Source organism: Shewanella sp. 10N.286.52.C2, from assembly GCF_002874545.1.
Lineage (GTDB): Bacteria > Pseudomonadota > Gammaproteobacteria > Enterobacterales > Shewanellaceae > Shewanella.
In genome coordinates this window covers 118,473-170,076 of record NZ_MCTV01000013.1, presented here as the reverse complement: position 1 = coordinate 170,076, position 51,604 = coordinate 118,473, and the positions used below count along the sequence as shown (strand labels likewise).

The 51,604-nt window shown below is 44.3% G+C and carries 41 protein-coding genes; 17 read left to right on the top strand and 24 right to left on the bottom strand.

Going from position 1 to position 51,604, the window contains the following annotated elements:
• The 9 genes from BCU94_RS06660 to BCU94_RS06620 form a co-directional block, all read right to left on the bottom strand.
• On the bottom strand, nt 1–851 hold an 851-nt coding region (locus BCU94_RS06660), incomplete at its 3' end, for a cadherin-like domain-containing protein (protein ID WP_198590858.1).
• A gap of 857 nt (nt 852–1,708) precedes the next feature.
• The gene (locus BCU94_RS06655; protein WP_102440268.1) at nt 1,709–2,479 is read right to left on the bottom strand and encodes an ABC transporter permease; all 771 of its coding nucleotides are present in this window, start codon (nt 2,477–2,479) and stop codon (nt 1,709–1,711) included.
• Nucleotides 2,479–3,414, bottom strand: a complete 936-nt coding sequence (locus BCU94_RS06650) for an ABC transporter ATP-binding protein (protein ID WP_102475936.1) — start codon at nt 3,412–3,414, stop codon at nt 2,479–2,481. The genes BCU94_RS06655 and BCU94_RS06650 overlap by 1 nt, the downstream gene beginning before the upstream one ends.
• 162 nt (nt 3,415–3,576) lie before the next feature.
• Entirely contained in the window at nt 3,577–4,107 is a 531-nt protein-coding gene (gene hpt, locus BCU94_RS06645; protein WP_102440266.1) for a hypoxanthine phosphoribosyltransferase, read from the bottom strand.
• A gap of 7 nt (nt 4,108–4,114) precedes the next feature.
• A complete protein-coding gene (locus tag BCU94_RS06640) occupies nt 4,115–4,786 on the bottom strand; it encodes a flavin prenyltransferase UbiX (RefSeq protein ID WP_102475935.1) in 672 nt (223 codons plus the stop codon).
• Nucleotides 4,787–4,874: 88 nt separating this feature from the next.
• Entirely contained in the window at nt 4,875–6,263 is a 1,389-nt protein-coding gene (mpl, locus tag BCU94_RS06635; protein ID WP_102440264.1) for a UDP-N-acetylmuramate:L-alanyl-gamma-D-glutamyl-meso-diaminopimelate ligase, read from the bottom strand.
• Between the two features lie 164 nt (nt 6,264–6,427).
• Entirely contained in the window at nt 6,428–7,246 is an 819-nt protein-coding gene (locus BCU94_RS06630; protein ID WP_198589978.1) for an ion transporter, read from the bottom strand.
• 143 nt (nt 7,247–7,389) lie between these two features.
• On the bottom strand, nt 7,390–7,773 hold the full coding sequence (locus BCU94_RS06625) for a VOC family protein (RefSeq protein ID WP_102475934.1): 384 nt from the start codon (nt 7,771–7,773) through the stop codon (nt 7,390–7,392).
• Nucleotides 7,774–7,820: 47 nt separating this feature from the next.
• A complete protein-coding gene (locus BCU94_RS06620; RefSeq protein ID WP_102475933.1) occupies nt 7,821–9,053 on the bottom strand; it encodes a DEAD/DEAH box helicase in 1,233 nt (410 codons plus the stop codon).
• A 278-nt stretch (nt 9,054–9,331) separates the two neighbouring features.
• Here BCU94_RS06620 and BCU94_RS06615 point away from each other — a divergent pair, with 278 nt between their 5' ends.
• The 3 genes from BCU94_RS06615 (at nt 9,332) to BCU94_RS06605 (ending at nt 13,734) form a co-directional block, all read left to right on the top strand.
• A complete protein-coding gene (locus BCU94_RS06615; protein WP_102440260.1) occupies nt 9,332–10,915 on the top strand; it encodes an alkaline phosphatase in 1,584 nt (527 codons plus the stop codon).
• A 12-nt stretch (nt 10,916–10,927) separates the two neighbouring features.
• Entirely contained in the window at nt 10,928–12,838 is a 1,911-nt protein-coding gene (locus BCU94_RS06610) for an alkaline phosphatase (protein WP_102475932.1), read from the top strand.
• 134 nt (nt 12,839–12,972) lie between these two features.
• Nucleotides 12,973–13,734 carry a hypothetical protein gene (locus tag BCU94_RS06605; protein ID WP_241904964.1) on the top strand — a complete coding sequence of 254 codons (762 nt, stop codon included), beginning with the start codon at nt 12,973–12,975 and terminating at the stop codon, nt 13,732–13,734.
• Nucleotides 13,735–14,195: 461 nt separating this feature from the next.
• On the opposite strand, the gene BCU94_RS06595 is transcribed toward BCU94_RS06605, so the two are convergent.
• Nucleotides 14,196–15,203 carry a DUF4382 domain-containing protein gene (locus tag BCU94_RS06595; protein ID WP_102475931.1) on the bottom strand — a complete coding sequence of 336 codons (1,008 nt, stop codon included), beginning with the start codon at nt 15,201–15,203 and terminating at the stop codon, nt 14,196–14,198.
• A gap of 124 nt (nt 15,204–15,327) precedes the next feature.
• A complete protein-coding gene (locus BCU94_RS19570; protein ID WP_157936457.1) occupies nt 15,328–15,471 on the bottom strand; it encodes a hypothetical protein in 144 nt (47 codons plus the stop codon).
• Nucleotides 15,472–15,728: 257 nt separating this feature from the next.
• Between BCU94_RS19570 and BCU94_RS06590 the strand changes: the two genes are divergently transcribed.
• Nucleotides 15,729–16,271 (top strand): DUF4287 domain-containing protein, encoded by a 543-nt coding sequence (locus BCU94_RS06590; RefSeq protein ID WP_102440257.1) that lies wholly within the window; start codon nt 15,729–15,731, stop codon nt 16,269–16,271.
• Between the two features lie 98 nt (nt 16,272–16,369).
• On the opposite strand, the gene BCU94_RS06585 is transcribed toward BCU94_RS06590, so the two are convergent.
• Nucleotides 16,370–16,804: a hypothetical protein gene (locus BCU94_RS06585; protein ID WP_241901105.1), complete on the bottom strand. Its 435-nt coding sequence runs from the start codon at nt 16,802–16,804 to the stop codon at nt 16,370–16,372.
• 195 nt (nt 16,805–16,999) lie between these two features.
• Nucleotides 17,000–17,470 (bottom strand): GNAT family N-acetyltransferase, encoded by a 471-nt coding sequence (locus tag BCU94_RS06580; RefSeq protein WP_102475929.1) that lies wholly within the window; start codon nt 17,468–17,470, stop codon nt 17,000–17,002.
• Nucleotides 17,471–17,616: 146 nt separating this feature from the next.
• Between BCU94_RS06580 and rluF the strand changes: the two genes are divergently transcribed.
• Nucleotides 17,617–18,555, top strand: a complete 939-nt coding sequence (gene rluF / locus BCU94_RS06575; RefSeq protein WP_241903584.1) for a 23S rRNA pseudouridine(2604) synthase RluF — start codon at nt 17,617–17,619, stop codon at nt 18,553–18,555.
• 94 nt (nt 18,556–18,649) lie between these two features.
• On the opposite strand, the gene pyrC is transcribed toward rluF, so the two are convergent.
• Nucleotides 18,650–19,687 (bottom strand): dihydroorotase, encoded by a 1,038-nt coding sequence (gene pyrC / locus BCU94_RS06570; RefSeq protein ID WP_102440253.1) that lies wholly within the window; start codon nt 19,685–19,687, stop codon nt 18,650–18,652.
• 346 nt (nt 19,688–20,033) lie between these two features.
• On the opposite strand from pyrC, the gene BCU94_RS06565 reads away from it, so the two are divergent.
• Nucleotides 20,034–21,095 carry a sorbosone dehydrogenase family protein gene (locus BCU94_RS06565; protein ID WP_102475943.1) on the top strand — a complete coding sequence of 354 codons (1,062 nt, stop codon included), beginning with the start codon at nt 20,034–20,036 and terminating at the stop codon, nt 21,093–21,095.
• Nucleotides 21,096–21,945: 850 nt separating this feature from the next.
• Here the strand turns inward: BCU94_RS06565 and lysS are convergent.
• Together lysS and prfB are read right to left on the bottom strand one after the other, a co-directional pair.
• On the bottom strand, nt 21,946–23,448 hold the full coding sequence (gene lysS, locus BCU94_RS06560) for a lysine--tRNA ligase (protein WP_102435746.1): 1,503 nt from the start codon (nt 23,446–23,448) through the stop codon (nt 21,946–21,948).
• A gap of 12 nt (nt 23,449–23,460) precedes the next feature.
• A protein-coding gene (gene prfB, locus BCU94_RS06555) for a peptide chain release factor 2 (RefSeq protein WP_198589352.1) occupies nt 23,461–24,559 on the bottom strand; the annotation gives its coding sequence in 2 pieces (ribosomal slippage) (nt 23,461–24,483 and nt 24,485–24,559; 1,098 coding nt in all).
• Nucleotides 24,560–25,184: 625 nt separating this feature from the next.
• Here prfB and fdhF point away from each other — a divergent pair.
• Nucleotides 25,185–29,417, top strand: a complete 4,233-nt coding sequence (gene fdhF / locus BCU94_RS06545) for a formate dehydrogenase subunit alpha (protein ID WP_102475928.1) — start codon at nt 25,185–25,187, stop codon at nt 29,415–29,417.
• Between the two features lie 102 nt (nt 29,418–29,519).
• Here the strand turns inward: fdhF and chrA are convergent, their stop codons facing one another.
• Both chrA and BCU94_RS06535 read right to left on the bottom strand, forming a co-directional pair.
• Nucleotides 29,520–30,671 (bottom strand): chromate efflux transporter, encoded by a 1,152-nt coding sequence (gene chrA / locus BCU94_RS06540; RefSeq protein ID WP_102475927.1) that lies wholly within the window; start codon nt 30,669–30,671, stop codon nt 29,520–29,522.
• Between the two features lie 241 nt (nt 30,672–30,912).
• Nucleotides 30,913–31,350 carry a MarR family transcriptional regulator gene (locus BCU94_RS06535; RefSeq protein WP_241901103.1) on the bottom strand — a complete coding sequence of 146 codons (438 nt, stop codon included), beginning with the start codon at nt 31,348–31,350 and terminating at the stop codon, nt 30,913–30,915.
• A 275-nt stretch (nt 31,351–31,625) separates the two neighbouring features.
• Between BCU94_RS06535 and BCU94_RS06530 the strand changes: the two genes are divergently transcribed.
• Together BCU94_RS06530 and BCU94_RS06525 are read left to right on the top strand one after the other, a co-directional pair.
• Entirely contained in the window at nt 31,626–31,811 is a 186-nt protein-coding gene (locus BCU94_RS06530; protein ID WP_076543161.1) for a cytoplasmic protein, read from the top strand.
• 112 nt (nt 31,812–31,923) lie between these two features.
• Complete coding sequence (locus BCU94_RS06525) at nt 31,924–32,640, top strand: MliC family protein (protein WP_102435734.1); 717 nt, start codon at nt 31,924–31,926, stop codon at nt 32,638–32,640.
• Nucleotides 32,641–32,730: 90 nt separating this feature from the next.
• Here BCU94_RS06525 and BCU94_RS06520 read toward each other — a convergent pair whose 3' ends face one another.
• Together BCU94_RS06520 and BCU94_RS06515 are read right to left on the bottom strand one after the other, a co-directional pair.
• Nucleotides 32,731–33,117 (bottom strand): RNA polymerase subunit sigma, encoded by a 387-nt coding sequence (locus BCU94_RS06520; RefSeq protein WP_076543163.1) that lies wholly within the window; start codon nt 33,115–33,117, stop codon nt 32,731–32,733.
• Nucleotides 33,118–33,247: 130 nt separating this feature from the next.
• The gene (locus BCU94_RS06515) at nt 33,248–33,946 is read right to left on the bottom strand and encodes a DUF3581 domain-containing protein (RefSeq protein WP_102475926.1); all 699 of its coding nucleotides are present in this window, start codon (nt 33,944–33,946) and stop codon (nt 33,248–33,250) included.
• A gap of 312 nt (nt 33,947–34,258) precedes the next feature.
• Here BCU94_RS06515 and BCU94_RS06510 point away from each other — a divergent pair, with 312 nt between their 5' ends.
• The gene (locus tag BCU94_RS06510) at nt 34,259–36,448 is read left to right on the top strand and encodes a TonB-dependent receptor (protein ID WP_102475925.1); all 2,190 of its coding nucleotides are present in this window, start codon (nt 34,259–34,261) and stop codon (nt 36,446–36,448) included.
• Between the two features lie 164 nt (nt 36,449–36,612).
• Here the strand turns inward: BCU94_RS06510 and mrcB are convergent, their stop codons facing one another.
• The 3 genes from mrcB to BCU94_RS06495 form a co-directional block, all read right to left on the bottom strand.
• Entirely contained in the window at nt 36,613–38,856 is a 2,244-nt protein-coding gene (gene mrcB / locus BCU94_RS06505) for a penicillin-binding protein 1B (protein ID WP_102475942.1), read from the bottom strand.
• Nucleotides 38,857–39,083: 227 nt separating this feature from the next.
• Nucleotides 39,084–41,693 (bottom strand): ATP-dependent helicase HrpB, encoded by a 2,610-nt coding sequence (hrpB, locus tag BCU94_RS06500; protein WP_102475924.1) that lies wholly within the window; start codon nt 41,691–41,693, stop codon nt 39,084–39,086.
• Nucleotides 41,694–41,852: 159 nt separating this feature from the next.
• Nucleotides 41,853–44,093 (bottom strand): EAL domain-containing protein, encoded by a 2,241-nt coding sequence (locus BCU94_RS06495; RefSeq protein ID WP_241904963.1) that lies wholly within the window; start codon nt 44,091–44,093, stop codon nt 41,853–41,855.
• A 199-nt stretch (nt 44,094–44,292) separates the two neighbouring features.
• Between BCU94_RS06495 and thpR the strand changes: the two genes are divergently transcribed.
• Nucleotides 44,293–44,844 carry an RNA 2',3'-cyclic phosphodiesterase gene (gene thpR / locus BCU94_RS06490; RefSeq protein WP_157937388.1) on the top strand — a complete coding sequence of 184 codons (552 nt, stop codon included), beginning with the start codon at nt 44,293–44,295 and terminating at the stop codon, nt 44,842–44,844.
• 68 nt (nt 44,845–44,912) lie between these two features.
• Here thpR and pepB read toward each other — a convergent pair whose 3' ends face one another.
• Nucleotides 44,913–46,187 carry an aminopeptidase PepB gene (gene pepB, locus BCU94_RS06485; RefSeq protein WP_102475922.1) on the bottom strand — a complete coding sequence of 425 codons (1,275 nt, stop codon included), beginning with the start codon at nt 46,185–46,187 and terminating at the stop codon, nt 44,913–44,915.
• Nucleotides 46,188–46,329: 142 nt separating this feature from the next.
• On the opposite strand from pepB, the gene sfsA reads away from it, so the two are divergent.
• From sfsA to panB, 6 genes are all read left to right on the top strand, one after another.
• Nucleotides 46,330–47,034 carry a DNA/RNA nuclease SfsA gene (sfsA, locus tag BCU94_RS06480; protein ID WP_102435722.1) on the top strand — a complete coding sequence of 235 codons (705 nt, stop codon included), beginning with the start codon at nt 46,330–46,332 and terminating at the stop codon, nt 47,032–47,034.
• A gap of 118 nt (nt 47,035–47,152) precedes the next feature.
• The gene (gene dksA / locus BCU94_RS06475) at nt 47,153–47,596 is read left to right on the top strand and encodes an RNA polymerase-binding protein DksA (RefSeq protein ID WP_102435720.1); all 444 of its coding nucleotides are present in this window, start codon (nt 47,153–47,155) and stop codon (nt 47,594–47,596) included.
• A gap of 201 nt (nt 47,597–47,797) precedes the next feature.
• Entirely contained in the window at nt 47,798–48,676 is an 879-nt protein-coding gene (gene gluQRS / locus BCU94_RS06470; protein WP_102435718.1) for a tRNA glutamyl-Q(34) synthetase GluQRS, read from the top strand.
• A 167-nt stretch (nt 48,677–48,843) separates the two neighbouring features.
• Nucleotides 48,844–50,181 (top strand): polynucleotide adenylyltransferase PcnB, encoded by a 1,338-nt coding sequence (locus tag BCU94_RS06465; protein ID WP_241901108.1) that lies wholly within the window; start codon nt 48,844–48,846, stop codon nt 50,179–50,181.
• 2 nt (nt 50,182–50,183) lie between these two features.
• Entirely contained in the window at nt 50,184–50,714 is a 531-nt protein-coding gene (gene folK, locus BCU94_RS06460; protein WP_102435714.1) for a 2-amino-4-hydroxy-6-hydroxymethyldihydropteridine diphosphokinase, read from the top strand.
• Nucleotides 50,715–50,780: 66 nt separating this feature from the next.
• Nucleotides 50,781–51,575 carry a 3-methyl-2-oxobutanoate hydroxymethyltransferase gene (gene panB, locus BCU94_RS06455; RefSeq protein ID WP_102475940.1) on the top strand — a complete coding sequence of 265 codons (795 nt, stop codon included), beginning with the start codon at nt 50,781–50,783 and terminating at the stop codon, nt 51,573–51,575.
• Nucleotides 51,576–51,604 lie beyond the last annotated feature (29 nt).

Here is a 51,604-nt window from a genome sequence, read left to right as displayed (position 1 = left end):
CCATCACCGTTGTCGGTAAGCACACCGTCAGTGCCGCTGTACGTCACCGTATCAACAGATAGGTTATCACCATCGATGTCGCTCGCACCTGCCAGCAGCTGCTCATCGGTAATGATGATAACGCCGTCTTCATTCATTGAGAAAGCTTGGTCTTCTACCTCGGCAGCATCATTTACCGCGGTCACATCGACATTAAAACTCATCGAGTCAGTAGTCGTATCTGTGGTAGGTAGATCATCAGCGTCTATCTGACCATCAGCATTGTTATCACTTGAAACATTTACCTCAAAAGTCTCACTGTTGGTCGCAGTGCTTGCATCTGTTGATGAGGCGCCATCAGATATTTCAGTTTCGCTATTTGCACTTGATGGTGTTGCTGCAGACGCAGTTGCTGACGAAGATGGCGCACCTGAACTAGTTGAAGCACCTTCAGCCCCACCGATACTTTGGGCGCCTGAAGATACAGCCTCTTCAGGGGCTGCATTAGCTGCCCCTTCGGCCGCAGAGCTACTAGCTGCTTCCGTATCAGCATCTGAGGTTGAGCTTTCAACAGCTGATGATTGAGAATCTGTTGAACTAGGGGCTGCAGAAGAAGCCTCGGCATTGGCGGCCTCTGCATCATCAGTTTGAGAGTCATCTGTTGATGATTCTGAGCCGCCTGAAGGAGCCAAGCTTTCTTCTGCCGTTTGTATGTCTACCGATGATGTCGCAGTCGCAACAGTATTGGTGACTGTTGATTGATTATTCTCAGCCTTAGATGATGAAACCGTCGAGTCTTCTGTGTTTACTTGTTCAACAGCATCATTAAGAGCATCATTTTCAGGATTATTAGACAGGTTATCATTTGACATAAAAAGGCCTATTTATAAAATAATTAATTGAATTTAAAAGCACGGAATCCCCAAGAGAACTGGGCAGTTCTCTTGTTCATTTAATAAATTTTTTGAATCATTTTCGGAAGGCCAATCAAACCCTAGTTTTTATTCACACCTATGTTAAAACTCAACATAACTATGCCTTTAGATTTAAACTAGCCTGTATAATTAACGGTAGTCTATAGTTTTGAGTTTGTGTATAAAAAACACACTTTTTTGATCTAGATCAATAAAACAACAAATCAACATGCCAAGTTGACAGGTTGACAGGTTGACAGAGGAAGAGTATTCGAGGGGGTTGCCCAAATAGCGGCTAAATAAATAACGTTACTAGATTAAATGAAGCTATAAGTAGATTTAATATCAACTCAAATTAAAAGTAATATCCAAGAATAATATAAAAAGGCTAAGCCCCTTTATTAGTATTTTTAAAACTATTCATATGACGAATTATTAATATTGATGTGTAGCGCTTCAACAATAAATAGCTCAAAGCTGAATTTAACTATTACACTTCAACCAATACTAACCCCGACAATAGTCTGCTAATGCCAAACAATAATGACTCAATCGTAAAGCCTTAAGTGAATGAGAGAAGTTTAAGAATGGAAGCGAAAAGGATTAAAATGGCAAATGATCAGCTGATATTCCTCCATTAACAGCTAAGAATTAAGTTTTTCTCAGTAATTACCATTGCAGCATAGTTATGTCGCGATTTAGTTAAAGCGACAGCCAAATAACAAAAAAGGACTCATTAGAGTCCTTTCAACAATCTTGCTCAGCTACATTTAACCAAGGAAGTTTAACCAAGCTAGCTTAACAGCTAACTAAACCTAGCTACGTAGGCCGATGCCACGTGAAATAAGGTAGTATGCTACAAACCATAGCGAGGCACAAAAGCCTACCATAATGGCAATTGATAACGGCACACTGATATCAGCAAAGCCTAAAAAGCCGTAGCGGAACACGTTTATCATATATACCACAGGGTTTAGCGCTGACACGCCTTGCCAAAAATCAGGTAGTAATGACAGCGAGTAAAACACCCCACCAAGATAAGTCAGTGGCGTTAAAATGAAAGTGGGGATAATGCTAATGTCATCAAAGCTTTTGGCAAATACCGCGTTAATTAACCCGCCTAACGCAAATAACACCGAGGTTAAAAACACCGTCATAATCACTAAGCCAACATGATGCAGGCTTAAATCAACAAAGAACATTGCCACCAAGGTCACAATCAAGCCGACACTTAACCCACGGGCGACGCCGCCGCCAACAAAACCGGCAATCATCACATAATGCGGCACAGGTGCCACCATTAACTCTTCAATACTGCCGTGCATTTTGGCACTAAAAAAGGACGAGGCCACATTAGAATAGGAGTTGGTGATAACCGACATCATGATTAAACCTGGTGCGATAAACTCCATGTACGATACGCCGCCCATTTCACCAATACGGTTGCCAATTAAGTTACCAAAAATCAAAAAGTACAAGGTCATGGTAATGGCTGGCGGCACTAAGGTTTGTACCCAAATACGGGTAAAACGATTGGTTTCTTTAATTAAAATACTTTTAAAGGCAATCCAATAAAGCTTGTTCATTATTTTGAGTCCTTAGTTTTTTTAACTAACTCGACAAATAGCTCTTCAAGGCGATTCGCCTTGTTACGCATTGATAGCACTTCAATATTTAACTGGCTTAATTGGCCGAACAAATCATTGAGATTGTTGGCTTTTGCCAAATCTACTTCCAGCGTATGACCATCGACCAAACGGCAACTCATATTATTTAGGCTTGGCGCAGCTTCAATATCGCGGCGTAAATCTAAAATGAAGGTTTCCACATCCAGTTTACTGAGTAGGCTTTTCATGCTGGTGCATTCAACCAATAAGCCTTTATCGATAATGCCGATATTGCGGCACAGCATTTCAGCTTCTTCAAGGTAATGGGTGGTCAAAATAATGGTCACGCCTTGGGCGTTAATTTGCTTTAAGAACTCCCACATCGAGCGGCGAAGCTCAATATCTACCCCTGCTGTTGGTTCATCAAGGATCAACAATTGTGGCTCATGCATTAACGCACGAGCAATCATTAAACGGCGCTTCATGCCGCCTGATAACGCTCGTGCTTGGCTACCACGCTTTTCCCATAAATCTAACTGGCTTAAATACTTTTGTGCACGCTGCAATGCCACTGCGCGGGTCACGCCATAGTAACCGGCTTGGTTAACTACAATTTGCAGCACGGTTTCAAACTGATTGAAGTTAAATTCTTGCGGCACTAAACCAATGCACATTTTGGCGCGCTCTAAGTTGTTGTCGATATCATAATCGAACACTTTAACGCTGCCTGATGTCTTTTGCACTAATGAGCTAATCACGCCAATAGTCGTCGATTTACCCGCACCATTGGGGCCTAATAGCGCAAAAAAATCGCCCTGCTCTACGGTTAAGCTAAGGCCTTTAACCGCTTGAACACCGCTCTTATAGGTTTTTTGCAGGTTTTCGATCACCAACGCTTTGGTGGGGTTGCTCATTGTGATACCTCTGGTTCATGAATTGCGAATGACGTGCTGTTAATTACACTGTCTTAATTACATGATCTTAATGACCTAATGTAAATGATTAACACGCAAAATTTTCTGACGCCCAAAACAAAACTCCCGCCTATAGCGGGAGTTGGTCGACCACAGATTGGATTAATCTAATGGTACAACTTTAGCAATGTAAGGTAAGTTACGATATTGCTCTGCGTAGTCAATACCATAGCCGACGATGAACTCATCAGGAATGGTAAAACCAATAAAGTCGACTGGTACATTAACTTCACGACGCTCAGGCTTATCGAGTAATGTACATAATGCTAAGCTTTTAGGCTCGCGCAGTAATAACATCTCACGTACTTTATTTAAGGTATTACCTGAATCAATTAAATCTTCAACAATCAATACGTCACGTCCGGCAATCTCAGATGATACATCTTTAAGGATCTTCACGTCACGTGTGCTTGTCATTGCATTGCCATAACTTGAAACTGACATGAAGTCGATTTCAACATGGCCTTTGATACGGCGACATAAGTCAGCCATAAAAACCACAGACCCTTTCAATAAGCCGACCATTAGCAAACGTTCGCTGTCTGCGTAATGGGTATTAATCCTTTCAGCTAATATATCCAGTTTTTCGCTGATTTCTTCTGCAGAAATCATCACTTCTGTTGTGTGTTTCATATTACTCTCAATTGTCGATTTTTTCGGACTTGTCGTTGGCATATCCCCAACGATTTGTCAGCCCGTGCTCTATGCCCAAATGATCTAGAATTCGGGAAACCATGAAGTTTACCAGATCTTCTATCGATTTGGGATAATGATAAAAGCCTGGTGCCGCTGGCATGATGGTCGCACCGTTGCGAGTCAGGCTTAACATATGCTCTAAGTGTATGGCACTAAAAGGAGTTTCCCGAGGAACAAGGATTAATTGACCGCGCTCTTTTATTACTACATCTGCCGCTCTTTCTAACAAATTATTACTCATTCCGGTGGCAATCGCCGCTAAAGTGCCTGTTGAGCAGGGGCAAACCACCATTTGCTTTGGCGCCGCACTGCCAGATGCCGGTGGCGAAAACCATTCATCTTTGCCCAAAACCACCAGCTCACCAGCAGCATTTTTATCCATCTTAAAATGGGCTAATAACTGCTGACAGGCTTTTTCTGAGTTTGCGCTCAGTTGCAAACCTTCTTCAGTGGCAAGCACCACTCTGGCAGCACTTGAGATCATCAAAAACACTTGGTAATCGGCGGTCAGTAAGCACTGCAGTAACTTTAAACCATAGGGCGCACCAGAAGCGCCAGTCCACGCGAGACTAATGGCCTTTTCTTTTTTTGCGTACGGGTGGTTCGAATTACTCATATGTTCTCTTTTAATCAAGCTTTACCGCTTATACGGCCAAAACCGACTTATTGATGACTATTAACCTAATCTAACCTTATCTAAAAGGTTATTTTAGGGCATTTATCAATTGTTGATGGATACCATGAAAGCCGCCATTACTCATAATCACCACGGTATCACCACTTTGTGCTTGAGCTTTAACTTGAGCAATAATGGCGTCGATATCCGTAAACACGGCAACAGGAATACTGGCGCTAGCCATATTGGCTTTTAAATCCCAGCCGACATTGTCCGCTTGATACAAAAAGGCGCAATCCGCTAAGGCCATAGATGCTGCTAAAGTGTCTTTATGTACGCCGCTTTTCATGGTGTTTGAGCGCGGCTCGAGCACCACGATTAATTTACCTGTAGCTAAATCGCCCTCGCCCACTTTGGCGCGCAGGCCTTGTAAAGTCGTTTCAATGGCCGTTGGATGATGCGCAAAGTCATCATAAACCGCAATGCCATTAACGGTATCTAATAGCTCTAAACGACGTTTTGGCGGCGCAAATTGGCTCAAGGCTTCAATAGCATGACTTGGCGCTACGCCAACATGCCTTGCTGCTGCGATGGCCATTATGGCATTTTCAATATTGTGCTGACCGATTAAGCCCCAGTTTAATATGCCTTGGGACTCGCCATTAAACTTCACTTCAAACTCATGACCGTCTGCAGCAATGGTTTTACCATACCAGCCTGTGGCGCTATGCTCAGTGGCATAAAAATGCTCTTGCTCGCTCCAACAACCTAATTCAATCACTTGTTTTACCGCCTCTACTTCAGCAGGCCAAATGACTTTACCTTCACTGGGAACCGTGCGGATAACATGATTAAATTGGCGCTGAATAGCAGCCAGATCGGCAAATATGTCGGCATGATCAAACTCAAGATTATTAACCACTAAAGTACGCGGGCGGTAATGCACAAACTTAGAGCGTTTATCGAAAAAGGCACTGTCATATTCATCGGCCTCAACCACAAAAAAAGGCGAGTTACCTAAACGGGCTGACACGCCAAAGTTTTGCGGTACGCCACCAATTAAAAAGCCCGGCTCATAGCCGCAATATTCTAATACCCACGCCAACATACTGGAGGTTGAGGTTTTACCATGGGTGCCTGATACCGCCAGTACCCAGCGTTCTGGCAAGATATATTCTGATAAAAACTGCGGCCCTGAGGTGTATTTAATGCCACGGTTTAATACTGCTTCAACACAAGGGTTTCCGCGGCTCATAGCATTACCAATGACCACTAAATCTGGCTGATTTTCACCTTCTTTACCCAGCTGCACAGGGTCGAAGCCTTGAATAAGCTCAATACCTTGCTGTTCTAGCTGGGTGCTCATAGGTGGATACACATTGGCATCACTACCGGTGACTTTGTGTCCCATACCGCGGGCTAATAACGCTAAACCGCCCATAAAAGTGCCACAAATTCCAAGAATATGTACGTGCATGCCGTTGCTCTACTTAAAAAATAATCAGGGGGCTATTCTAATGCAAATAGGGGGTTAATGTCAGTTATCGCTGCTAACAAAACAGGCAAGCATAAATGCTTGCCTGTTTTAAGGGGCTATCCATAAGCTTGGCTTAGATTACTGCTTAAGCCTTGGTTGTAGTTTTAAGTATTCGTTTTAGCTTGCAGCAGCGCGGTTAACTTATCTATCTTATCGTGCAGCTGCTGAATATCTTCCGCGGTTGCCGCTGTTTTTGACTCAACGTTTTTATCATCGTTGGCTTCTTGCTCTTCACGCATTATTTTGGTTTCTTCGCCCATCACATCTAGCACTGCGCCCACCATCATGTTTAAAAACACAAAAGTCGTTAAGAAAATAAACGTCAAGTAATACAGCCAACTTAGTGGATACACTGCCATGGTTTCGTACATGATCGAGGTCCATGACTCGAACGTAGAAATACGGAACAATGTCAGCATCGCAATAGACACATCGCCCCATAAAAAGTCATTCACATGGGCAAAAAACATGCTACCAATCGCGCCATAAATATAGAAGATTACAAACATTAATAATGCAATATAACCCATGCGTGGAATGGCTTTAAGCAGCGCATTAATCAACATTCTCAGCTCTGGCACCATAGACACCAGTCGTAACACCCTGAAAATACGTAATAGTCGCGCCAGTAATATGGTGGAGCCACCCAATGGTACTAAACTGCCAATCACAATAATGGTGTCGAAGATATTCCAGCCCTTGGAGAAGAAGGACTTAATACCATCACTGGCCATGTAGCGAATAATGAGCTCAAACAAAAAGAACACTGTAATGGCAATATCCAACACATATAAGCTGTTTTCAAGCCAAGTAGGCAAATGATAGGTGTGAGCACCAATAGATAATGCCGACACAATAATCACAAAAATAACAAATCCCTGGAAGGTTTTGCTTTGGTCAATTTTTTTTAGTACTGAGAGCATACCTGTTGCTTGCATAATGAATGGTTTTCTCCAAATGAGGCGCACTTTTGAGGACAGCAGAGCCTACTGAACCATGCTTAAATTAGAATTAAAAGCTTCAGCTATCACTAATATTACAGTTAATAAAATACTTAGGTTGGCAACTAGCCTTGATAAATCTCTAGCGGTAAATCATCAGGATCGCTAAAGAAAGTGAACTTCTTGCCAGTGTATTCATCGATTCGAATAGGCTCGACATCGACATTGTGTGAGGTTAAATGCGCCACGACCGCATCAATATCGGTGACCTTAAAGGCTAAATGACGCAGTCCTTGAGCCTCAGGATAACTGGGGCGTATAGGCGAGTTTGGAATAGAAAACAGCTCAATCTGACTGCCATCTGCCAGCTGTAAATCAAGCTTGTAAGATTGGCGATCTTCACGGTAGTTTTCTGCCAACACCTTAAAGCCTAAAACTTCAGTGTAGAAGTGTTTTGAGCGCGGATAATCTTCACAAATGATCGCCACATGATGAATACCTTTAAACATAGCCTTTCCTATTCAGTTAGTGATATTAGCAACTGCTGTAAGTCAGCTTAACGGCCTTTTTTAGACTGCGCTAAGGCTTTTTGGCGGGCTTGTTGCTTAAGGGATCCCTTTTTCGTTTTACGGGTCACGGGGGCAACTTGGGTTAAATCGGGCTCAAACCCTTGCAGCCATTGCTGTGGTAAACGTCTATCTAAAAAGGCTTCCAGTTTTATTAATTGCGGCTCATCATCAACACTTAACAAAGTAATGGCTTGGCCTGCTTTGCCAGCGCGGCCTGTACGACCAATGCGGTGAATGTAGTCTTCGTTTTGAAACGGCAGCTCAATGTTCACCACATAGTTTAGCTCATTAATATCTAGCCCTCTGGCAGCAACATCGGTGGCCACCAGCGCTTTAATGTCACCCGATTTAAACTGCGCTAACACGCTCTCACGCATTGTTTGCGAAAGATCTGCATGAAATGCCACAGCATTAACCCCCGCTTGTTTCATTTGCGCAGCTGCTTTATCCGCCCCTTGCTTGGTGCGGCTAAAGATTAACGCTTGTTGCCAACTTTCTTTGTTAATCAAGTGACACAATGCGGGCATTTTTTTATTCGCATCAAGGTTATACACCCACTCAACAATTTTGGCCGCTGTCGTATTGCGCTCGCTGGTTTCAATCACTTGAGGCGATTGCAGCAGTCGCTTACTGAACTTAAAAATTCGCTCATCTAACGTTGCTGAAAACAATAAGGTTTGGCGCTCTTTTGGCAGGCGCTTTAATACCTCGATAATTTCATCTCTAAAGCCCATGTCTAACATGCGGTCGGCTTCATCAAATACCAACTGGCTGATGTTTGATAATGTCATCACTCGATTACGTAAGTGATCTAATAACCTGCCCGGCGTAGCAACAATAATATCTGCCCCCGCTTTAATGGCATCAGCCTGCGCTTTAATACTCACGCCGCCATACACCATTAGCGAGCTAATTTGAGTGTGCTCGGCATAGGTTTGAATGCTTTGGTTTACTTGTTGGGCCAACTCACGTGTTGGCACCAATATTAACGCGCGAGTGCGTTCTTGATGCTCACAAGGCGATGTATTAACGAGTTTTTGTATTATCGGCAATGCAAAGGCTGCGGTTTTACCCGTACCCGTTTGCGCCCCAGCTAATACGTCTTTTCCGGCAAGCACCACTGGAATTGCTTGTTGCTGGATCGGTGTAGGTTGCTCGTAACCTAAACGGGCTAAATGCTCAACTAACTCAGCTTGCAGCGATAACGAAGAAAAAGACATAAACACTCCTAAAAACAGATACCCCAAAGTTTACCATGCTGGTTATTTTCTCAATAGGAAGAGTTTTGTCATTACCATCAGCTTGATGATGTCATTTGTAGGCTATTAATTAGTGCATACAACTGCTAAGACATAAAAGCGAAACATTTCGATCACAAAAGTATCAACTTTGCGTAAGGCCTTGTTCATATAACCGCTCTATGCTTTTCAAGTTTCCAAGGGTTGAGCCACGAATTGCAGCCTACCCCACCCAACTCGTCAATAGGATAGACAACATAATGAATAAGACCTGGAAAGCATCATATGGTGTGCTTGCTTTAGTCATTTCAAGTGCCCTAAATGCTGAAGTGCTACCGACATACCAAACTGAAAATGCTTGGTTTACTGATGCACAAAGCGCAATCGATGCAAAACTGAATACCAATAATCAATTCAAAGCTAAAAACGTGATCATTTTTGTCGGTGATGGCATGGGCGTTTCTACCCTAACGGCATCACGCATTCTTCAAGGGCAATTGGCAGGAAACCCTGGTGAAGAAGGCTACTTAAGCTTTGAAACATTCCCCCACACTGCTTTAGTCAAAACCTACAACGTTGATGCGCAAACCCCAGATTCTGCAGGCACCATGACAGCAATGATGTCGGGTCTTAAAAGTGATGCTGGTGTATTAGGTGTTGATGAAGACATCGTGCGCGGCGACTGCTCAACCGTTGCTGGTAACGAAGTAGTCACAGCGCTTGAGCTTGCTGAAATTAAAGGTTTAGCAACGGGTATTGTCTCAACTGCGCGCATTACCCACGCGACACCCGCTGCAACCTATGCAAAATCTGCCGACCGCAACTGGGAAGATATCTCAGACATGCCAGAAGATGCGGTAACTGGCGGCTGTAAAGATATTGCCGATCAACTAGTGAATTTTGAAGCTAATGTCGAAGCCCGTTTTAAAGGTGTTGATATTGATGGTATCGACGTGGTTATGGGCGGCGGTCGTCGTCACTTTTTACCAAAGGATGCTAGCTTTAACAGCGCAGATGCCGTGAGTGAGATTGAAGGCGATCGCACTGATTCACGAGATTTAACCGCTGAGTGGCAAGCAAAATACAGCGAAGGTGTTTATGTAATGGATCAAGCAGGATTTGATGCCATTGATACCGAAAACACCAAGCAGCTGATGGGGTTATTTAACGAATCTCATATGCAGTATGAAGCTGACCGTGACAATGATGTAGCAGGTGAGCCATCAATTGCACAAATGACCAGCAAAGCTATCGATATTCTAGATAATAACGATAACGGTTTCTTCTTAATGGTTGAATCAGGCCGTATTGACCACGGTCATCACGCAGGTAGCGCTTATAACGCGTTAACCGATGCCATTGCATTGTCTGATGCCGTTAAAGAAGCGGTCGCAAAAACTGACCCAAGCGAAACACTGATTCTGGTTACCGCTGACCACGGTCACGTGTTCACCATTGCCGGTTACCCAAAACGCGGCAACCCTATCTTAGGTAAAGTTGTTGGTATCGGTAGCACTGAACCTTCAACAGCATCTGATGGCCTACCTTACACCACTTTAGGTTACACCAACGGTAATGGCTTCCACGATTTAGGTGATGAAACCGATGCTGACGCAGGTTACGGCGAAGACGTTAACGCGGGTCGTCAAGACCTAACCAATATTGATACAACGACTTCTGGTTTCCACCAGGAAGCCTTAATTCCAATGAGCTCAGAAACCCACTCAGGTGAAGACATCACTTTGCATGCACAAGGTCCAGGCGCACAACTGGTACAAGGCGTTGTTGAGCAAAGCGTGGTATTTCACCTTATTGAGCAATCTCTCGACTTAATTCAGCAATAAGCAGGAATGAACATGAAAAACTTAAATCTATCCCTAGTCGCCCTTGCTGTAATGGGTCTATCTGCTTGTTCAGACGGTGATGATGGTTCAAACGGTGCCGATGGTTCGAACGGTTCAAATGGTTCAACGAGCCTTATCGTGCAAACAGCTTTAGCCATTGGCGATGCAAACTGTCCTAACAGCGGCGTGCAAATTGACTCAGGTATTGATACCGACAGCGATGGTGAATTGCAAAGCACTGAAGTCACAGCCACTGAATACGTCTGTGCTCCTGGTAATTCAACCGTTAGCACCAGCGACATATTAACCAGCGTTAACAACGATTGGTTTGTAGCAGGTCAGCAAGAAATCACCGCAGCACGCCAAAATTGGCTTGCTGCCACAACGCCAAGTATGGCTACAACGAGCAGCGCTAAAACATCAGTACCATCTGTTGCGGCAACTAATGCTAGCGCCTTAAACGAATTACGTGGCAGTGCTAAAAACGTGATTTTATTTGTCGGTGACGGCATGGGCATTTCAACGGTGACAGCAGCGCGTATTTTAGAAGGCCAAATGCAAGGTAAAAACGGTGAAGAGCATAACCTTTCATTCGATACCTTCCCATTTGCAGGCTTAGCTAAAACCTACAACGTTGATGCACAAACCCCTGACTCAGCAGGCACTATGACTGCAATGATGAGCGGCGTTAAATCTGACGCTGGTGTCTTAGGTGTTGATGAACATGTTGAGCGCGGCGACTGTAGCACTGTTGCGGGCACAGAGTTAATTACCGCATTAGAACTGGCTGAGATCGCGGGTAAATCTACAGGGGTTATCTCAACGGCGCGTATTACTCATGCAACGCCAGCGGCGACCTACGCAAAGTCAGCTGATCGCAACTGGGAAGATATTTCCGACATGCCAGAAGATGCGGTATCCGGTGGTTGTAAAGATATTGCTGACCAATTAGTCAACTTCGAAGCCAACCTAGAAGCGCGTATTAGCGGTATTGATGTTGATGGTATCGACGTGGTAATGGGCGGCGGTCGTCGTCACTTTTTACCTAAAGATGCTGCTTATAACTCAGCAGATGCCGTCAGTTCAATTGAAGGTGACCGCACCGATGGTCGTGACTTAACTGCAGAATGGCAAGCCACTTATGCAGACGGTGTTTATGTGATGGATCAAGCAGGTTTTGATGCCATTGATGCAGCTAGCACGACTCGTGTAATGGGCTTATTTAACGAGTCTCATATGCAGTATGAAGCTGACCGCACTAATGATGTTGCGGGCGAGCCATCGGTTGCAGAAATGACCGCTAAAGCCATTGATATCCTTGATAACAATGATGAAGGTTTCTTCTTAACCGTTGAGTCTGGTCGTATCGACCACGGCCATCACGCAGGCAGTGCATACAACGCCCTAACGGACACAATTGCATTTTCTGATGCGATTGCCAAAGCCGTTGAAATGACCGATATGTCAGATACGTTAATCATTGTCACCGCCGATCATGGCCACGTATTTACCATTGCTGGTTACCCTAAACGCGGTAATCCAATCTTAGGTAAAGTGGTTGGCATTGGTAGCGAAGAACCATCAACTGCGGCAGATGGCATGCCATACACCACACTGGGTTACACCAATGGTCGCGGCTATAAAAACCTCGGCACTGAAACCGATGCCGATGCTGGATACGGTGAAGATATTACTGCAGGTCGTTTTGACCTAACCGATATCGACACTGCTTCAACAGGTTTTCACCAGGAGTCTTTAGTGCCGACTAGCTCTGAAACCCATGCGGGTGAAGATGTCGGTATTTATGCTTACGGCCCAGGGGCAATGTTAGTTAACGGCACCAATGAACAGAGTGTGATTTATCACATCATGGACTTTGCCGCCGACTTAACCAACAAAGCGAACGCAGCAATAGCGAACTAAACCGTTCGCTTACAAGCGAACGAGTCTAAAAGCCAAGGCTGCAACCTAATTGCAGCCTTGGTTTAATTGATTATTTTAGCCTTAACCTTTTTATATCGACATGCATCACTATCAGCAATGTCATAGGAGTTCCCGTGAAGTTACCTCTGCCTTTATCAATCATGTTTTCAAGTCTGCTTATCACTTTATCCGCTGCAAGTTACGCCCAATGCGACTTATCCTCGTCAAGCTTACAGGCAAGTTATCAACTCACCTCCACTGATAGTCCAGTCAGCCAACACCAGAATAAAAGCAGCCTTAATTTATGGCGCCAAGGCAATACCGTGGCGCATCAATACCCGCAAACTGATATCACTGAATCATGGTTTTTGCTCAATAATAAGCAAATCAAACCCACCCGTTTTTTTGATGGCTATCAACGCGGTATTGAATACCAACCAGGCGAAGTGGTTCACGGCAAGTCTGAACACGACTGGTCATATCGTTATCAATTTATCTCTGACAAGCTTATTTCACAGTTAACACTTAGCACCGAAACAGGCAAAGGCTGTGAGCGTCAGCAAGTGCTCACTCAAACCTCTGCAAACAGTAAAATTGAGCTAGTTTGGTTACCTGAACTACAACTTATCAGCCGCTTTAGTTGGACAAAAGGCCAAGGACAACATCAAACACATGAGCAATGGCAGCTCACTGAACTCAGCCATGATGCAGATAAAGTCGCTGCTTTTTTCAAACAGCTTAATCATTACAAAATGACCGATTACGCCGATATTGGTGATGACCATAGCGATGAGTTTTTAACGAACATGGTAACTTTGGGGTTTGTTGAGCACGGCGCATCTGGGTTTTATGACACCGAAGGCAAAGCGCTTGCAGGTAATGGGCATGCTCATTAAGCATTGAGCATTGAGGGCAGTAGAAGTAATCCAATAAAAATGCCGACTTTCTGATTAAGCTACACAGTATTAGTTACTGTGTGCCTAGGGTCTGTTGATCTTTCACGGTTGTTTTTGCAGCGAATTGTTGGCCATTTATACAAGGCAGAGGCTTTGCAGTGTAGTTATTCTACATAATAAGCCGATAACGAAGTAAAAATGGCCAACAAACGCTGTCCGAAGGATTCGGCTAAAAACGAATTACGCTTTGTGGAGTGAATTTTTTGCAAACAAAGAGCGCTTAGATTGCTAGGCTGCACTCCACTCGCCGCGCTTAATTCGTTTTTATCTCGAACAAAATGCCACCAGCAAAGATCAACAGACCCTAGAGAATACTCGGCAACTTTCAGTTTATTCGCATTTGAACGAATTAATAACTTAACGTTAGCTGTTAAAATAGCTGTTAAAAATAGCCGTTAAAATTAAAAGCTACGCTCTGTGGTTTCACCATTAATCACAATAACCTCTTGCTCATCGGCATGGAGGAAAAAAGCCGGATCATCTTCTGGGGTATTTGGCAGTTCAGGGTCATCATTTTGCGCAACACAGGTATAACCTAAGCTGTAGTTATTGGCGACCACAAAACCAAACTCATAGTCATAACTTACAACATCATCGTTTGCATCCAAAACAGGATTAACTCTGGCTGCAGCAATAGGCGCTACCATGATGAACTGACTTTCGCTATCACGAAAATCATCCATATTTTCAAGGGCTGTCGCTTCAGGGTATAAATACACTGCTGAGCTAAACTCAGAGCCACCAGCGGCCATTTCACATTGCTCCATCACCTCAGTAGAAACACTACCAGCAATGGCGCCAACCTCTGCGCTATTAACGAGCTGCACCGAGGTCGGCTTCAAGGTCCAGTAATCTTTATTACCCTTAGGGCCCTGTAAACCTTTTTGTAAATTAAACTCAGCCACAAAGCTATTGTTACCCGCTGCTATGGTGAATGCTTTATTAAAGAACAAGCGACCAGTATTGTCATCTTCAGCGCCAACCCCGCCACAACTGCCATTGCTGTTAGTGGTTAAACCGGCAATGGCTTCATCCATCGTCTGTACGTAAGAGCTTTCTTCATTGACCACTTCACTGTTTTCCATGTAAATACACATTTGGTATTCACCAACAACCACATCTTGGCCGCTCACTAAGGTTTCAACCTCTGAGCCTTGAAATTCTAATAAATCGACTTGCTTTAATTCGCCGTCTTCTGACACGTCAAATGAGATACTGCCAGCATCATTTTTTAACACCACTTGCTTAAACGCTATGGTGACTTTTTTTGCATCAGCAGGATTATCTGACACCCCTAAATTAAAGGTTCCGGTTTCAATGACCGGAGTAGAGTTATCACTATCACTTCCGCCACAGGCCGTTAATAATCCAGCCGTTGCGATAAGAAATGCTATTTTTGAAAGTTTCATTGGTTATCGACCTTTATCATTACAACCTAAGGTTGAAGTGTAGCATAGAAAGTCACAGCACAGCTCGACGAAAGCACAGTCGTATCAATACCTACGCCCAAATAACACTTAGGTCATGACAATGTTAATGTCCTGCCGTGCTTGGTCCATAACCACCAAACTTGGTAGCAAAATAGCCAATAATCCAACCCGCGATTAATCCATCGGCAACAAACCAAAATGGCGATTGCAATGCACCGCCCAGACCGAATATGGCGAAGTGGTTCATAGTAAATCCGCAAGCAAGAGTGATATCGACTTCAGTTTATTCCTTACAAGCTCATCTGGCATGATGATAATGTGTCTAACCGCCTAACTTTATTTTAAACCGTGGATATTACCTAAATATTCATTTTCAATATTTGTAGATAACTCCCATACACTTGCTTATGAAGATTGAAATAAAACCAGTGCATTATTGGTTTCAAATGACTACCTTTAATAAGTACAAACATAAACGATGTTTGCCATCGATTGGAGACCGAAATGGATAAAGCACTGCAAACCATGATTGCTAATATGCCAGAAAAAACAGGCAAGTCATTACCAGAGTGGCTCGATATACTTGCAAAGCAGAACATTGAAAAGCATGGAATGGCAGTAAAATATTTGAAAGCTGAACATGATGTTAGCCATGGGTTTGCCAATACCATCGTCACCTTATCAAAACAAAAAGACGAATCAGCTGATGAGTTAGTCACTCAACAATATCAAGGCAAAGAAGCCCTGACGCCAATCTATGATGTGCTTATTGCTATTGTGAGCGGCTTTGGCCAAGACGTAGTGATAACCCCTAAAAAAGCGACAGTGAGTATCATTAGGAAAAAACAATTTGCCCTGATTAAACCTGCGACCAAAACCCGTATCGACCTAGGGTTAAAAATCAAAGACACACAACCTCAAGGTTGCCTTGAAGATTCTGGGCCTTTTGGTGCAATGTGTAGCCATCGCATACAATTAAAAGATATTGCGGATGTGAATGATGAAGTAAAGCAATGGTTGCTTTTAGCATACGATCAATCTGTTTAATAGCAGTGATACAGGTTAGCTGCTTAAACTGAATTCATGAGTTAAGAATTTCAGTTAGGCAGCCAAACCAACCCATTAAGCTCGATAAAAGCCTTTCATTACCTTCCCGCCGTACTTGGACCATAACCACCAAACTTGGTAGCAAAATAGCCAATAATCCAACCCGCGATTAATCCATCAGCAACAAACCAAAACGGTGATTGTAATGCACCGCCAAGACCAAATATAGCCACCATTAAGGCTTGAATTTGATCATAGGCCACAAAGGTAAACACCAGATTCATCCAGCCGCCCATTATGGTTGCGGTTAGCCACCAAGGCATGGCTATTTTTAACACCGGATGATAATCAAATACCCCAGCAAGCCCAATAATGGCGCCAAAAGTGATATACCACAGCAGTAATCCCCACAAAAACAATAAACTGGTTTCTGGGGCAAGCCATGGCACTATCCAAAAGCACAATACCCCAAAGGCTAAACCGATAAGCTTGCCCACGGCGGTGCGGGTGACTAAAGAAGGGTTAGAAATCATAATGACCTCCATACTATTTGAATGAGTCAGGTAAATCACCTGACTGATTTAGCCACGGCGATTAAGGACTGCCATTAGCGGATCACAACAGCGATCATTCACAGCCAAGATTGTTGTAAATACCTCCATATTAGCCCTGCCAGTTAACCCTCAATGTGATCTAGGATAATCAATGCTTAGTTTAATACTTAATAATTAGCCAAGGCGAAACAGCAATAAGGCTCGCTCATTGTCAGTGCTTTTATTAGTTTGACCATCATCAAGCTGAGCATCATGAATAAAGCCATTGCTGATAAGCACTTTAATAGAACCCAAATTATCTTGGGTCACTTCGGCAAATATTGGCCTTTGAGTTTGCTCCGCTAAAAAGACTCTTAAGGCATTAGTACCGATGCCCTGACCCCAATAGTCTCTCCCAAGCCAATATCCCAATAGCCATTGCTGCTCACTTTGCCATAAAACCACACTGCCAACGATATCGTTATCAACAATTATCGCTTTGGCTGTTATATCAGCATGACTCAAAATATTGCTCTGCCAATGTTCAAAAAAGGCATTACGGTCTCTCGCCGGAAAATCGGCCATCTCATTAGCCTGTGGATCGGCTTGAAACTGATATAAATGTTCTAAATCGGTGGCTAATACATTCCTAAGCTGTAAGTGCATGCTTCCCTCTCATCTTTCATTCCATTAATTGCATTTCGACGCGCTCTTTTATCAGTATGCTTATGCAAAATTGCCAAAAATTGATAAACTGTCTGGCTTAAACCTAACCTTTCTTCAGATTAATCTCTACTCACAGGAAAACCATAGTGACCGATTCATCAATGCGCCTTAATAAATACATCAGTGAAAGTGGCATATGTTCAAGACGTGATGCCGACCGTTTTATTGAGCAAGGCAACGTGTTTATTAACGGTAAGCGTGCACAGGTCGGCGACCAAGTTAGCTTTGGTGATAAAGTAAAAGTAAACGGTCAAGATATTGAGCCAAGAGATGCTGAAGATTTAGTCTTTATCGCCCTTAATAAACCCGTGGGCATTGTCAGTACCACCGAAGGCACCGAACGCGATAACATCGTCGATTTCGTCAATCACTCAACCCGCATATTCCCTATTGGTCGTTTAGATAAAGACTCCCAAGGTTTAATCTTTTTAACCAATAATGGTGACTTAGTTAATAAAATCCTCCGCGCGGGTAATAACCACGATAAAGAATACGTGGTCACGGTGAATAAACCCATTACCGATAGCTTTATCAAAGGCATGGGCGCTGGGGTACCGATATTAGGGGTAGTCACGAAAAAGTGTAAGGTTGAACAAGTATCACCGTACGCTTTTAAAATCGTATTAGTTCAAGGTCTTAACCGCCAAATTCGTAGAATGTGTGAACATTTTGGCTTTGAAGTCACCAAGCTTGAACGCCAACAAATCATGAACGTCAGCCTCAAAGGTCTGCCAATCGGTGAATGGCGTGATTTAGATAAGCAAGAGCTAGATGTATTGTTTGAGATGATTAAAGACTCATCATCAGAAGACAAAAAAGCCCCTAAGAAAAAGTCTCAGCCTAAAGTTAAAACCGTAGCTCGTGAAAAAATTGAAGGCCCAGAGCACTTTATGCAGCACAACCGCAGCACCAAGCATAAAGGCCAAGCAAAAGGTGGCGGTAAAGGCCAAACTAAAGGTCAAGCTAAGGGAGCAGGTAAAGGCGGCAAAGGTAAGCCAAGTGGTGGCCGCAAGCCAAAGCGCTAACAGCTAGACAAACAATAAAAAAACCAGCATTTCTGCTGGTTTTTTTATTGGATAGTCATAAACCTTTAAATCGTCATAAACCTTTAAATAGCCGTTAAGCAGTTTTCACTTTCCAATTAACGGTTTCACCGGCAAAGAATGGCACGATTGGATTCTGATTTGGCAAGATAATTTGCTCAGGAACAACCCACTGTTCTTTAACTAATGTCACTGTACCAGTATTGCGCGGCAAGCCATAAAAGTCGGCACCATGTAAGCTGGCAAAACCTTCTAACTTATCTAACGCACCTAAGTCATCAAACACTTGAGCGTATAGCTCTAATGCAGACCATGCGCTGTAACAACCCGCACAACCGCAAGCTGACTCTTTACGGTGCTTTTCATGGGGCGCTGAATCTGTACCTAGAAAGAACTTACTTGAACCCGTTGCAACAGCCGCTTGCAATGCTTGCTGATGAATATTGCGCTTAAGTACTGGTAAGCAGAAGTTATGTGGGCGTACGCCGCCAACTAATAAGTCATTACGGTTTAGCAATAAATGCTGCGGGGTAATCGTTGCGGCAATATTGTTTGGGGCGCTCGCGACAAACTCAGCCGCATCTTTAGTGGTAATATGCTCAAACACCACTTTAAGATTTGGCATAGCTTCAACAATGCGCGCCATATAACGATCGATAAAGATTTTTTCGCGGTCAAAAATATCAATGTGTGATTCAGTCACTTCACCATGAACTAGCAATAACATGCCTTGTTCGGCCATCACTTCAAAGATAGGAAATAATGCATCTAATGCTTTTACTGCAGCATCAGAGTTAGTGGTTGCGCCAGCTGGATATAATTTCGCTGCCACTACGCCCGCCGCTTTGGCATCAATAATGTCTTGAGCGCTGGTGTTATTGGTTAAAAACAAGGTCATTAACGGCTCAAAACTGCTACCAGCAGGACGCGCCGCTAAAATGCGCTCACGGTAAGCTGACACCATAGCTGCATCGGTAACAGGCGGTACTAGGTTAGGCATCACAATCGCACGTTGGAATAAACGCGCAGTGGCAGGTACGGTTTCAGCTAGCATATCTCCATCACGGAAATGTAAGTGCCAATCGTCCGGCGTAGTAATTGTCAGTTGCGTCATTGTGAGCCCTTAATATCAATAGCAATAATTTGGCGCTATTGTGCCTGAAAAGGGCTTTTTTTGATAGGTGCTAAACTTAAACGCTGACTTTGCTACAGCAAAAAATATAGCGGCAATTACAATGATAAATTGCAGCGCAAAACGGGGAAATAGCCCCAACAAGCAGCACATCCAACTGAGGTTAAGCTGTCGTTTCAACTCAAGTGCATTAGCAAGTATGATAACCACTCAGCATTAGTCGCCACGGCATAATCAATAAAAAACTGACAAGGACATGTTTGTGATCAAATCCATTCCCCTATTCTTAGGGCAGCAGCTAAAACACACTGCGGCCATATCATCAGCGATGCTGGTATCCCTTAGCGTAAATGCGCTGCCGATAGAAAAGATTAAGCTACCACCCAATTTTACTATCGAGGTGTATGCCGATAATGTCGAAAACGCCCGTCAAATGGCGTTAGGCGATAACGGCACCTTGTTTGTCGGTAGCCGCCGCGCGGGCAACCTCTATGCGCTAATTGATAGCAATAATGACATGAAAGCTGACAAACAAATTGTATTAGCCAAGGACTTATTTATGCCATCAGGCATCGCTTTTCATGATGGCAGTTTGTATGTGGCTGAAGTGGATAAAATCTGGCGCTATAGTGATATCGAAAAACACTTACCTGATGTGCCAAAACCTGAGCTGGTTTACGATAAGTTGCCCAATAAAGCGCATCACGGCTGGAAGTTCATCAAATTTGGCCCAGATGGCAAATTATATATCCCAGTGGGTGCGCCCTGTAATGTCTGCGAAAGCGAACTGCCTTTTGCATCGATTTTAAAGCTCGATGTAGAGACTAAACAAACCACTATCGTCGCCAAAGGTGTGCGTAACAGTGTCGGTTTTGACTTTCACCCTGAAACCGGTGAGTTATGGTTTACCGATAATGGCCGCGACATGATGGGCGATGATTTACCTGATGACGAGCTTAATCATGTCACCCAAGTTGGCCAACACTTTGGTTTCCCTTATGTGCATAACGCTGACATCGCCGATCCTGAATTTTCTAATAACGAATTAGCCAAGTTAAATACCCCACCCGTGTTAAACCTCGGCGCCCATGTGGCAGCATTAGGCATGGAGTTTTACCAAGGCGAGCAGTTTCCTGAAAGCTATAAAGGGAATATTTTTATCGCCCAACATGGTTCATGGAATCGCAGCAGCAAGGTCGGCTATCGCATCATGCAAGTGACCTTGGACGGCAATAAAGTAAGTGATTACCAACCCTTTGCCACAGGCTGGCTGCAAGGTGAACAAAGTTGGGGCAGACCCGTAGCGGTGCTCACCATGGCAGATGGTTCGCTGCTGGTATCAGATGATGCCGCTAATGCGGTTTATCGGATTAGTTATTCTGAAAACTAATCTGGTTCATTTTGTTTCCAAACTTCGTTAGGATTAAGATCGTAGATTGCTTTTAGCATCGGCTAATTTGAACGAAAGCATTTCCAAACTTCGTTTGGATTAACGTCGTGGCGCTTCGCCCACACCAGACTAAAAGGGAGTTAACTGCGACTCCCTCTTAGAACACCCCGCAGCTCCGGCGAAATTTAAACAGCAAAATTTCCAACGGAGAAACATCCAGCTTTTGACCTCATTTGTAGCCTACTTCGGTCTTTGTCGAAAATGCTAACGCTTCCGATGGGCCATCCATGCCCCCCGAAAGCTAGCCTGACATCCATGTCAGGCTCACGCTATTTTCTCGGCAACCTCAATTTAAGTTGAACATTCAAGTAAGAGCAGAAGCACCAAAAGCTATATTATCTCTACTTTTAACCTAACTAAGCCAAACGAACCTGCAGGCACAATAATCTCCGTTGGAAGTGTCCGAATGCGTTGAGCTAATTTGCGTGATGGAGGCAGGCTGCTCTCGTGCATCCATGCACTTCACAGCATTCAGGCTTCCTGCCCATCGACGCCGACATAGCCTCAGTTGAGCCAGGGATGGCGAATCTGAGGCGATAGCAAATTCGCTCTATAGCATGAGGGTCAACACTTCGTCGGAGCGGCAAGGGATGTCGAGAAGGGAAATGCTGTTGTTTCCCTTTCGTCGGGTGTGGGCGAAGCGCCACGACTTTGATCTACTTATTAACTAACCTAATAAAATGACTTTTATTGATAAAACCTAGCAAAGTCACCCACAAAAAAACCAGCCACTTTTCCAAGTAGACTGGTTTTTTAATAGTGATTATTAAGCCAACGGCTTAACCAACAATTACCCTTGTGGGCGCATCGCTGGGAACAAGATCACGTCACGAATAGTGTGTGTGTTAGTGAATAACATCACTAAACGATCGATACCAATACCTTGACCTGCAGTTGGTGGTAAACCGTGCTCTAGTGCGCGAATATAATCGGCATCGTAGAACATCGCTTCATCGTCACCGGCATCTTTAGCATCAACTTGTGCTTTAAAGCGATTGTCTTGATCTTGTGCATCGTTAAGCTCAGAGAAACCGTTAGCCACTTCACGGCCGCCAATGAAGAACTCGAAACGGTCGGTGATGAAATGGTTGTCGTCGTTACGACGTGCAAGTGGTGAAATGTCAGCTGGGTAACCAGTAATGAACGTAGGTTGCATTAACTGAGGCTCAGCGGTTTCACCAAAGATTTCTTCAAGTAGTTGACCACAAGTCCAGAACTTCTCGATTGTCATGCCAAGGCTCTTAGCCAAGTCACGCATGAACTCAACGTCTTTAACTTCTTCGTAAGTCATAGACTGAATGGTTGCGTTGTCAGGGTTGTATTTTTTGATAGCGTCTAACATGCTTAAACGTGCATATGGGCCACCAAAATCAACAGTATGCTCACCGTATGGTAGCTTGGTAGAACCACAAAGCTCAGTAGCGATCGAACTTAGCATTTCTTCAGTAAGATCCATTAGATCTTTGTAATCAGCGTACGCCATATAGAATTCCATCATAGTGAATTCTGGGTTATGACGAGGCGATAAGCCTTCGTTACGGAAGTTACGGTTAACTTCAAATACTCGCTCAAAACCACCAACCACTAGACGCTTAAGGTATAGCTCTGGTGCGATACGCAAGTACATCGCCATATCAAGTGCATTGTGGTGTGTTTCAAAAGGACGCGCGCTAGCGCCACCAGGAATGCTGTGCATCATTGGGGTTTCAACTTCCATGAACTCTTTTTTGATCATGAAGTTACGGATAGCTGAAACCACTTTAGAACGCATAATAAATGCATTACGTGACTCTTCGTTAACGATTAAGTCAACGTAACGTTGACGGTAACGCGTTTCTTGGTCTGATAAACCGTGGAACTTTTCAGGCAGTGGACGCAATGCTTTAGTGAGCAATTGGTACTGCTCCATGTTCACGTATAAGTCGCCTTTACCAGAAAGGTGTAACTTACCGGTCACACCGATGATGTCACCAATGTCTAAACCTTGGAATGTGGCTTTAAGATCTTTTTGAACATCTTTACCCGCGTAGGCTTGAATGCGACCAGATACATCTTGGATTACCAAGAATGGGCCACGTTTAGCCATAATACGCCCAGCAATTGAACGGTTAACGTCCATGCCTTCAAGCTCTTCTTTAGTGAAGTGACCATATTCAGCTTGAATATCGGCAGCTTTGTGTTTGCGATCGAAGTTATTTGGGTGACCATTTGCAGGGCAGTTTTCGCGGATGTGATCTAGTTTCGCGCGACGTTCTGCAATTAACTTGTTTTCGTCTTGGGTTTGTTCAGTCATCTTCTTCTCTCGTTAAAGGCCAGATTTAAGGCTAGCTTCAATAAACTTGTCCAAGTCGCCATCTAAGACGCTTTGGGTATTTCGGTTTTCAACACCGGTACGTAAATCTTTAATACGGGCATCATCAAGCACGTATGAACGGATTTGGCTGCCCCAACCAATATCTGATTTGGCATCTTCCGCGGCTTGCTTATCAGCGTTCTGTTTGAGCATTTCTAACTCGTACAGTTTCGCTTTTAATTGTTTCATTGCAGCGTCACGGTTCTTATGTTGCGAACGGTCATTTTGACACTGCACCACAGTATTAGTGGGTAAATGGGTAATACGTATTGCTGATTCGGTTTTGTTGACGTGCTGACCACCTGCACCTGAGGCGCGGTAGGTATCAATACGTAAATCAGATGGATTGATATCAATCTCAATTGAATCGTCAATTTCTGGGTAAACGAATACCGAACAGAAAGAAGTATGACGCTTACCTGACGAATCAAACGGTGACTTACGCACTAAACGGTGAACACCGGTTTCTGTACGCAGCGAACCAAAGGCATATTCACCATTAAACTTGATGGTTGCGCCTTTAATACCAGCGACATCGCCGTCGGTGACTTCCATTAGTTCAGGTTTGTAATCGTGGGCTTCACCCCAACGTAAATACATACGCAGTACCATATTGGCCCAATCTTGTGCCTCGGTACCACCAGAACCTGATTGAATGTCTAAGTAGCAGTCTGCAGCATCATGTGGGCCCGAGAACATACGGCGGAATTCAAGTTCTTCCAAACGTTTCTCAAGATCATCTAATTCTGTGCTGGCATCGTTAAAGGTTTCTTCATCATCTTCTTCGATGGCAAGTTCAACCAGTCCTTCAATATCTTCAAGGCCGCTATCCATATCGTCGATCGTTTTCACGACGGCTTCTAGGGCGCTGCGCTCTTTACCTAGGGCTTGGGCATTATCTGGATCATTCCAAACTTCCGCACTTTCGAGCTCTCTACTGACTTCTTCTAAACGCTCACTTTTGGCAGCGTAGTCAAAGATACCCCCGAAGAAGTTCGGTGCGGTCAGCGAGTTCCTTGATTTTGAATTTAACTGGATTTACTTCAAACATGAATTTTCTACTTAATTTAGCGGTAAACAATACAATTAACCGCGCATTTTACCCCATGACTGCGACTAAACCTAGCGCTCAGAGGCGATTATTAACAAACATTAGTGGAATTGTTGATAACCAGGAAAAAACCGCCCATCAGCAAGCTGAACCACAAGCTGTGTTATTGGCTAAAAATGTCAGCAAATAGCCCAAAACCATGGCATTACTATAGCTAAAAATGGTTCATCAAGCCGCTGACTGGTAATGTAACCGGCTTAGAATCAATTGCTAAAAAAACGTTAACCTGCGACATAATCGGGCCTTTTATTCAGCACATCTACAACAATCTCTTTCAAATCTGCACGTTACTCCCCTTAGCTTTAAACTTTTATCAGCACTCGAATATGGCAGCGATCAACTACCAATAGCACCAAGATCAATTTAACCCCAAATTTGCGACCTAACCCCACTTAAAGCTAGAGCAAAACAGATTAAGTCACAAAACCACACCCAAGCGTGATGGCGGTTACAAAAGCTTATTCCACTTACTCAGCTTGATTCTGTTCATCTAAAAATAGGTATATTTTGTAGAGCTAATAAAGGGCGAAAATTTAGCCTGTAATAACCCCTACAAGGCCTAGTGATGATTACTCTCAAAATAGATGGCATTGCGTTAACTGTCAGTGCTGATAAAAATATTCTTCAAGCCGCTCGCGATGGCGGGATAAACATTCCTAGCTTATGCGATCCTGCAAACGGCAATACCCAGCGCAGTCATGGCAAACACAGTCATGGCAAACAAGCCTGTAATCTTTGTGTGGTTGATATCAAAAATCACGATGGCAGCTGCCGCAAAGTAAAAGCCTGTGAAACCCCTGTTGCCAGTGACATGCACATTACCACTCAAACCGCTGAGTTAAGCAAGTTACGCCAAGCAGCGTTAACCACTATTTTGTCTGATCACTTTGCTGACTGTGAAGCGCCCTGTCAGCAAGCCTGCCCTGCAGGGGTGGATATTCAAAGTTACCTGTTTCATATCGCCCAAGGTAATCACACCGAAGCGGTAAAAGTCATTAAGCAAACCTTACCTTTGCCGCTGTCTATTGGCCGTGTTTGCCCGGCCTTTTGTGAAGCCGAATGTCGCCGAGGCTTGGTTGATGAGCCAGTGGCTATTAGACAATTAAAGCGCCACGCCGCCGATTTAGACCTTGCCGATGAGCACAGCTATCAAATTGAAAAGCTGCCAGCTACTGGTAAAAAAGTCGCCATTATTGGTAGTGGCCCTGCTGGTTTAAGCGCCGGTTACTTTTTATCAAACCAAGGCCATCAGGTGCGCATTTTTGAGTCTATGCCCAAAGCGGGCGGCTGGCTGCGCTATGGCATTCCTGAGTATCGCTTACCTAAAGATATTCTTGATAAAGAAATTGATTTACTTAGCCAAAATGGCCTAGACATTGTCACTAATACCCGCCTTGGTGAAGATGTTCATCTAAAACAACTTACCGATGATTACGATGCTGTGTGTTTAGCCATTGGCGCCCAAAAAGCAGTGGCGATGAACTACCCGGGCAGTGATTTAACAGGCTGTTACTTAGGGGTCGATTACTTACGAGATTACTGCACCGAGCAAAGCTATCAAATCGGTCATAAAGTCGCGGTGATTGGCGGCGGTAATACTGCCATTGATTGCGCCCGCACCGCCGTGCGCGCAGGCCATGATGTCACCTTAATTTATCGCCGCACCCGTGCTGATATGCCCGCTGAGCCTTATGAAATTCATGAAGCTGAAGTTGAAGGGGTTAAGTTTCACTTTTTAACTAATCCGCTTAACAATATCGCTAATGAAGACGGCCAAGTCAGCGCCATTGAACTGGCGAAAATGGCCTTGGGCGAACCTGATGCATCAGGGCGGCGCTCACCAAAAGCCACTGGCGAAAGCTTTATTGAAGCCTTTGATACTGTCATTGCTGCGGTGTCGCAAACCCCAGATATGAGCTTTATGGAAGATCCAGCCAGTCACCTCACCACAGGTGAACTGGCGCTAACTCGCTGGAATACTTTTATCGGCTGTGAGCACACTATGTCTGCAGGGGTTGATAAACTGTTTGTAATTGGTGACTCTCGCCGCGGCCCAGCGACAGCAGTAGCGGCCATTGGTGATGGCCGTAAAGCCGCTGTAGCCATTAATAAATTGCTACACGAGGGGCTCAATTGCGACTTAACCCCAAAACCATTTAATGCAACGAAAGCGCCTAAAACCGCTGAATTATCAGCCGAGTTATACCCCAGCATTGCAGCAAAACCTCGCTACAAAATGGCTGAGCTTAGCGCCATTGAGCGTCAGCTAAATTTCAATGAAGTGGAGTTAGGCTATGCGCCCGATGAAGCAATGCAAGAAGCCGCCCGCTGTTTAGAGTGTGCTTGTCAGGCCAATACCGATTGTAAATTACGTGATTATGCCACTGAGTATCATGTGCAAGCGGAGCAATTAGACAGCACCAATGCGCGCCAATTTGCGGTGGATAAAACCAGCCCGTTTATTCAGTTTGATGCCAACCGCTGTATTAGCTGCGGCAAATGCGTCGATATTTGTGGTCAGCAAAGTGGTCACAATGCCATTAAGTTCACTAAAGACAGCTTCCAAGCATTACCGAATCAATTAACCGATGAGCGCCAAGCACCTCGGGTTGGCTTTAGTGCCAGCATGGCCGACAGTGATTGTGTGCAATGTGGTAACTGCGTGCAAGTGTGCCCAACTGGCGCGCTGGTTGATGCCCGTGATAAACGCCAAGGCGATGAAGAGCAGTTAACGACCACCTCGACCATTTGTACATACTGTGGTGTGGGTTGTCGTATCGAAGTCAGCGTGTCACCGACCACAGGCAAAATTTGCCATGTTGAAGGCAGTAAACACTCTGATGTTAACGATGGCATGTTGTGCGTTAAGGGCCGTTTTGGGTTTGACTTTATTCAAAGCGAGCAACGCTTAACCACGCCGCTTATTCGTAAAATGGGCGAGCTGATCCCCTGCAGTTGGGATGAAGCGCTAGATACCATCGCCGATAATTTTGCCAAGGTTAAAGCTGAAGCAGGCGCTGATGCCATTGCCACTTTAGCCTCAGCCAAAGCCACCAATGAAGATAACTACCTCATTCAAAAGTTTGTTCGCAGCGTATTAGGCACCAATAATATCGACCATTGTGCCCGTTTGTGTCATGCCAGTACTGTGTCAGCCCTGCAACTCAGTTTGGGTAGCGGCGCAATGACCAATGATATTCCGGGGATCAAAGAGTCTGACTTAATCTTTATCTTAGGCTCAGATACCTGCAATGCGCACCCGATAATTGCCTCAAGAATTAAACAAGCGATTCGCTCCCATGGCGCCCGCTTGATCGTTGCCGACCCAAAACGTGTCTCCATTGCTGATGATGCCTGTTTATACGTAGCGCAAAAGCCCGGCTCTGATGTGGTGCTGCTCAATGCGATTATGGCTGAGATCATTCGTCATGATTGGCATGACAAAGACTATATCAACGCCCATACCCAAGGCTTTGATGCAGTGATGCAAGAAGTGCTTAAGCCTGAATATCAGTTGCAAAATGCCACCAAGATTTGTGGGGTTAGCGCTGAGGATATTGCCCAAATGGCGCGTTATATTGGCACAGCGGAGAAAACCGCAGTCTACTACGCTATGGGCATAACCCAGCACACCTCAGGCCATGACAATGTCACTGCTATCGCTAACCTGCAAATGCTCTGTGGCAATTTAGGTAAAGTGGGTGCAGGCATTAATCCACTGCGTGGCCAAAGTAATGTCCAAGGTGCGTGTGATATGGGCGCGCTGCCAAATTACTACACTGGCTATCAGCGGGTTGATAACCCAGTGGTGCGTGAGAAATTTGAGCAGCAGTGGCAAACGCCGCTGTCAGCCACCGAGGGCTTAACGGCCACTGAAGTGATGCATGCCATTACCGAAGATAAAGTTAAAGCCTTATACGTTATGGGCGAAAACCCTGTGCTGAGCGACCCAGATCAAGCCCATGTGCTTGAAGCTTTGGAGAAGCTGCCGTTTTTAGTGGTGCAAGATATCTTCTTAACTGAAACCGCCAAGTATGCAGATGTGGTGCTACCTGCGGCATCATTTGCTGAAAAACAGGGCCACTTTACCAATACAGAGCGCCGAGTGCAGCGCCTAGAAGCAGTATTAACCCCGCCGGGACAAGCCCGCGCTGACTGGCAAATCATTCAAGATATTGCCAATAAACTGGGCGCTAACTGGCACTACGCTAACGAGCAAGCGATCACTAACGAGATCAATCAAGTGACCCCGCAATATCAAGGGATCACTTGGGATCGTTTAAGTGCTGATAAACATGGCACGCCAAGTAAAGGGCTGCAGTGGCCTTGCCGTGATGAGCAACATAGGGGAACGCCCGTGCTGCATCAGGAGCAGCCCATTAAAGGCAAAGGTATATTCACCGCCGTGAGCTATCGCGCCCCAGCCGAATCTACCTGTGATGAGTATCCATTGGTATTGTCTACAGGTCGCTTATTAGAGCAGTTTCACACCGGTACCTTAAGCCGAAAAACCAGCGGTTTAGATACTTTAGGTACCCCAAGAGTGATGATGTCGGTGTTTGATGCTGAGCGTCTTGGGGTGAGTAATGGCGATAATTTAAAACTGAGTTCACGCCGCGGCGAAATTGAAATTGCCGCCTTTGTCACTAAGCGAGCGCAAGCGGGCGTTTTATTCTTACCGTTCCACTTTGCTGAAGCGGCGGCGAATAAGTTAACCAATAACGCAGTCGATCCGGTGGCCAAAATACCTGAGTTTAAAGTCTGCGCCGTTAAAGCGGAGTTAGCCACAGCGGTGTAATTTCACGCTTAACTGAAGTAAAACTGACGTAAAAACTGATAAAAAAGGCAAGCTTAGGTATATCACCAAGCTTGCCTTTTTTTATCGCGATATCGTATTTAGTTAAAGCACGGCTAACAAAGCCCCTGTAGCGGCAAACCCTGCTACTAACAAAACAATGTTGGGCTTAAAGATTTTCAGCACGCCAAAGCCTAATAACACCAATGCCATATCAATAGGTAATAGCACCGCTGAGGAAAACACTGGCGAATAAAGTGCGGCAAACAATAACCCCACCACTGCGGCATTCACTCCAGCAATCGCACCTGATATAACCGGTCGCTCACTGATAGCATGCCAGCTTTTTAACCCCACCAGCATCAGTAAAAATCCCGGTACAAAAATGGCAATGGTCGCCACAATCGCGCCTAAAATGGGTTGCTCCAACCATAAATCGGCCCCTAAAAAGGTCGCCAAGGTGAACATAGGCCCAGGAATCGCCTGCGCTAGTGCATAACCGGTTAGAAATCGATCTGGGCTTACCAGCTCACCGACATTAGCTTCCAGTAGTGGCAGCACCACATGACCGCCGCCAAACACTAAGCTGCCCACCTGATAAAATTGTGCAAATACTTGGCCTAGGGTGCCAGTTTGATTAATAAAGTAAAACGTAGACACTATGCCAATGATAAATAATGCTAACCAGCCATAGTTAAGCTTAATGGGGCTATTTTCTGGGGTAATATTTTCGCCTTTGGTGAGCAATACCACGCCCATTATCGCCGCCAGCAATAATACGATAATTTGGGTCAGCATTGAGGGGAGTAACATCAAGCAAGCTGCGGTAAGCAACATAATAACCCGGGCGGTTTTGCGCTGACAAAATTGGCTAAACATTCCCAATGTCGCATCAGCAACGACCACTACTGCCAGCAGTTTTAAGCCGTGGATTATGCCGACAACCGCATCGGCTTCAAGCCACTTGGCACTGGTTATGGCGAGTAAGAACAGCAACATAAAAGACGGTAAGGTAAAACCCAAAAATGCGGCTATTGCGCCCGCTAAGCCGCCGCGATGATAACCAATAGCAAAGCCAACCTGACTCGAACCCGGCCCTGGCATAAACTGACTTAACGCCACAAAGCTGCCATAGCGTTTTTCATCGAGCCAATTAAGCTCGCTAACAAAGGTCTGCCTAAAATAACCAATATGCGCTGCGGGGCCGCCAAAACTGACTAAACCTAAGGCTAAAAAGCGGGTAAATATTTGCCACATAAGCTGTCCAATTCCGTTTAGAGATAAGCTGGCGATAGCATCACTGGCTTAAGTTTAAATAATGAGGTTTAAATAATTAGTTTTAAATAATAAGAGTTTGATACGAGATCATTAATACCAGCTTGCTATCAACCCCGTCACTAGATTAATTATATGACGCTTTGGTGTCGTTTTTATGACAGCGTACTTTTTCTGACCGCACAGTTTGATGACAATAGGCTCGATAGCTCATTGAGTCTAGTTAGGCTTGTAATTGCGCTAACACTTTCTCGCTGAGTAACTTTAATTGCTGTAATTCATCTGCGCTGCCACCGACTTTACAGCGCATCAATTGTGGAATTTGGCTCGCTTGCCGTTTTAAAGCCAGTCCTTGGGGCGTTAACTGTAATACCCTAACCCGCTCGTCTTCTTTACTGCGATCTCGGATAACCAGTTGCTTTGTTTCCAGTCTTTTTAGTAACGGTGTTAAGGTGCCTGAGTCCAAATGTAATTTTTCACCTAAGGTTTTAACGCTAATCCCTGGCTCTTTCCACAGCACCATCATCACTAAATATTGCGGATAGGTTAGTGATAGTTCATCAAGTAGTGGCCGATAAGCGCGCACGACCGCATTGGTGGCACTATAAAGCGCAAAACATACTTGGTTTTCTAATGCCAATGCATCAAACTTTTCACTCATAATCATTCCTTAAATCCTAGTCACAGGCTTACTTTCTCGCAAAATTCTAATATCTATGGCGCTCAGTATTTGATGTGCAGCTTAATCACAACTACTGCATAGCCAAAGCGATTATCAGTTTATCACACTTAAATTGCGCACAATACAATATACTGATAGACCATTAGCCATTACTGCGCTGATACAGATTAATACAAAAATATTATCTACCTTTCCTTATTTTGGCCGATAAATCATTAACCCATTTAGGTTTCGCTAATTAGAGTAATAATATTATGGCACTTTCCATCAATGCTCCATCATCAATGCCGACCAATATCGATTCAGGTAGTAGCCTCAAAGTTGCTGTAATTGCAAAAGATCAGCAAAAAATTGAAGGTGAAATGGCCCTTCAATTAATTGAAGCCGCGCTGCCACCACCGGTTGGTAACTCAGGCCATAACATTAATATCAAAGCCTAAAGCTGTTACTGCTGAGTTGAGCTGTTGGATTAAGCTCATGCTCGATTAAGCTAAATTAGCCAGATAGGTTATGATTTATTTTTAAGCACCTTTAAAAATAGGATTGTCTATCATGGCTATAAGAGCATTACTGTTATTGCTGAGTTACTGCGCGAGCACTCAGGCCATTGCACTGAGTGATCATGAGGTATTAGCTAATACTCAAGCCACTGAAGCTGATAAGTTAGCGCCTGCTTTTGATTGCCAGCAAGCAAGTGGCGAAGTGGAGCAGCTTATTTGCCAAGATAGTCAATTGGCACAGCTTGATATACAGCTCAATCAAGTGTTCAAAAAGTCAATTTCCCAGCTAGGCGCAGATGCTGATTTAGATGTAGATGCATTAGCGCAACTTAAAGCTTTTCAGCGAGGCTGGATAAAAGGCCGTAATGAGTGTTGGAAGGCTGACGATATTAAACAGTGCGTGATTTACGCCTATACTTCACGGCTAACCGAATTACAGATCGCCGCTGCGGTATTTGACGTACCTAAGGCGGTACAATATCAATGTGATCCCCCATCGAACAACAATCTGATGAGTATTAGGGTTTATTTTTATAACCAAACTGCGATACCTGCAGCAATATTGAACCTAAGCTTAGCTCCAACTGCTGATCCAATTGCAGATTCAAGAGCTGTCACGGTAGCGCAGCAAAATCCGCTATTAACATTACTGACGCTAAGTGCATCTGGGGCGAAATACCAAGGGCAGAATGTTAGTTTCTGGACTCACCAGCAACAAGCCGTGCTAAGCCAATTTGGGCAAGCGGATATAGATTGCCGAGTAAAATAGGGTAAAAGTCCAATAAAAAAACCATGCTAAAAAGCATGGTTTATTGTTTACTAACGCTAAGCGCTAAGTACTAAGCGCTAGCGGTTTAGATTAGTTTAAAATGCTGTAGCCGCGATTTGCCATGCAGTTACGCACTACTGTTTCTTTCTCTGCTTCGTAATTGGCTTCATTGGCTCTTCTATCTTTCGCGCCACCTAGCAAGCCTACAGCAACACCAATACCAGCGCCGGTTTTAGCACCATGTGAACCACTACCACCAGCAATGGCACTGCCCGCTGCGCCGACTGCCGCACCTTTAAGGCCACTACTAATGGCACCACGAGATTCAGTATTTTTATGAACTTGCTGTGACATTTCTTGGCATTGATATTGATCGAAAACAAAATCTTTTTCATTCACGCCCGTTTTATCATAAATAATATTCGCGCTAGCTGAAAATGCTAAAAAAGAAAGCGAAACCAGTAATAATTTTTTCATATAAACCTCAAGCGATAATCAACTTATGGACGTATCCTACCTAAAGCATAATGTAAAAACGGAATATCGCATTTTTAAAATGGAATAATGCTAATTTACTACTGGCTAACTAAAACTTAACTTTCAGAAGTTAAGCTAATTTACTGCTTTCATAGCTATGACACATTTGCTGCGCTTGCAGCTCATCGTATTCGCGTAAACCGCTTAACACTAGGGTTTTGATACCTGAGCCTATGACTTTACCTGCGCTTTTTAAGGCAAACTGCAAGGTCACATCACCGCGTTTGCCATTGATTTGCATATCCTGCTCAACCAATTCAAGGTTCATATCAGTGAAATCGAAAGTATCTAATTGAAAAGACATACTTTCATAAATAACCAAAGGTCTGGCTGGGTTAATCATCATGCCGTACTGTTTCATCATCGGCACGAGTACATGAATAAAATTAAGCCCAGAAAACGCCACATAACTTTTGATGAATGCCGCTTTTTGTACATCACATTGACAAAGCGCCCCTTCACGTTCGATATGCAGGTATTCTTTGCCTTTGTTGTCACAAATACTAAATTGTTCACCGGCTTGCTGATCCAGAATTAACTCAACGCCATCACCGACCATGCCAGCAAACTTAAACTTCATTTTTTTGCTCAAGCCGAACTCTGTGAGCACTAAAGCAAACAGTAAGTCACCAGGAACACAGAAGCGTTTAGCGCCAACATTATGAATAGGATTAAAGTCTTCAGCGACGTGCTTGGCGAAATTGCTCGCTTGCAAAGCAGAAATAAACACACTTTGGTCTTGCTTAGCGTAATAAGGTGACAAAAACATATACATCCATTCTTATTCGTTAAAGATATCCATCTCTTATTGAGTTGGGTTTATTGTGAATCGAGTTTACAGCAAAAATTCACATAAACTCAGCCGATGACTTAATCGCTGTCACGACTGCTGCACTATGCTCTTACCTCACTATTTGTGAAGCGAACCACATCATACTAATCCAACTCCAACATTTGAGTTAACATTATTAACTCAAATGTTGATTTTAGTAATTAATTAAGTAAACTCCATCACAATACGGATACAAATGATAACAATTACCATTTTCATTATATTTGCAATTCGCCTTTGGAGATTTACATGACTCAACACAGCCTTCGAATTAGTCTTTTAGCCACTGCCCTATTCAGCGCTTTTTCAGCATCTGCTGCCGATACAGATCCTGCAACCAATGCCACCATGGAGCAAATCTCAATTTTTGGCAGTGCCAATCCGGTTAATAATGTTCCCGGTAGTGCTCATGTTATCGGTGACGCTGAAATTGAAAACTTCAAATACACCGACATTATGCGCACCCTAGCGTCTGTGCCTGGGGTGTATCTGCAAGAAGAAGATGGTTATGGCTTACGTCCAAATATTGGTATGCGTGGCACGGGTCAAAATCGTTCTGAAAAAATCACCATTATGGAAGACGGCGTATTAGCGGCGCCTGCGCCTTATGCTTCTCCTGCGGCTTACTACTTTCCAACCTCTGGTAGAATGCAAACCGTTGAGATCATGAAAGGCGGCTCGACCCTTAAATACGGCCCTCGCACCACTGGTGGTATTATCAATATGCTTTCTCGTCAAATCCCAGTGGAAGAACTGGCTGGCGGTATTGATGTGGCCGCAGGACAAGACGGCTTTGCTAAAGTACATGCCCATGCAGGCGGTCAAGGCGAACGCGTTGGCGCGGTAGCAGAAATTTACCGTTATCAAGCTGATGGCTTTCGCGACATTAATGGTGTTGGTGGTGATACTGGTTTTGTGAAAAACGATGCCTTAGCGAAAATCAGTATTGATAGTAGCGACGATGCCAAGTATCAGCAACGCCTTGAATTAAAATTAAAGTACTCAGATGAAGTGTCTAACGAAACTTACATGGGTTTAACTGAAGATGATTATAACGCTTCACCTTATATGCGTTACTCTGCCTCTCAAAAAGATGAAATGAGCACTGATCACAAGCAAATTCAGTTAAACCATATCATCGACTTTAGCTCGACTGTGTCACTTGCGACCACGGCTTATTACAACAACTTCCACCGCAACTGGTATAAAACCAATAAAGTGGCGGGTCAAAGTTTAAGTAGCGGTGGTATTGAAGCTGCGGCTGATTTTGATCGCGATCCTGCTTCAGCAGCTGCGATTGATGTTGAAGTGAAAGCCAATAACCGTGACTACCTATCCCAAGGTATTCAAACTGAGCTAAATTGGCTAGTGGGCGACCATGACTTAGCCATTGGCGCTCGTTACCATGAAGATGAAATGGATCGCTTCCAGTGGGTTGATACCTATGAGTTAGGGGCTAACCAAGTGATGTCGCTGACTAATAGCGGCACTCCTGGTTCTGATTCAAACCGTATTGATAGTGCTGAAGCGTTTGCTTTTTATGTTCAAGATAAGATGACCTTCGGTGATTTAGCCATTACTGCCGGTCTACGTTATGAAGATGTCACCACCCAGCGTCGTGATTGGGGTAAAACTAACGTCGGCCGTGAAGGCGCACCGGATGAAGATATCAGCAATAGTTTTGACGTTATTTTACCTTCGGTTGCGGCAACTTATCACTTAACTGATGATTTAATCGTGCTCGCGGGTATTCAACAAGGCTTTGCGCCTTCTGCACCGGGTAATGATGACGGTAAAGAAGAAAAAAGCTGGAACTATGAAGCAGGTGTTCGTTACAACACTGGTGCATTAAACTCTGAAGCTATCGCCTTTTACAGTGATTACAGCAATATGCATGGTAACTGCACCGCGGCTCAAGGTTGTGATGATGACAATATCGGTAATCAATACAATGCTGGTGAAGTTGAAGTCAGTGGCATTGAACTAAGTTTAGGTTATGAATTTAATCAAACAGGCGAGATTAGTTTCCCGGTAAAAATGGCTTACACCTTCAGCAATGCTGAATTCCAAAACGCATTCATCTCTGACTTTGAGTCATGGGGCGACGTTGAAAAAGGTGATGAACTGCCTTATTTACCTGATAACCAACTTTACTTATCAGCAGGCGTTCAAGCACAAGCATGGCAAGTCACTATTGCAGGTCGTTATACCTCTGATATGCGCACCGTCGCCGATCAAGGTGGTATCCCTGCAGAAGAATTAATTGCCAATAAAACCGTTGTGGATTTATCGGCTCGTTACTTCATTAATGATGCATCTGAAGTCTACTTAACCGTTGATAACTTATTGGATGAAACCTATATGACCACCCGCATTCATGGTTCTATCTTTGCTGGTAAGCCGCAAACGGCAACACTCGGTTATCACTATAAGTTTTAATCGCTTAGGTTAAGATTTAGCTAAGCTTTAGTTAAGCGATATAAACTTAAGCCAAAGGTAAGCTCGCTAAATACCGACACAATAAAAATGGCTACTCAAACGAGTAGCCATTTTTTATTCTGCCTAATTAATCATTAAGATTATAAAGCTGACTCAGCTGAGTGTTAATTGATGATTTTTTGCCACCAAGACAAGGGCTCACCACAGTTTGCAGCAGGCTTGTAGCTGTCACGTGTGGCAGGCAGCGCCATCACATTGTCACAATCGGCTTGTTTTGCCACGCCAGTGTCTTTATCAAAATAACCTTGGGTTATGCCATCTGCCGGCGTCATTCTTAAACCTAACGGCGGACGCTGCTTTAAAAATGCTTGGTACACTGCCATTGCGCCGCTTGAGCCATATAAACCCGTTTTACTGTTATCGTCTTGACCAACCCAAATAGCTGCCACGTTACGCTCATCAAAGCCTGCAAACCAAGAGTCACGACTATCATTACTGGTGCCGGTTTTACCCGCTAGAGCTACATTAGGGAATGCTTGACCCAAGCGTTTAGCAGTGCCGGTTTTGACCACTTGATTCATCGCATATTGCACCAAGAAATCGGTTGCAGGATCCATTCCTTGAACGGCACTTTCACGCGTTACCTTCAATGGTTGATTATTAGTATCAAGCACCGCAGTTATTGATGTTAATGGTCGATAACGGCCATTATTGGCAATGGTTTGATAAGCCTGCGCCACCATATAAGGTGAGCCATTAATGGCCCCTAACAACATTGATGGATAGCGAGGTATAGCATCGGACCAACCCGCATTAGCCATGGTTTTAGCGACATTATCAACGCCTAATTCAATACCAATATTCACCGTTGGTACATTCATTGAGTTTTTAAATGCATCTAATAATGGCACCTGTTGACGGAATTTTCGATCCACATTTTGTGGCGACCAGGTTTTACCTTGACCATTTTGTAAGGTGATCGGTTTGTCAGCTATTGGGGTCGCCAAATTATATTTACTGCCTTGTTGCAATGCAGTGGCATACACAAATGGTTTCACTAACGAGCCAATCGGGCGGCGAATTTCCACTGCGCGGTTAAAGCCGTCAAAGCTTGGCACTCTATCCCCTACCATGGCGGCAATGCCATCGGTGTATTTGTCAGTTACCACCATCCCTACTTGCACGTTTTTAGTGCGTTCATCCAGTGACTTCATGGTGCTAACGACTGCTTTTTCGGCGGCATCTTGAGCCATAGGATCTAAGGTGGTGTATACCTTGACCCCTGATTGCTGCAGTAAGCTATCACCATAACGCGTTCGTAACTCTTGTTTTACCACCGCAAAGAAAGCTGGCAGTTTTTGATGTACTGATTTATTAAAATCACGCAGCCCGAGTGGTGATTCTACCGCCGCTTTGTATTGCTCAACGGTTAAGCGATCATCTTCCATCAGTAATCGCAGCACCAAGTCGCGGCGATTTTGCGCCCGCTCAGGTGAGCGCCAAGGGTTGTAGTATGATGGCCCTTTAATGGCGGCAATTAAAAAGGCTTGTTGGGATACTGTTAGCTCCGCGATAGGACGGCCGAAGTAAAACTGCGACGCCAAGCCCATACCATGAACGCCACGCGCCTTGTCTTGCCCCATATACACTTCATTTAAATAAGCCTCGAGTATCTCTTCTTTGCTGTATCGAAAATCAATGATGATTGCCATTAAGGCTTCACGGATTTTACGCACAATTGAGCGCTCACTGGTTAAAAAGAAGTTTTTGGCTAATTGCTGAGTTAAGGTTGAACCACCTTGAACTGTGCGCCCGGCGGTCACATTGACGATAGCGGCGCGGAGAATGGCAAATGGATTAACCCCATGATGCTGATAAAAACTGCGATCTTCGACCAAAATCAGGGCATCGACAATAGCTTGGGGCATTTCTGTGGTAGGCACAAATAATCGGTCTTCAGCGCCAGAAGCCAAAATGCGATCCAGCAATACTGGCTCTAAATGGAATACTGCTAATTGACGCTTATCACTCATGCGCTGCACTGAGTTGACCCCTTGAGAGTCAAATGAAATCATCACCCGCTGAGCTGCTTGATCGCCTTCTGGGTGTAAAAATGGTCGACGCCAAAGCTCAATTTTACTACTGGATGCTGAAAACTCGCCCACTTGACGAGGGTTGGCCACTTTACGATAGCCAAGCAGTTTTAGCTCCGCCATTAGCTGCGGATGGTTTATGGCTGCGCCGGGATAAATGGCCATTGAACGGCTAAACACTTGTGCGGGTAAGTGCCATTTTTGCCCTTCAAATTTACGGGCAATAATTTGATCTAAATAGATGCCGTAAGAGCTCACCACCACGATGCCAATCAAGCCGAGTTTCCAGCCGATTGACCACAGTTTTTTCCACATTGACGGCTTAGCTTTAGCAACGACCCTTTTTACTCTAGGCTTTTTAGTCGCCGCTTTTTTGCTGGCGTTTTTTTTCGTCGCAGCAGTTTTGGTCGCTGGCGTTTTAGGCGCTGCTGTTTTAGGAACCGATTGCTTTTCTGCAGGCTTTTTCGCTACATTTTTTTTAGGCGCTTGAGGAGCCATCATCTTTGTCGTTTCTGTCATCTTTTTTTAATTCTTTATCGCCATTAGCAATTTAAGCCTGGCGTCTTCTTTTTAGTAAATTTAGTGGCGGTTGTATTAACCGGATCGTCAGGCCATAAATGGCGGGGATAACGGCCACGCATTTCTTTTTTTACTTCAATATATGGGCCTTGCCAAAAACTGGCTAAATCTGCGGTTACAGCAATAGGTCGCTGGGCTGGCGACAATAATTCCATGGTGACAGTGAGCTTACCATGAAGTAATAGCGGACTTTGTGATAAACCTAAAGCCTCTTGCAGGCGTACTTTTAATAGCGCTCTACCGCTGACGGCCTTATTGCTGTCGGCGGCATCATTTTCCATGCTTTGCTTATCACTATCGCTGCCATCGGCTTCACTTTCTACGGCCTGAGCAGCGACCACTTGATACTCAATCGGTGCTCGGGTGCCGGTAGCCATTTGCCAATGAGTGGGAAGCAATTCATTCAATGTTTGCTGTTGCTGCCATGTCAGCAGATTTTTCACATGGCCAAAGGTATCAAGTTTTTGTAATTTGGCAATGGAATTCACCTCAGCTAAATATGGCGCTAACCACCGCTCTAAGCTTGCTAGCAAGCTGGCATCATCAAGGTTTGGCCAATCATGTTGCGGCGCAAATTGCTGGGCTAACTTCAGTCGATATTGTAATTGCAAAAAACTTTCGCCCAAATCCAGCACAGTTAAGCCTTTCGCGCGGATGTGACTCAATAACGCTTGCTGGATTAATTTATTATCTACCTGAGTTTCTTGAGCGCGCTGTATAATAACCTCACCCACTCGGGTTTGCTTTTCAGCAAAAAAGCGCCCTTTGGTTTCATCCCACTGACAAATTTTAACCTCATGAGTTAAAAATTTAAGCTCTTGCTGGAAGTGCTCAGGGTTGATTGCCGCAGCAAGATAGACTCGTCCTGCATTGCGGCCTTGGGTTTCTTGAAAATCGGCCACCACTAACCAAGCTTGATTAGCCATAGCATCTTCAGCATCAATAGTAACCCCTGTGCCGTTACTGAGGGCAAAACCTAGTTTACCGCGGGCTTTGGCAATTCTGTCGGGGTATGCCAGCGCCAATAATAAACTAATATCACGACTGGCGGCGTCGCGAGCCACTTGCTTGATATCGCCTTTAGCAGATAGCGCCCGCTGCCATTTATTCACTTGGGTTGCCATTTGTCCTTGGGTCGCTAAACCCAGGTACTGACTGATATCAGCGCCTTTTTTAGGTAAGCCTCGTGCTTCGAGTATCGCAGCAAGTAAACATGCCAGTAACACTAAGTCGGCCTGTTGCTGGGATTTAGCAAGGGCTTGCGAAGTCAGCAACATGTGCGCTAAACGCGGGTGACAACCTAGCTCATAGGCCGCTTGGCCTTGAGCGGTGATTTTATGTTGCTCATCCACCAGCTCAAGCTTGGCGAGTAATTGCCACGCCACCTGTTGATGAATCGCTGGCGGCTTGGTTAATAGCGGTAAGGACTCAATATCACTCACGCCCCAATAGGCACAATCAAACGCCATTGACGTCAGCTCGCTTTGGGTGATTTCAGGCGCATCAGCCACCATCATTCGACTTTGTTCTTCTTGGCCCCACAATCTCACGCAGCAGCCTTTTTGTAAGCGCCCTGCACGGCCTGCACGCTGAATACTCGAGGCTTGGCTTATACGCCTTAACGATAATCGACTAACACCTGTGCGTGGGTTAAAGCTTGCCTCACGCTTATACCCACTGTCTATCACAATAGTGATGCCATCGATGGTTAAGCTCGACTCAGCAACATTAGTGGCAATGACGATTTTACGTTTGCCACTAGGGGCGGGAGAAATGGCTTTATCTTGCTCAGCAGGAGATAAATCACCGTATAAGGGACACAGTAAAAATTCATTTGGGTCTAGTCGCTGACTTAATAATCGCTGCAGTTGATTAATTTCCCCTTTGCCGGGTAAAAACACCAACACCGAGCCATGTTGGTAGTCGCTTGGGACTGTGTTGCTACTGCTGACACTGTCGATAACCACTTGGCTTAAATGACTTAGCCACTGCACTTGCCCCATTACCGGTCGGTAAAGCGTTTCAACATCAAAGCTTCGACCTTGGCTTACTAATGTGGCAGCGTCAGGCATTAATTGGCTTAAGGGTAAGCCCGATAGGGTTGCCGACATGGCAATAATTTTAAGATCTTCGCGCAGCGAGTCTTGCACTTCTAGCGCCAGCGCTAAACCCAGATCTGTGGGTAAATGACGCTCATGGATTTCATCGAAAATAATGACCTCTATGCCTTCAAGCTCTGGGTCTTGCTGGATCATCCGCGTTAAAATACCCTCTGTGACAATTTCTAAGCGGGTATTAGCCCCGACTCGGCTCTCACCTCTGACACGATAGCCCACTCGCTCACCGACTTTTTCCCCTAGGGATTTAGCAATAAATTGCGCCACACTGCGAGCAGCAACCCGCCTTGGTTCCAGCATGAGGATTTTGCCGCTAATTTGCGGCCACTGCAGCATTGCCAGAGGTAGTGCGGTGGATTTACCGGCACCCGTGGGCGCTTCGAGGATAATTTGCGAATGATCGCCCAGCGCCTGTTGTAATGGCGCAAATAAGGCTTGAATAGGTAATGAGCTCAAAGGAGATACTTTAACGGCGAAAATCTGGCTTCAGTTTACTCATAAACGATTATTGATGCTACGGCTCTATGCAGATCGAAGCGGGGGCAGATTAAAGCATATGCAAATCGAAGCATGCACACATTGACAATTAACGACTGAAACGAAAAAGCTAATCGCCTATAAATCGATTAACCACGGCGTTCTGATCCCTGAGGATAAATCCTGCAAGCGGGTAGGTTTTCCAATCGCGTAGCCTTGGCCATAGCTAACACCAAGCTGTTTTAATTGCCGCCCAATGTCAGCGCTTTCAACAAATTCGCCTATCACTTCAAAGTCCATATCTTTACCCAGCTGGCAAATAGCCGAGACAATGGCTTTATCACTGCGGTCGTCACAGACATTAACCACAAACTGACCGTCAATTTTGACATAGTCCACATCTAAGCATTTCAAATAAGCAAAACTTGAAAAGCCCGATCCGAAATCGTCCAAAGCCAGCTTGCAACCTAAAGGTTTTAATAGCTCAATCAAGGTGGTGGCCTGTTCGAGTTGACTAATAGCGGCGGTTTCGGTGATTTCAAAACACAACTTAGACACCAGTTCGGGCTCAACCATCAAGCGTATTTCTAACCAGTCCATAAACTTGCTATCGGATAATGACAGCGCTGACAAATTTAGCGACACCATTGATAATTGCGACCAAATTTCGCTATTGCGTGCGCCCCACTTTAAAAGGTTGTCGATAACCCAGCTATCAATTTTTGATGCTAGGTTATAGCGCTCTGCTGCAGGTAAAAACACCCCTGGTGATACAAAACGGCCATCCTCTTGCACCATGCGCAATAAGATTTCCATGTGAATGCCACGCTCGTCAGAATTTAGCGGTTCTATGAGTTGATAAAATAATTCAAACTGATTAAGCGCCAGTGCCGAGACGATATCAACGGAGGCCAGCATTTGATTATATAAATGATGTACTTGGGGATCGTTTTTACTGTAAAAATGCCAGCGATTACGGCCATCTTCTTTGGCGATACGACACGCCGCATCTGCCTGACTCATAATGCGGTAAATGTCTTCTGACTTCGCATCCAGTTGAGTCATACCCATACTAACGCCAATATTATGGCTGACTTCGCCCCAAATAAATTCATGTTCGGATAATTGCTGGCAAATGCGGTTGCCCACTTGCTCGGCTGACTCTTTATCCGCTTGGAACATTAAAATGCCAAATTCATCGCCGCCTAAACGGGCAACGACATCGCCATGACGCAGTAAGTAGCTCAGACGCTTAGACACCTGACGTAACAATTCATCCCCAGCTTGATGACCACTGATATCATTAACCACTTGAAATTGATCAAGATCCATAAAGGCAACACACACAGGCAAGCGATCTTTATGCTCAATTAATTCTTCAAGCATTGCCTCAAACTGTAACCGATTCGGCAGACCTGTGAGCGGATCATAGTTGGATTGAAATGACAGCTCATCGGCTAAACGGTAGCGTTCTGACACATCTTCAATCATCATCAATAATTGCTGCTCTATGTCTAATGCGCGGCAAAAGCTAAGTTTATACCAGTGAGTCACACCCGCTTTAACCAGTGGAACTTCACACCATGACTGATGCAGTGCTCCATCTCTGACAATGTGTAGGCAATCATCCAACAATATGTGGTCATCTGCATTGATTAATGAATATAAACTTTGATTACTGATTGACGGAAAAATTTGGCTAGCCACTTGATTTTGACTGCTAATACAGTTGTCCTTATCAATGAGCGAACAGGCTACTGGCAGTTGCTGAAAAAGCTCAAGGTATTGGGCTTCTTTGTTTGTTAATAATTGCGATACGCGAGCCAGCTCAGCTTCAGATGCCAGCTTTAGGCTAGCCTCGTTAAGCTTTGTCATAGGACAATTGACACCATCCGAGGCCTCAAGTTGCCAATTTAATTGATATTTTAGTGGTAAAAAAATCAACCTGGTATTGCCTATTTGCACCGCTTCACTCAAAGAGAGTGAAAACACCTCGGACCGTGACTGAACAAAATCAGTTATTTGACGCTGCAAAAGACTTGTTGTGGCATTGATATCAGCACTATCTTGTGCGAGTAATTGTTCACATAAATCAGGCAAGGCAGCGAGTGATTGGCCTATTCGTGCGTTATTAGGTTGGCGCTGAAGATGCTGTTGAAATTGATCTTGATGCTGATAAGCTTGCAACGCCTTGACATGGTAAACTTTACCACTGGTTAGACTTTCAGTTGTTTGGGATAGTAAAACCACGATTTCATCGACGCCTAATTGCAGTTGCAATGCATCAATCTCAGCCATAACCTTATCACAGCACAGGTAGTGATTTAATTCAGCAGACTGCGGGCTAGCCCATACTGATTTCAGTTCACTATTGCTCATTCAATGACTCATTCATTCGCAGCATTTTTGCTGTCATTATACAGTATCCCTCTAAACGGAGCTTCACTGGTCTTGCTGTTAATTTACCTAACCGTAAACTGTTGCCGTCGATTAAGCTAACATGTCTTTGACGATAAACGTCATAATAATAAAAAATAATGCTAACAACAGATAAGGATCAATGGCGTTAAGGAGACCCATGACTAAAAATCACCATAAACGTTGTTTTATTGCCATTGCATTATCAGAGTCAAACCGCACTCAATTGAGCCAATATCAGCAGCAATTAATGCCGCATCTGAGTATACAGGTTAGCGCCGTTAAGCGGGAGAATTTACATCTAACCGCTGCATTTTTAGGCAAAATTAGTTCTGATCAGATGCTGCAGATTGATCGGTATATCACCGAGCAGCATTTCAGCGCTTTTGAACAACCACTGCAACAACTTGCTTACTGGCCTAAAGCGAAAGTCTTGTGCATTCAGGGTGATGCCGAAAAAGCGTTGGCGCATATTGCCCACAGCTTAAAATTAATGACATCACACTTAAACCTTTATCAAACTCAGCATGAATTTAGACCCCATATCAGCTTATTTAGAGCTGTGTCAGAGCCTGCAGCCCTTATAGATAAGTTACCTGCACTCACTGAAGCTATAAACACAAAAGCCCGCCATTTAACCCTCTATGAATCCATTAGCAGTACTCAAGGGCTTATATATAAACCACTGCAACAGTGGCCTTTACAGCCATAACGAAAAAAAGCTGCCTAGGCAGCTTTCGTTTCTCGAATCTATAGCTAAAACCTGAAGAGTTATAGGCTTTATCGCTCTAACATTGCCGCGATGGTCAATACTCCATGAGCTGTTGCGCCAGCGCTCCATAATGGCGTAGCCGATGATGCATATGCACCAGCTAAATCCATGTGCAACCAGTTAACTTCTGGGCTCACAAAGCGCCATAAGAAGCCTGCTGCATTTGACGCGCCGCCTGCACCGCCGCCTTTCATTGCGCGGCTATTGGCGGTATCTGCATAAGGTGAAGGGCACATATCTTTATGCCAAGTATCCAATGGCAGTGGCCAGACATTTTCAGCAACAGTGGCCGCTTTTTGTTGTGCTAATTGCAAGGTTTCCATTTGCGGTGAAAATATCGCATTGTAATTATTGCCCACAGCCATAATCGCCGCACCTGTCAGTGTTGCCGCATCAATAATTAATTCTGCTCCAGTATCTGATGCTGCTTGCAGCCCGTCAGCTAACACTAAACGCCCTTCAGCATCGGTGTTAACCACTTCAACGGTAACGCCATTTTTATAAGTTAAGATGTCACCTAACTTGTAAGCATGGCCACTGATGAGGTTTTCGGCGCAACACAGAAACAATTTAACCCGCTTATTCAGACCGGCTTTCATGGCTAGACCCAGCGCGGCTGTCACTGTTGCCGCGCCGCCCATATCGCATTTCATATCCAGCATGCCTTCTGAAGGCTTAATGCTGTAACCGCCAGAGTCAAAGGTAATGCCCTTGCCCACAAGAGCGGTGGATACTTTGGCATCGGCTGCGAGTGGATTAAAATCAAGCACTAGCATCGCTGGCGGACGCTCACTGCCACGGCCAACCGCATGTAAACCAATCCATTGTTTTTCGAGTAATTCTTGGCCTTCAAAAATATCAAAACTGACCTTGTCGCCACCAATGTCTTTGAGCCAGTTTGCTGCTTGCTCGGCAAGAATAACCGGAGACAATTCTTCAGGGGTTTCGTTAACTAATTTGCGCGCGAAACTTGCCGCTTCAAAGCGATGAGATAAAGTGGCTTGAGTGCTCACGTCACCACACCAGAGTACTTCAAATGGGCCTTTGGCCGTGGTAAAACCTTGAGAAAAAGCCCATTGCGAATCAAGGCTCCATAACTCACCGTCAAGCTGCACCTTGCTAATACCCTGACTACGAATTTTTCTAGCCGCCATTTGTACTTGACGTAATTCATCTGCTGCAGATAAATGGATCAGCGCTTGATGGCCTTGAAAGCTCACATCTGCTTTACCCCAAAGGCTCTGTGGCGCTTCTCGTGTTAGGGTAATCGTCATAATTTCCATTGTAATGTCCTTGTTATGCTTGCGTTGTAACTTAGATAACCAATAAGCTAAGTGTACTGTAAATCACTAAATGAACGTGACTAATTCAGCATCATTTAGTAAAAATAATTGTTAATAAATAATTTTAGGAGCATTCTTTTTAATGGACTTTAGCCCTCCCTTACAACAAGGTACTTTATTGAGGCGTTACAAACGTTTTCTGGCCGATGTGCAACTTGATGATGGTAGCGAAATCACCATTCACTGCCCCAATACTGGTTCGATGAAAAACTGTTTGTTTCCCGGTGAAACAGTTTGGTTTTCCAGCTCAGATAACCCCAAAAGAAAATACCCAAATACTTGGGAGCTCAGTGCCACCCCCGACAATCATTTAATTGGCATTAATACCGGCCGCGCCAATGCATTAGCCGAAGAGGCGATTAGTAATGGTGTCATTACTGAACTTAGCGGTTATGCATCACTAAAAAGAGAAGTGAAATATGGTGATGAAAATAGTCGTATCGACATTTTACTCAGTGATGAAACTAAACCTTTATGTTACGTTGAGATAAAGAGCTGTACATTATTAGAGCAAGCAGTAGGCTACTTTCCTGACTCAGTTACCACTCGTGGACAAAAGCATTTGCGTGAGTTAATGCATATGGCTAGTCTAGGTCACAGAGCGGTATTACTTTTTGTCGTCCAACATAGCGGCATTAATCTCGTTCAAGCTGCTGCGCATATCGATCCACAATATGCACAATTATTAAAGCAAGCAGTTAACAGTGGGGTTGAAGTGTTAGCATATCAAACCGAACTGTCGGCGCTATCCAGCAAAATTACTCGTAAGTGCAAAGTCATTGTTTAGTTCAAAAAAGTATAACTTACTAATCAAATAATTTGCCACGCTCTAGTGTTTCTGCTATAGATAGCGGCCATAAATTTTAGACGCACATAAAATCACTAATTATTACAGGAGATGCGTTATGCCTGAAGGCACCAAAAAACTTGGCGTACTCGCTATCGCAGGTGTAGAACCTTACCAGGAGAAAGCTGGCGAGGAGTATATGGGTGAAGAGCAACGCTCTCATTTTAAGATCATCTTAGACGCTTGGCGTAATCAGTTACGCGAAGAAGTTGATCGCACCTTGAACCATATGCAAGATGAAGCTGCTAATTTTCCAGATCCTGTTGACCGTGCAGCTCAAGAAGAAGAATTTAGCTTAGAGCTTCGAGCACGCGACAGAGAACGTAAGCTGATCAAGAAAATTGAAAAAACACTACAAAAAATTGAAGAAGACGATTTCGGTTTCTGTGATTCATGTGGTGTTGAAATCGGTATTCGCCGTTTAGAAGCACGTCCAACAGCTGATCAATGTATCGATTGTAAGACGCTTGCAGAAATAAAAGAAAGACAAATGGCTGGCTAATATAGCCCATACATTTGTCACACAGCAAAACTGCTAGCTTGCTATTTATGAGGCGGGGCAGTATTGATACCAAAAGGCGAGATTATTCTCGCCTTTTGTATTTTTTGATTTTTACTTTTAGGATTAACAGAACTTGTTTATCGGCTATGGCATAAAAGCAGTAACCTTTTATGTCGACACCAATAAATCGAGGCAAAAGCTATGTCGCTGAACTCATCCGCTTATATTGGTCGCTTTGCTCCGTCCCCATCTGGCCCGTTACATTTTGGCTCCCTTATTGCAGCCCTTGGCAGTTACCTGCGGGCAAAACAGCAACAGGGTAAATGGCTCGTCAGGATTGAAGATATAGATCCACCAAGAGAAGTGGCTGGTGCAAGCAGTGATATATTGACCACCTTAGAGGCTTATGGCCTGCATTGGGATGATACTGAGCTATTTCAAAGCCATCGGCTTGATATCTATCAGCAGCATATTGAGCAGCTCTTAAAAGAAGATCTTAGCTATTTTTGCCATTGCACTCGAAAAAAAATTCAACAAATGGGCGGCGTTTATGACAGCCGCTGTGGTCAGCTACGCCCTCGATTAACCCAAGGCGCCGTTCGTATCAGAAATAGCGCCCAAGTTGAACATTTTACTGATTTAGTGATGGGAAGTGTCACGGTAAAGCACAGCTTTGCGGCTGAAGACTTTATCATCAAACGCAGTGATGGCCTTTACGCCTATCAATTAGCTGTGGTGTTAGATGATGCCTTTCAACAGATCACTGAAATAGTCAGAGGCTGCGATCTACTGGAAACCAGCTGCCGCCAAATAAGCATGAATAATATTTTGGGCTTTAACTCCCCCAATTGGCTGCATCTACCTTTAGCCTGCACCAAGCCAGGGTTTAAATTATCAAAGCAAAATTATGCTAATGCCATTGATCGAAAACGTCCCCAAGCCAGCATCAATGCCGCATTGCGCTTTCTTGGGCAACAACAAGTTGATATTGATGATGTCGATGTCATGCTAAAACAGGCCGCAGAGCAATTTGCGATTAGCCAAATTCCACAACTATCTGAGATTCTGATTGAGCAGTGATATACTCATTCAGTAACATTTGGTATATCATAGCCGCCAGATTTTTAACCATTTAATAATGTCGTTCGAGGTGTATTATTTTTCGCCGTATAAGTCAATTCTGCAAACAGCTGTTTGAAGACAATAAAACCACTCCTGTCATTGAGCCACAAAGCCAAGATGACGGCCTGCGTTTGGACATTGTCACCAGAGATGCCCATACTATTTCTCGACGCCAAATAAGTGAAAATGCGTTAAAAGTACTCTATAGACTCAGTAAATCTGGCTATAAAGCTTACCTAGTTGGCGGTGGTGTTCGTGACATTCTATTAGGTATGGAGCCGAAAGATTTTGATGTGGTCACCAATGCGACCCCTGAAGAAATTAAAAAGCTCTTTAGAAACTCACGCTTAGTGGGCCGCAGATTTAGATTGGCACACATTGTTTTTGGCCGTGATGTTATCGAAGTCGCCACCTTCCGTGGTCATCACAATGAAAATGATGACAAAATTTCCAAATCCAATGCTGAAGGTCGTCTACTTCGTGACAATGTCTACGGTGAAATAGATGAAGACGCTGAACGTCGCGACTTTACTATTAACGCCCTGTATTACGACATTAGCGACTACTCTATCCACAGCTACGGCGGTGGTATTCATGATATCGATGCTAGAGTCATCAAGCTGATTGGCGATCCTGAAACTCGTTACCGTGAAGATCCGGTGCGGATGTTACGTGCGGTGCGCTTTGCTACCAAACTGGATATGACCATTGAGCCGGTAACGGCTGCGCCAATAAAAGAATTAGCGCCATTATTAAAAGATATCCCTGCAGCGCGTATGTACGAAGAAGTGCTAAAGTTATTTTTTGCTGGCAAAGCAGAAGCTAACTACAACATGATGCAAGATTTTGGTTTATTTGCGCCGCTATTTCCGCAAATTGCTGCGTTAATCAAAGAGCAACCCAGTGGCAATACCGCTAAAATGCTAACGGCAGTCATGGCCAGTACCGACTTACGCGTCAGCCAAGATAAACCGGTAACGCCCGCCTTCTTTTATGCGGCATTATTGTGGTATCCACTCAAGCAACGTGCTGATGATATTGCCTTAGAAAGTGGCTTAAGTCATTACGATGCTCATGTTGCCGCTATGGGTGATGTGATGGAGCAGCAATGTCGCACCATTAGCATTCCACGCCGCTTCAGTACTCCAGCAAAAGATATTTGGCAGCTACAATTGCGTCTAGAACGTAGCCAAGGCACCCGTGCCTTCAAATTATTAGAGCACCCTAAATTCCGCGCTGCTTATGATTTATTATTACTGCGCGGCGAAGCCGAAGCGGGCAATATTGGTAAAATTGCCAATTGGTGGCAGTCATTTGTTGAAGCCGATGAGCAACAACGTACTGATATCGCCAAAAGCGGTAACAAGAATGGCCCAAGCAGAAATCGTAACGCCCAGCAGCGTAAACGTAGACGCCCTAATAAGCCTAAGCCAGCTCCAAAGCCTGCTAATACTCAAGAATAACAATGAGTCATAAACCACTTAAGGTTCACACTAGGGCGACCAAAGCCGCTGAAAAGGCAACAAGGGTATTTGTTGCCCTTGGCGCTAACCTTGAAAACCCAGAGCAGCAATTAGATAATGCAGTTACTGCAATAAAAAGCTTAGGGCAAGATCATCATATAAAGGTCTCTCATTATTATCGCTCACGACCAATGGGCGATGTAAAGCAACCTGACTATGTCAATGCCGTAGTTAGCTTTAGCACCACTCTTAGCCCTATCGATTTACTTGATGCCCTTCAGGCCATTGAGAATGAGCAAGGTAGAGTGAGAGATTTGCGCTGGGGACCAAGAACATTAGATCTCGATATTTTATTATATGGCGAGCTAATGGTTGATTTACCGAGATTAACAGTCCCCCATTACGGCATGAAACAACGCAGTTTTGTGCTAATACCACTGGCAGATATTGCTGCCGATTTAGTGCTACCATGTAACACTAAATTACAACACCTTATTACCACTGAAATGCGAGCTGAGTTAATTCAAATTTAACCCATTGTAATGGTAGCTCAGAGTGTATTTCCATTATTTGAATATGATTTCTTTGCAGAGTTTATTATGTCAAAAGTCACTAGCTCAACCCTGATAAAATTCAAACAAGAAGGTAAAAAATTTACCGCCCTTACCGCTTATGACGCCAGCTTTGCCGGCGCATTTGATAGCGAAGGTGTCGATGTGCTTCTTGTTGGCGACTCCTTAGGCATGGTGCTCCAAGGCCACAATGACACCTTACCTGTGACCGTTGATGACATTGCTTATCACACCGCCAGCGTCAGCCGCGGTTGTAAACGCGCCCTACTTATCGCAGATATGCCTTTTATGAGTTACGCCACACCGGAACAAACCATGCGCAATGCCAGCACCCTAATGCAAGCAGGTGCAACCATGGTAAAAATGGAAGGTGGTGAATGGCTACTTGAAAGCGTTAAAATGCTCACTGAACGCGGTATTCCTGTCTGTGCTCACCTTGGGTTAACTCCGCAATCAGTACACGTATTTGGTGGCTTTAAAGTTCAGGGCCGAGAAGAAGATAAAGCCCAACGTATGATTGATGATGCCAAAGCTTTAGAAGCCGCTGGCGCGCAATTATTAGTAGTTGAATGCATTCCAACTGCACTCGCGAAAAAAATCTCTGAAGCGCTTACCATACCGGTAATTGGTATTGGTGCAGGTCCTGATACTGATGGCCAAATTTTGGTCATGCATGATGTACTGGGGATCTCCAGTGGTTACATTCCAAAGTTTTCTAAAAACTACCTCAAGCAAACTGGCGAAATACGCGCGGCAATAAGAGCCTATATCGAAGAAGTTGCCAATGGCAGTTTCCCTGCTGATGAACACTCATTTAATTAATAGTGAATTAATTAATTAATAGTGAACCA

Bases quoted from the DNA above. Each gene is read 5' to 3' on its own strand.
- BCU94_RS06655 (WP_102440268.1), bottom strand. From the start codon at position 2,479: ATGAACAAGCTTTATTGGATTGCCTTTAAAAGTATTTTAATTAAAGAA.
- BCU94_RS06650 (WP_102475936.1), bottom strand. From the start codon at position 3,414: ATGAGCAACCCCACCAAAGCGTTGGTGATCGAAAACCTGCAAAAAACC.
- hpt (WP_102440266.1), bottom strand. From the start codon at position 4,107: ATGAAACACACAACAGAAGTGATGATTTCTGCAGAAGAAATCAGCGAA.
- BCU94_RS06640 (WP_102475935.1), bottom strand. From the start codon at position 4,786: ATGAGTAATTCGAACCACCCGTACGCAAAAAAAGAAAAGGCCATTAGT.
- mpl (WP_102440264.1), bottom strand. From the start codon at position 6,263: ATGCACGTACATATTCTTGGAATTTGTGGCACTTTTATGGGCGGTTTA.
- BCU94_RS06630 (WP_198589978.1), bottom strand. From the start codon at position 7,246: ATGCTCTCAGTACTAAAAAAAATTGACCAAAGCAAAACCTTCCAGGGA.
- BCU94_RS06625 (WP_102475934.1), bottom strand. From the start codon at position 7,773: ATGTTTAAAGGTATTCATCATGTGGCGATCATTTGTGAAGATTATCCG.
- BCU94_RS06620 (WP_102475933.1), bottom strand. From the start codon at position 9,053: ATGTCTTTTTCTTCGTTATCGCTGCAAGCTGAGTTAGTTGAGCATTTA.
- BCU94_RS06615 (WP_102440260.1), top strand. From the start codon at position 9,332: ATGAATAAGACCTGGAAAGCATCATATGGTGTGCTTGCTTTAGTCATT.
- BCU94_RS06610 (WP_102475932.1), top strand. From the start codon at position 10,928: ATGAAAAACTTAAATCTATCCCTAGTCGCCCTTGCTGTAATGGGTCTA.
- BCU94_RS06595 (WP_102475931.1), bottom strand. From the start codon at position 15,203: ATGAAACTTTCAAAAATAGCATTTCTTATCGCAACGGCTGGATTATTA.
- BCU94_RS19570 (WP_157936457.1), bottom strand. From the start codon at position 15,471: ATGAACCACTTCGCCATATTCGGTCTGGGCGGTGCATTGCAATCGCCA.
- BCU94_RS06590 (WP_102440257.1), top strand. From the start codon at position 15,729: ATGGATAAAGCACTGCAAACCATGATTGCTAATATGCCAGAAAAAACA.
- BCU94_RS06585 (WP_241901105.1), bottom strand. From the start codon at position 16,804: ATGATTTCTAACCCTTCTTTAGTCACCCGCACCGCCGTGGGCAAGCTT.
- BCU94_RS06580 (WP_102475929.1), bottom strand. From the start codon at position 17,470: ATGCACTTACAGCTTAGGAATGTATTAGCCACCGATTTAGAACATTTA.
- pyrC (WP_102440253.1), bottom strand. From the start codon at position 19,687: ATGACGCAACTGACAATTACTACGCCGGACGATTGGCACTTACATTTC.
- BCU94_RS06565 (WP_102475943.1), top strand. From the start codon at position 20,034: ATGCTGGTATCCCTTAGCGTAAATGCGCTGCCGATAGAAAAGATTAAG.
- lysS (WP_102435746.1), bottom strand. From the start codon at position 23,448: ATGACTGAACAAACCCAAGACGAAAACAAGTTAATTGCAGAACGTCGC.
- fdhF (WP_102475928.1), top strand. From the start codon at position 25,185: ATGATTACTCTCAAAATAGATGGCATTGCGTTAACTGTCAGTGCTGAT.
- chrA (WP_102475927.1), bottom strand. From the start codon at position 30,671: ATGTGGCAAATATTTACCCGCTTTTTAGCCTTAGGTTTAGTCAGTTTT.
- BCU94_RS06535 (WP_241901103.1), bottom strand. From the start codon at position 31,350: ATGAGTGAAAAGTTTGATGCATTGGCATTAGAAAACCAAGTATGTTTT.
- BCU94_RS06530 (WP_076543161.1), top strand. From the start codon at position 31,626: ATGGCACTTTCCATCAATGCTCCATCATCAATGCCGACCAATATCGAT.
- BCU94_RS06525 (WP_102435734.1), top strand. From the start codon at position 31,924: ATGGCTATAAGAGCATTACTGTTATTGCTGAGTTACTGCGCGAGCACT.
- BCU94_RS06520 (WP_076543163.1), bottom strand. From the start codon at position 33,117: ATGAAAAAATTATTACTGGTTTCGCTTTCTTTTTTAGCATTTTCAGCT.
- BCU94_RS06515 (WP_102475926.1), bottom strand. From the start codon at position 33,946: ATGTTTTTGTCACCTTATTACGCTAAGCAAGACCAAAGTGTGTTTATT.
- BCU94_RS06510 (WP_102475925.1), top strand. From the start codon at position 34,259: ATGACTCAACACAGCCTTCGAATTAGTCTTTTAGCCACTGCCCTATTC.
- mrcB (WP_102475942.1), bottom strand. From the start codon at position 38,856: ATGTGGAAAAAACTGTGGTCAATCGGCTGGAAACTCGGCTTGATTGGC.
- BCU94_RS06495 (WP_241904963.1), bottom strand. From the start codon at position 44,093: ATGAGCAATAGTGAACTGAAATCAGTATGGGCTAGCCCGCAGTCTGCT.
- thpR (WP_157937388.1), top strand. From the start codon at position 44,293: ATGACTAAAAATCACCATAAACGTTGTTTTATTGCCATTGCATTATCA.
- pepB (WP_102475922.1), bottom strand. From the start codon at position 46,187: ATGGAAATTATGACGATTACCCTAACACGAGAAGCGCCACAGAGCCTT.
- sfsA (WP_102435722.1), top strand. From the start codon at position 46,330: ATGGACTTTAGCCCTCCCTTACAACAAGGTACTTTATTGAGGCGTTAC.
- dksA (WP_102435720.1), top strand. From the start codon at position 47,153: ATGCCTGAAGGCACCAAAAAACTTGGCGTACTCGCTATCGCAGGTGTA.
- gluQRS (WP_102435718.1), top strand. From the start codon at position 47,798: ATGTCGCTGAACTCATCCGCTTATATTGGTCGCTTTGCTCCGTCCCCA.
- folK (WP_102435714.1), top strand. From the start codon at position 50,184: ATGAGTCATAAACCACTTAAGGTTCACACTAGGGCGACCAAAGCCGCT.
- panB (WP_102475940.1), top strand. From the start codon at position 50,781: ATGTCAAAAGTCACTAGCTCAACCCTGATAAAATTCAAACAAGAAGGT.